At 73.3% G+C, this 57,671-nt stretch carries 42 protein-coding genes and 1 other RNA gene (1 of these 43 cut by a window edge); 17 read left to right on the top strand and 26 right to left on the bottom strand.

Annotated features, from left to right (window positions below; genetic code table 11):
• The 7 genes from ACFWMZ_RS11170 to ACFWMZ_RS11140 all read right to left on the bottom strand — a co-directional run.
• Positions 1–15: the 5' end (the start) of a hypothetical protein gene (locus tag ACFWMZ_RS11170; protein ID WP_383200896.1), read on the bottom strand. Its footprint begins 621 nt before the window's first position; the window shows 15 of its 636 coding nt (coding positions 1–15); it begins with the start codon at positions 13–15; its stop codon lies beyond the left edge, outside the window.
• Positions 16–60: 45 nt separating this feature from the next.
• Complete coding sequence (locus ACFWMZ_RS11165) at positions 61–1,137, bottom strand: hypothetical protein (protein WP_383200893.1); 1,077 nt, start codon at positions 1,135–1,137, stop codon at positions 61–63.
• Positions 1,134–1,772 carry a hypothetical protein gene (locus ACFWMZ_RS11160; protein WP_383173499.1) on the bottom strand — a complete coding sequence of 213 codons (639 nt, stop codon included), beginning with the start codon at positions 1,770–1,772 and terminating at the stop codon, positions 1,134–1,136. Before ACFWMZ_RS11160 ends, ACFWMZ_RS11165 begins: the two co-directional genes overlap by 4 nt.
• A gap of 141 nt (positions 1,773–1,913) precedes the next feature.
• Positions 1,914–3,296, bottom strand: coding sequence for an acyltransferase (locus tag ACFWMZ_RS11155; protein WP_383200889.1), 1,383 nt, complete (start codon positions 3,294–3,296; stop codon positions 1,914–1,916).
• On the bottom strand, positions 3,293–5,461 hold the full coding sequence (locus ACFWMZ_RS11150) for a glycosyltransferase (protein ID WP_383200887.1): 2,169 nt from the start codon (positions 5,459–5,461) through the stop codon (positions 3,293–3,295). The genes ACFWMZ_RS11155 and ACFWMZ_RS11150 overlap by 4 nt, the downstream gene beginning before the upstream one ends.
• A gap of 11 nt (positions 5,462–5,472) precedes the next feature.
• Positions 5,473–6,276, bottom strand: coding sequence for a hypothetical protein (locus ACFWMZ_RS11145; protein ID WP_383200884.1), 804 nt, complete (start codon positions 6,274–6,276; stop codon positions 5,473–5,475).
• Positions 6,277–6,464: 188 nt separating this feature from the next.
• A complete protein-coding gene (locus ACFWMZ_RS11140; RefSeq protein WP_383173511.1) occupies positions 6,465–7,427 on the bottom strand; it encodes a LysR family transcriptional regulator in 963 nt (320 codons plus the stop codon).
• 83 nt (positions 7,428–7,510) lie between these two features.
• Here ACFWMZ_RS11140 and ACFWMZ_RS11135 point away from each other — a divergent pair, with 83 nt between their 5' ends.
• Complete coding sequence (locus tag ACFWMZ_RS11135; protein ID WP_383200881.1) at positions 7,511–9,148, top strand: MFS transporter; 1,638 nt, start codon at positions 7,511–7,513, stop codon at positions 9,146–9,148.
• Positions 9,149–9,264: 116 nt separating this feature from the next.
• Here the strand turns inward: ACFWMZ_RS11135 and ssrA are convergent.
• The 5 genes from ssrA to ftsE form a co-directional block, all read right to left on the bottom strand.
• Positions 9,265–9,652, bottom strand: a transfer-messenger RNA (tmRNA) gene (ssrA, locus tag ACFWMZ_RS11130).
• 181 nt (positions 9,653–9,833) lie between these two features.
• Positions 9,834–10,313, bottom strand: coding sequence for an SsrA-binding protein SmpB (gene smpB, locus ACFWMZ_RS11125; protein ID WP_003950494.1), 480 nt, complete (start codon positions 10,311–10,313; stop codon positions 9,834–9,836).
• An 18-nt stretch (positions 10,314–10,331) separates the two neighbouring features.
• Entirely contained in the window at positions 10,332–11,501 is a 1,170-nt protein-coding gene (locus tag ACFWMZ_RS11120; protein WP_383200878.1) for a S41 family peptidase, read from the bottom strand.
• A gap of 69 nt (positions 11,502–11,570) precedes the next feature.
• Entirely contained in the window at positions 11,571–12,488 is a 918-nt protein-coding gene (ftsX, locus tag ACFWMZ_RS11115) for a permease-like cell division protein FtsX (protein WP_383173523.1), read from the bottom strand.
• 27 nt (positions 12,489–12,515) lie between these two features.
• Positions 12,516–13,205 (bottom strand): cell division ATP-binding protein FtsE, encoded by a 690-nt coding sequence (ftsE, locus tag ACFWMZ_RS11110; RefSeq protein WP_003950489.1) that lies wholly within the window; start codon positions 13,203–13,205, stop codon positions 12,516–12,518.
• A gap of 302 nt (positions 13,206–13,507) precedes the next feature.
• Between ftsE and ACFWMZ_RS11105 the strand changes: the two genes are divergently transcribed.
• Positions 13,508–13,699 carry a hypothetical protein gene (locus tag ACFWMZ_RS11105; RefSeq protein WP_383173526.1) on the top strand — a complete coding sequence of 64 codons (192 nt, stop codon included), beginning with the start codon at positions 13,508–13,510 and terminating at the stop codon, positions 13,697–13,699.
• A gap of 160 nt (positions 13,700–13,859) precedes the next feature.
• On the opposite strand, the gene ACFWMZ_RS11100 is transcribed toward ACFWMZ_RS11105, so the two are convergent.
• The 4 genes from ACFWMZ_RS11100 to ACFWMZ_RS11085 form a co-directional block, all read right to left on the bottom strand.
• Entirely contained in the window at positions 13,860–14,561 is a 702-nt protein-coding gene (locus tag ACFWMZ_RS11100) for a hypothetical protein (protein WP_383200875.1), read from the bottom strand.
• A gap of 323 nt (positions 14,562–14,884) precedes the next feature.
• Positions 14,885–16,000 (bottom strand): peptide chain release factor 2, encoded by a 1,116-nt coding sequence (prfB, locus tag ACFWMZ_RS11095; protein WP_383173532.1) that lies wholly within the window; start codon positions 15,998–16,000, stop codon positions 14,885–14,887.
• A 490-nt stretch (positions 16,001–16,490) separates the two neighbouring features.
• A complete protein-coding gene (locus ACFWMZ_RS11090; protein ID WP_383200872.1) occupies positions 16,491–17,756 on the bottom strand; it encodes a serine/threonine-protein kinase in 1,266 nt (421 codons plus the stop codon).
• Between the two features lie 364 nt (positions 17,757–18,120).
• Positions 18,121–19,785, bottom strand: a complete 1,665-nt coding sequence (locus ACFWMZ_RS11085) for a serine/threonine-protein kinase (RefSeq protein ID WP_383200869.1) — start codon at positions 19,783–19,785, stop codon at positions 18,121–18,123.
• A gap of 609 nt (positions 19,786–20,394) precedes the next feature.
• Between ACFWMZ_RS11085 and ACFWMZ_RS11080 the strand changes: the two genes are divergently transcribed.
• From ACFWMZ_RS11080 to ACFWMZ_RS11025, 12 genes are all read left to right on the top strand, one after another.
• Complete coding sequence (locus ACFWMZ_RS11080; RefSeq protein ID WP_383200866.1) at positions 20,395–20,700, top strand: hypothetical protein; 306 nt, start codon at positions 20,395–20,397, stop codon at positions 20,698–20,700.
• 1 nt (position 20,701) lies between these two features.
• Complete coding sequence (locus ACFWMZ_RS11075) at positions 20,702–21,964, top strand: WXG100 family type VII secretion target (protein WP_383173543.1); 1,263 nt, start codon at positions 20,702–20,704, stop codon at positions 21,962–21,964.
• A gap of 64 nt (positions 21,965–22,028) precedes the next feature.
• Positions 22,029–22,955: a hypothetical protein gene (locus ACFWMZ_RS11070; protein WP_383173546.1), complete on the top strand. Its 927-nt coding sequence runs from the start codon at positions 22,029–22,031 to the stop codon at positions 22,953–22,955.
• A 163-nt stretch (positions 22,956–23,118) separates the two neighbouring features.
• The gene (locus ACFWMZ_RS11065; RefSeq protein ID WP_383173549.1) at positions 23,119–23,304 is read left to right on the top strand and encodes a hypothetical protein; all 186 of its coding nucleotides are present in this window, start codon (positions 23,119–23,121) and stop codon (positions 23,302–23,304) included.
• 38 nt (positions 23,305–23,342) lie between these two features.
• Positions 23,343–24,068 carry a hypothetical protein gene (locus ACFWMZ_RS11060; protein ID WP_383173552.1) on the top strand — a complete coding sequence of 242 codons (726 nt, stop codon included), beginning with the start codon at positions 23,343–23,345 and terminating at the stop codon, positions 24,066–24,068.
• Between the two features lie 290 nt (positions 24,069–24,358).
• The gene (locus tag ACFWMZ_RS11055; RefSeq protein WP_383200863.1) at positions 24,359–27,331 is read left to right on the top strand and encodes an FHA domain-containing protein; all 2,973 of its coding nucleotides are present in this window, start codon (positions 24,359–24,361) and stop codon (positions 27,329–27,331) included.
• A 141-nt stretch (positions 27,332–27,472) separates the two neighbouring features.
• Positions 27,473–27,937, top strand: coding sequence for an anthrone oxygenase family protein (locus ACFWMZ_RS11050; RefSeq protein ID WP_383200860.1), 465 nt, complete (start codon positions 27,473–27,475; stop codon positions 27,935–27,937).
• A gap of 355 nt (positions 27,938–28,292) precedes the next feature.
• Positions 28,293–28,547: a hypothetical protein gene (locus tag ACFWMZ_RS11045; RefSeq protein WP_383200858.1), complete on the top strand. Its 255-nt coding sequence runs from the start codon at positions 28,293–28,295 to the stop codon at positions 28,545–28,547.
• Between the two features lie 433 nt (positions 28,548–28,980).
• Entirely contained in the window at positions 28,981–30,315 is a 1,335-nt protein-coding gene (locus tag ACFWMZ_RS11040) for an ABC transporter substrate-binding protein (RefSeq protein WP_383173564.1), read from the top strand.
• Between the two features lie 3 nt (positions 30,316–30,318).
• Positions 30,319–31,647: a carbohydrate ABC transporter permease gene (locus tag ACFWMZ_RS11035; protein ID WP_383173566.1), complete on the top strand. Its 1,329-nt coding sequence runs from the start codon at positions 30,319–30,321 to the stop codon at positions 31,645–31,647.
• Entirely contained in the window at positions 31,644–32,567 is a 924-nt protein-coding gene (locus ACFWMZ_RS11030) for a carbohydrate ABC transporter permease (protein WP_383173569.1), read from the top strand. Before ACFWMZ_RS11035 ends, ACFWMZ_RS11030 begins: the two co-directional genes overlap by 4 nt.
• Positions 32,568–32,752: 185 nt before the next feature.
• The gene (locus tag ACFWMZ_RS11025) at positions 32,753–34,912 is read left to right on the top strand and encodes a CDP-glycerol glycerophosphotransferase family protein (protein WP_383200855.1); all 2,160 of its coding nucleotides are present in this window, start codon (positions 32,753–32,755) and stop codon (positions 34,910–34,912) included.
• A 206-nt stretch (positions 34,913–35,118) separates the two neighbouring features.
• Here ACFWMZ_RS11025 and ACFWMZ_RS11020 read toward each other — a convergent pair whose 3' ends face one another.
• The 6 genes from ACFWMZ_RS11020 to ACFWMZ_RS10995 form a co-directional block, all read right to left on the bottom strand.
• Positions 35,119–36,309, bottom strand: a complete 1,191-nt coding sequence (locus ACFWMZ_RS11020; RefSeq protein WP_383200852.1) for a glycosyltransferase — start codon at positions 36,307–36,309, stop codon at positions 35,119–35,121.
• Positions 36,306–39,233 carry a CDP-glycerol glycerophosphotransferase family protein gene (locus ACFWMZ_RS11015; RefSeq protein ID WP_383200849.1) on the bottom strand — a complete coding sequence of 976 codons (2,928 nt, stop codon included), beginning with the start codon at positions 39,231–39,233 and terminating at the stop codon, positions 36,306–36,308. The genes ACFWMZ_RS11020 and ACFWMZ_RS11015 overlap by 4 nt, the downstream gene beginning before the upstream one ends.
• A complete protein-coding gene (locus tag ACFWMZ_RS11010) occupies positions 39,230–42,802 on the bottom strand; it encodes a CDP-glycerol glycerophosphotransferase family protein (RefSeq protein WP_383200848.1) in 3,573 nt (1,190 codons plus the stop codon). The genes ACFWMZ_RS11015 and ACFWMZ_RS11010 overlap by 4 nt, the downstream gene beginning before the upstream one ends.
• A 217-nt stretch (positions 42,803–43,019) precedes the next feature.
• Complete coding sequence (locus ACFWMZ_RS11005) at positions 43,020–43,832, bottom strand: TylF/MycF/NovP-related O-methyltransferase (RefSeq protein ID WP_383173583.1); 813 nt, start codon at positions 43,830–43,832, stop codon at positions 43,020–43,022.
• A 124-nt stretch (positions 43,833–43,956) separates the two neighbouring features.
• Positions 43,957–44,712 (bottom strand): methyltransferase domain-containing protein, encoded by a 756-nt coding sequence (locus tag ACFWMZ_RS11000; RefSeq protein ID WP_383173586.1) that lies wholly within the window; start codon positions 44,710–44,712, stop codon positions 43,957–43,959.
• A 10-nt stretch (positions 44,713–44,722) separates the two neighbouring features.
• The gene (locus ACFWMZ_RS10995; protein ID WP_383173588.1) at positions 44,723–45,952 is read right to left on the bottom strand and encodes an acyltransferase family protein; all 1,230 of its coding nucleotides are present in this window, start codon (positions 45,950–45,952) and stop codon (positions 44,723–44,725) included.
• A 187-nt stretch (positions 45,953–46,139) separates the two neighbouring features.
• On the opposite strand from ACFWMZ_RS10995, the gene galE reads away from it, so the two are divergent.
• Positions 46,140–47,102, top strand: a complete 963-nt coding sequence (gene galE, locus ACFWMZ_RS10990; RefSeq protein ID WP_383173591.1) for a UDP-glucose 4-epimerase GalE — start codon at positions 46,140–46,142, stop codon at positions 47,100–47,102.
• Positions 47,103–47,139: 37 nt separating this feature from the next.
• Here galE and ACFWMZ_RS10985 read toward each other — a convergent pair whose 3' ends face one another.
• From ACFWMZ_RS10985 to ACFWMZ_RS10970, 4 genes are all read right to left on the bottom strand, one after another.
• A complete protein-coding gene (locus ACFWMZ_RS10985; protein WP_383173593.1) occupies positions 47,140–49,311 on the bottom strand; it encodes a CDP-glycerol glycerophosphotransferase family protein in 2,172 nt (723 codons plus the stop codon).
• Between the two features lie 173 nt (positions 49,312–49,484).
• Complete coding sequence (locus ACFWMZ_RS10980; protein ID WP_383200845.1) at positions 49,485–54,416, bottom strand: NAD-glutamate dehydrogenase; 4,932 nt, start codon at positions 54,414–54,416, stop codon at positions 49,485–49,487.
• Positions 54,417–55,190: 774 nt separating this feature from the next.
• Entirely contained in the window at positions 55,191–55,859 is a 669-nt protein-coding gene (locus tag ACFWMZ_RS10975; protein ID WP_383173599.1) for an HAD family hydrolase, read from the bottom strand.
• Between the two features lie 121 nt (positions 55,860–55,980).
• Positions 55,981–56,487 carry a DUF6912 family protein gene (locus tag ACFWMZ_RS10970; protein WP_383200842.1) on the bottom strand — a complete coding sequence of 169 codons (507 nt, stop codon included), beginning with the start codon at positions 56,485–56,487 and terminating at the stop codon, positions 55,981–55,983.
• A gap of 295 nt (positions 56,488–56,782) precedes the next feature.
• On the opposite strand from ACFWMZ_RS10970, the gene ACFWMZ_RS10965 reads away from it, so the two are divergent.
• Together ACFWMZ_RS10965 and ACFWMZ_RS10960 are read left to right on the top strand one after the other, a co-directional pair.
• Positions 56,783–57,247 carry an Rv3235 family protein gene (locus ACFWMZ_RS10965; RefSeq protein WP_383173605.1) on the top strand — a complete coding sequence of 155 codons (465 nt, stop codon included), beginning with the start codon at positions 56,783–56,785 and terminating at the stop codon, positions 57,245–57,247.
• A 140-nt stretch (positions 57,248–57,387) separates the two neighbouring features.
• Positions 57,388–57,671 (top strand): hypothetical protein (locus ACFWMZ_RS10960; protein WP_383200839.1); only part of this gene is annotated, 284 nt, incomplete at its 3' end.

Raw genomic sequence — 57,671 nt, 5'->3', positions numbered from 1 at the left:
GCGGGGACGGGGCACGGCGTAGCTCACTTTCAGAGGCGGCCGGGAGCGCGAACACGCGCCTCAGCGGTTGATGGACTGGATCTCCTGGACCGTCATGTCCTGGGTCGTCTCGAAGGTGCCGTCGGGCAGGTCGCCGCCCGCACCGCCGGTCCCCTCCCAGCTGATCTCCCAGGTGATCGAGGCGCTCAGCTCGTACGGCTCGTCGCTCGCGCGCAGGTAGGTGATGCCGCACGGCGGGTTCTGGTCGGCGCTGCCCTTCCGGTACGGGCTGCCGATGCTGCCGTCGTCGTTGATGCGGCAGGTGCCGTCGGCCGGGAAGGTCTCGGCGTCCTCGGTGCCGGGCTCCAGGGTGAGGCTGACGGGGTGCGCGGTCGTCTCCGCGTACAAGTTGGTGCGGGGGAGCTCGGCGCGGACCACCACGTCCTCGAACTTGCCCTTGTCCAGCCACACCCAGGTCGGCAGGTTCACCGTCGACTTGGTCTGCGGGCGCACCTCGACCTCGGTTTCGGGCACCTTGACGTGCTCGTAGGCGTACTCGGCGAGCATCTCGGGCGTGGGGGCGTTGGGGATCTGGGGGACCTCGTTGTCGGGCATCCAGAACATGATGCGGCCGCAGTCCCATGAGTCCGGATGGGAGTCGTCGGGGGCCACGCTGCGCCAGAAGTTGCCGCCCTTGCCGATGTTGTAGTCCTTGTACCCTTCGGCTTCCGTGCGGTCGTCGTCCATGTTGTCCTGGACCTCGCCGTCCCGGTAGTGATCCGTCCACAGGCCCTTGCCGTACCACGACTGGTGGATGCCTACGTCGCCGTGGCCGTCGGTCCGGTCGACGAAGTCCTTCAGCTCCTTGGGCGTGAAGACCGGCTCGTACCAGCAGGCGGGCGGCTCCCAGTCGGCGTCGATCGGGGCAAGGTTCCCGCGCTTGCCCGAGCCGCCGCCCTTGATCTGGGACACCTGGATCTGGGAGACCCCGGCGGACACCTTTCCGTTCCCGTCCGTCTCACCGCTGGGCTTGGACTGGGGCGGTGGCGTCGTGGTGTTGTCCCCGGGTGCGTCGGCGTGCGCGGCGCCGGCCATCGCCAGCAGGGCCGTCGACAGGGCCAAGGCCGATCCGTGCAGGAGTACGCGAGACGGTGTCATCCCTTGCACTCCTTCACCTCTCCCTGGACCTCGATCTGCTGGACGACCCAGTGCTTCTCGGCGTCCTGGCCCGGACGCATCAGCAGGCTGAACTTCTGGTAGCTCTTCAGGCTTTCGTCAGTGCGCTCGACCTTGCCGGTCTTGACGCTCTTGCCGAAGTACTCGGCCTGATTACGGCACATCGTGACCAGCACGCCCTTGGACTTGCCCACGTCCGCGGTCTCCGCACGGTAGTAGCGGTCCTTGCCGGTGGCGGTCCACTCGCCGTCGACCCACTGCTGGATCTGCTCCTTCGCGTACCGCGCGGCCGGGCCCACCGAGTAGAACTGGTAAGCCTCGTCCTCGGGGTCCTGCGCGACGATGCCGTGCGCCAGCGCCCTGAGGTAGTTCTCCGCGTCTGCGAGAGCAGCCGCGTGACCGGTCTGGGACGGAGCAGTCGACTCGAAGGCGAGTTCCACGTCCTTCGGGAGCTTCAGGCTGGGCCGCCCCTTGTCAGACCCCTCACCCGCCCCCGCCGAAGCCGATCTCCCCGCCCCCTTGATGTCGTCCGGCTCCGCCGACTCCCCGCCGCAGGCGGTCAGGGTGAGGGCGGCGGCTGCGGTGAGCGCCGCGAGGGGCAGGGTGCGACGGGCCACGGTGGGGGCTCCTTCTCGGTGCTGGTGGGGGGGAGAGAGCGAAGGGATGCCCGGCCTGTGGCCGGGCATCCCAAGACGGTACCAACGGACGGAAGGGGCCCCCGCGTCGTAGGCGGTACCTCCACGCCACCGAGACGAGGCTCACTTGCGGTGGGACGCCCCCGACTTGGCGGCGGCGCGCCTGGTGCCGTCGGGCCACAGGCGCGGCGGGCGCTTGGCCGCCAGGTCCTCGACCCAGCCCACCGCGAGGACCATGAGCCCGATCAGCGGCCAGACCAGGACGAACATCCACAGGCTGTAGGTGGTGGAGAGGGCGTTGCCCCACTGCGGGTCGTCCATGAAGGGGAGCCGGTAGAGCAGGTCGATCAGCGGCACCGTCGCCAGGATGAGCAGGTTGTGCCAGAGGTAGATCGTCACGGCCCGGTTGTTGGAGAGCGTGATGAGGGTGTCCCACTTGGCGAGCCGTCCCGGCAGGGTCTGCCAGGAGGGCGAGTACAGCAGCAGGATGGTGACGAAGCCGAAGGACCAGGTGGCCTGGGCGAGCGGGATGTCGTTGAGGTCCCAGCCGTCCGGGCCGAGGTGGCCGGAGGCCCACCACAGGCCGAACGCCATGACCAGGCTCGCCAGCGAGACGGCCAGGTAGCGCGGGATCTCCCGTAGCAGCCCCTGCTGGTGGGCGAAGCCCAGCATCCAGCACCCGGCGTAGACGGCGAAGTCGGTGACGGCGTTGCCGACTTCGCCGGGGATCTTCACCAGGCCGGTGCCGACCACGGCGGTCAGCGCGAGCGGCGCCAGCATCGTCGGCCACGGCGCGCGCCGGAAGGCCCACAGCAGCAGCGGCGAGGCGAGCACGAACCACAGGTAGGCGCGGAGGTACCAGAGCGGCCCGGCGGCCTGCACGGCCCAGGTCTGCTCCAGGACGCCGGAGGCGTCACCGATCGACCAGGGGTAGGGCGGGGCGCCGATCGGCACCAGGTAGTTGAGGAGTCCGGCCCAGCCCCAGGCGCCCTCGGACCGCCCCGGGTCCCAGCCCCCGTAGAAGAACATGGCGAGCATCAGCGCGCCGAAGACCCACATGGGCGGCAGGAGGCGCCGGACGCGGCCCCGGATGACGCCCATCGCCGGACGGGCCAGCGAGCGGGCCATCAGGGAGCCGGCCAGGGCGAACATGACGCCCATGGAGGGGAAGAGGACGGTCAGCCAGGCCCAGCCGAAGATGTGGTAGAGCACGACCCGGACCAGGGCGACGGAGCGCAGGAGGTCCAGGTAGCGGTCGCGGCCGGGCTTCTTGGGGGCGGCGGCCGCCGGCGGTTCCGGGGGGGCCGGTACGGCGGCGGGCGCGGGCACCGTCGCGGTGAGCGGGCCCGTCGCGGTGACCCCGGGGGCCCAGCGGCCGGGCGCCCCGGGCATGCCCGGGACGAGGGGTTCGTCGGGGGCGCCGGGCCGCGGGTAGCGGCCCGCGTCGGGCCCGTCGTACGGGGGCCGGGGCGGGCGGGGCGCCGCGGACCAGGGGGTCTCGGTCATGCGACGGGCCTCCGCTCGGGCTGGGCTGCGCGGGACCCGGCCGGGGCGGCGGCCCCGGGCATCTCCACGACGCCGGTGCGCCGGAGCTTCTGCCAGCGCAGGCGGCCGCCGGTGAGCGCGGTGATCCAGGACTGGAGCAGCACGACGTACATGAGCTGCCGGTAGAGGATCTGCTGGAGCGGCAGGGAGACGAGGTGGGTCATGCGTTCCTTGTCGAGCCGGAAGGCGTACGCGGCGCAGACGGCCTGGATGGCGAGGACGCCGAGCCAGGCGAGGACGGTCTTGCCGGTGTCGCCGAAGACCAGGCCGTAGAGGAGGAAGACGTCGATCAGCGGGGCCAGCAGCGGCGCGAGGACCATGAAGAGGGAGACCAGGGGCAGTCCGACGCGGCCGAAGCGGCCCGAGGGGCCCTTCTCGATCAGGGCGCGGCGGTGCTTCCAGATGGCCTGCATGGTGCCGTAGCTCCAGCGGTAGCGCTGCGACCAGAGCTGCTGGACGGACTCGGGGGCCTCGGTCCAGGCGCGGGCGTTCTCCGCGTAGACGACCTTCCAGCCGTCGCGGTGCAGGGCCATGGTGACGTCGGTGTCCTCGGCGAGGGTGTCCTCACTCATGCCGCCGATCCGCTCCAGGGCGCTGCGGCGGAACGCGCCGACGGCGCCGGGGATGGTCGGCATGCAGCCGAGCACGTCGTACATGCGGCGGTCGAGGTTGAAGCCCATCACGTACTCGATGTGCTGCCAGGCGCCGATGAGGGTGTCGCGGTTGCCGACCTTGGCGTTGCCCGCCACGGCGCCGACGTCGGGGTCGCCGAAGGGCTGGACCAGTTCGCGGACGGTGGCGGCCTCGAAGACGGTGTCGCCGTCCATCATCACGATGAGGTCGTGACTGGCGTTGGCCAGGCCCCGGTTGAGGGCGGCGGGCTTGCCCGCGTTCTGCTGGCGGACCACGCGGACGCCCGGGATGCGCAGGTCCTCGACGATGCGGGCGGTGCCGTCGCTGGAGCCGTCGTCGATGACGATGACCTCGACGGGGTGGTCACTGGCGGTGAGCGAGGTGACCGTGTTGACGATGCATTTCGCCTCGTTGTACGCGGGGACGAGGACGGTGACCGGTTCGGTGACCGGCGGCCCCCAGCGGAACTTCCGCGAGCGCACCTTTCGGGCGTGGACGAAGGAGAGCAGCAGCATCAGCCCGAAGCGGGCGAAGACGAGGACGCCGATGACGGCGAGGCCGCCGACGAGGACACCGGTGACGTGCTCGGAGATGCCGACCGCCCAGACCCAGGCGACGCCCTGCCAGCGGGCGGCGCCGGTGACGGGGGTGTGGGCGCTGGGCGCGTCCAGGGCCTCGGTGAGGTTGGTGAACTCGTACCCCTTCTCCTTCAGCGACGGCAGGAACCGGTCGAGGGCCTCGACGGTCTGCGAGCGGTCGCCGCCGGAGTCGTGCATGAGGACGATGGCGCCCTCGCCGCCGCGCGGGGTGGCGCGGCGGATGATCTCGTCGGCGCCGGGGCGCTTCCAGTCCTCGCTGTCGGTGTTGTTGACGACGGTGAGGTAGCCGAGCGAGCCGATGTACTCGGTGACCGGCCAGGACTTGTTGTCCATGGCGTTGGAGAACGAGGAGTACGGCGGCCGGAACAGCGAGGTCCGCACGCCGGCGGCACCGGCCAGGGCGAGCTGGTTCTGGGTCAGCTCCCAGTCGATGCGGCTCTTGGACTGGTAGGAGAGGTCGGGGTGGTTGAAGGTGTGCAGCCCCAGCTCGTGGCCCTCGTCCACCATCCGCTTGACCAGGTCGGGGTGGCGGGAGGCCATCGTCCCGGTGACGAAGAAGACGCCGTGCGCGTCGTGTTCGGCGAGGACGTCGAGGACCTTCGGGGTCCACTCGGGGTCCGGGCCGTCGTCGAAGGTGAGGACGAGCTTGTGGTCGGGGACGGAGAAGGTGGTGGGCTTTCCGTCGCGGTGGGCGATGACGGGCCCGCCCTCGATGACCTCCTCCGGCACGCGGTCGGTGGCGGCGGGGGGCTGGACACGGTGGTCGGCGAGTATCTCGCTGTGCACGTAGCCGCGGAGCATCAGCATGGCGCTGAGGGCGACGAGGAAGAGCGACGGCAGCAGGTACCGCAGCGGCAGTCTGCGGCGCCGCGCCGCTCGGGAACGGGAAGTCATAGTGGTGCGGCCTAGGCGGCCTGGTTCTCCTCGGGCGGGGCGGTGCGCGCCAGGGCGTGGACGGTCTGGGGTGCGGACGCGGGTCCGGCGGCCTGCGGCAGGGTGCCGCCGCCGTCGCCGGGCGGGGTCTCGGGTGCGGTCGGCGTGTCATCCGACTCGGCCGGGGGCTCGTCCGGCTCGCCCGGCGGGTCGGCAGGCGTGCCGGGGCCGCCGGTGTTCGACGGCTTCGGCTTCGGCGCGGGCGGCGCGCCGGTCTCCTCGGGCGCCGGGTCGGCGGGGGTGACCGGCTCGCCGGAGGCGGTGCCGGCCGGCCGGTCGGAGCCGCCCGTGCTGCTCCCGGCCGGGGCGGCCGGGGCCTCGCTGGTCCCGGCGGCGGGGGTGGCGTCCTCGCCGGGGTCGACCGGCTCGCCCGTGGCGTCGGCGGACTCCTCGGGGAGGGCCGGGCCGTCGACGGTGCCGACGGGCCGGTCGGCCTCCGGGCCGGGCAGCGGCAGCCAGGGCGCCGAGGAGTTGCCGGAGAAGAGCGTGGCGACGACCACGACGGCGTACCCGGCGAAGGCGATCCCGCAGGCCAGCCCGATGCGCCGCAGGTGGCGGCCGCGCCGGCCGGACTCGTCCACGAAGACCGGTCCGTCGGCGGGCTCCTGCGGCGGCCGGGGCGACGGCTTGGCGTGGGCGCCGCGCGGTGCGCGGGCGCCCTCCAGGGCACGGCCTATGCCGTCCATCTGAATGGTGACTTCGAACGGGTCGTGAACGTGCGCGGAGGGCGGCCTGCCCTGTTCCGGCCCGTCGGCCCCGGCGTCGATCCGGTTCACGGGTGCTTCTTCCGGTGTTACAGCCATGGTTGCGACGCCACTCCCCCATCAAGGTGTCCGGGCGCACGGACGAAAGAAACCGGACCATGCCGTCGGACCGGGCCCCCACCCCGTTCGAGCGCCCCCTATCACACAGAGCCCGGACCAAGAATGTAGCGCACGCCGGAATCAGAAGTACTTCGGTGGCATCACGGTTGACCCATGCTTTGACGATCGGCCTCCGGCATCCACGATCCGGGGGGTGGTTCGAGCCAGTGTTCGGTACGCGCCAGAGTCGCCGCGGCGGTCCGTACGGCGTCCAGCGCGGGGTGGCTGAGCCCCTTTCGCCACACCAGGGAGACCGGGGAGAGCGGCACGGGGTCGGTCAGCGGCCGCAGCACGCACCCGGGCATCGGCGGAAAATCGACCACGGCGAGCACCGGATGCCGGTACTTCGCCATGACACGTTCGAATTCCTCGCGGCCGACGGCGAGGGGCGCGGGCGGCGAGAGGTGGATGCCCCGTCCGGCGAAGAGGGCGCGCGCGAGATCGGTCCACTCGGGGGTGCGGGGGTTGCCGGCGCCCGCGTAGACGTACTCCCCGGCAAGGGCGCCGAGGGGCACCTCGGAGCGGGCGGCGAGGGGGTGGTCCTCGGGCAGGACGACCGCCATCGCTTCGAGCCGGACGGGCTGGTGGTCGAGCTGGTCGCGCAGGGCCGGTTCGACTCCGGCCCAGCGGCCGAAGGAGGCGTCGAGGCGCCCGGCGCCGATCTCCAGCGCTGCCCCGGTCAGCCCGCTCTCGTACCGGGCCATCACCTCCAGGTCGGGGACGAGGCGGCGGGCGTGCTCAAGGACCCGTTCGAAGACGAGGCCGGGCGAGTTGACGTCGACCAGCAGCGGCCGGGCCTGCCCGAAGGCGGTCCCCAGCTCCTCGTAGGCGGCGAGGACGCGGCGGGCGTAGGGAACGAGCCGCTCGCCGTCGGCGGTGAGTTCGGCGCGCCGGGTCGAGCGGACCAGCAGCTCGGTGCCGAGCTCCGCCTCCAGCCGCCGCACGTCGCGGCTGAGGGCCTGCTGCGCGACGTAGAGCCGGGCGGCGGCCCGGGTGAAGTGCAGTTCCTCGGCGACGGCCAGGAAGGCGCGCAACAGGCGGGGGGCGGGCTGGGGTTGCGACATCCGGCGAACTTACAACGAAAGTGCGTGAACGGGGGCGGGACAGGTGTTGGACCCCCGCCGCCCGCCCGCCGCAGACTCCTCGCATGCCCTCTCTCCCCGCGCTCCGGCGCCGCCCCGCCCTGCCCGTCTCCCCCACCCTCCTCGCCGTCTCCGGCCACACCCTGGCCGCAGCCGCCCCGGCCGCACCCCCGGGCTCGGACCCGGGCGGCCCGCCACCTCCGCCCCACCGGGGGCCGGAGCCCTTCGGGCGGCGACTCCGCGAGCGGTTCACGCGGCTTCCCGGGACCGGGACCGCCGGTGCGCCTCGCACGGCAGCCGCGCCCGCGACGCCCGGTGCACCCGGTACGGCAGCCGCGCCCGGGGCACCCCTCACCAAGGCCCCGGCCACCCCGGGGCCCCCTTCCCGGCCGCGCCCGCCCGGCCGGACCGGCTACCTGGCCCTCCTCCGCCTCCCCGGCGCCGCCGCCTTCACCCTCGGTGGGCTGCTGGCGCGGCTCCCCGCCGGGATGTTCTCGGTGAGCGCGGTCCTGATGATCGCCGCCTCACGGGGCTCGTACGCGCTGGCCGGCGCCGTCACCGCGACCGGGCTGGCCGCGACCGCGCTGGTCGCCCCGTGGACGGCCCGCCTCGTCGACCGGTACGGCCAGCGCCGCGTCGCCCGCCCCGCCACCGCCCTGGCCGCGTGCGGCGCGCTCGCCCTGGTGGCCTGCGTACGCCTCGACGCCCCGGCCTGGACGCTCTTCGCGGCGTACGCGGCGACCGCCACCGTCCCCAACGCCGGAGCGATGGCCCGCGCCCGCTGGCAGGCCCTGCTCGGCGAGGATCCGGCGCGCAGGCACACCGCGACCTCCTTCGAGCAGGCGGTGGACGAGGTCTGCTTCATGCTCGGCCCGGCGCTCGCCGCCGTCCTCTGCACCGCCCTCTTCCCGGAGGCGGGCACCCTCACCGGGGTGGCGCTGCTGGTCGGCGGCATGGCCCTGTTCACCGCCCAGCGCGCCACCGAACCCCGGCCGCACCCGCGCCCCGCCGGCGGCCGCACCGCCTCCCTCCGGCGACCGGGCGCGGCCCCGCTGCTCGCCGTCTTCTTCGCCACCGGAGCCGTCTTCGGCGCCCTGGAGGTCACCACCCTCGCCTTCGCCGACGCGGGCGGCCACGCGGCGGCGGGCGGCCTGATCGTCGGCCTCCAGGCGGCCGGATCCTGCGTGGCGGGACTGGTCTACGGGGCCCGCGCGCCGCTGGGCCCGGCGGCGGCCCGCCTCCCGGCGCTGCTGGCCCTGCTCGCCGCCGCCCTGGTCGTGCCCGCGCTGGCCGCCACCACGGGCTCCCCCGCGCTCCTCGCCCCGGCGGTCCTCTGCGCGGGCATGGCCACCGCCCCGGTCATGATCACCGCGATGACCCTGGTCCAGCACCACACCCCACCGTCCCGCCTCAACGAGGGCCTCACCCTCGCCGTCACCGCCATCCTCACCGGCATCGCCACCGGCGCGGCCCTGGCAGGCCAGACAGCCGACCACCTCCCACCCGGCACCGGCTACACGATCGCCCTGGCAGCAGCCTCCCTGGCAATCCCCCTGGCAGCACACGCCAGAACCCGAACACCAAAGCCCACCCCCACCCAGGCTGCCGCCCCCGCCCCGCCTGCCACTCCCGGCTCGGCTACCGCCCCTGGCTCGACTGCCACTCCCAGCCCGGCTGCACATTTCAGCCCGCCCGGCGCTTGAGGACACCCCACAACCCGTCCGGCGTTTGAGGACCCTGTGACCGCCCACGGGGCGCGCGCCCCCCAGAAACGACGAAGCCCCCGGTCCAAGGACCGGGGGCTTCGCCTACATGGGAATTGTGGAGATGGCGGGAATCGAACCCGCGTCCAACGGTGCGGAACCAGGGCTTCTCCGAGCGCAGTTCGCTGCGATTTTCTCGGCCCCGGAGATCACGCGAACAAGTCTCCGACGGGCTCAGTCACTGTTTGATTTCCCACCAGGCCCCGTGACCGGGTCTAGTGGTTTAGTTCCCTAATTGATGCCAGGATCCGGGTCGGGAACAGCCCCGGGCTGACACTCCGCAGAGTCTTCGCAGCTACCTAAATCAGGCAGCGAGGGCGAAGGCGGAGGAATCGCGCTTGGTATTGGCGATTATTTTTTGCGACATGTGGTTTACGAGATCATTGCCGCTTCCTCGACTCGCTTCCCCTGCTTCGACATCCGCTGTCGAAACCGATCATCCCCATGTGGTGTTTTCAAGGTGGACCAGCGTCAACGCTTCCGGTGCGACGCGTATTCCTCGCGGAACCCGTGCCTCCCGGGACCGTCTGACCGGTCCGGCCGCCCCGGCGTGCGGGACGCTTCCCATCGTACGTGACCAACGCACGACCGTGCCAGCCTATTCCCGGCGGCCCGGCCGCGGCGGTCAGGCGCGCTGCTTGCGGCGGACCGCCGACATGGCGCGCTCGGCCTCGCGGCGGTCCTGCTTCTCCCGCAGGGTCTGCCGCTTGTCGTACTCCTTCTTGCCCTTGGCCAGCGCGATCTCGATCTTGGCGCGGCCGTCCTTGAAGTACAGGGCCAGCGGCACGATGGTGTGGCCGGTCTCCTGGGACTTCGACTCCAGCTTGTCGATCTCCTCCCGGTGCAGCAGCAGCTTGCGCTTGCGGCGCGCCGAGTGGTTGGTCCAGGTGCCCTGGCTGTACTCGGGGACGTGGACGTTGTGCAGCCACGCCTCGTGCCCGTCGAGCTGGACGAAGCCGTCGACGAGGGAGGCCCGGCCCTGCCGCAGCGACTTCACCTCGGTACCGGTGAGGACCAGTCCGGCCTCGTAGGTGTCGATGATGAGGTAGTCGTGGCGCGCCTTCTTGTTCTGGGCGATGAGCTTGCGCCCTTTTTCCTTAGCCATAGTCCCGCCATCTTCGCATCAGGAGGGGGACCCGAGGCCACTCAATACTGTCTCGGCCCGCTTGGCGGCGTCGGCGCCGCGGGCCTCCAGGTCGGGGGTGAGGCCGCGCCCGTCGAGGCCCCGGCCGGAGGGGGTGCGGTAGTGGCCGACGGTGAGCTCGGCGACGGAACCGCCGGGCAGCCGGGTCGGCATCTGCACCGACCCCTTGCCATAGGTGCGGCTGCCGACGACCACCGCGCGACCCCGGTCCTGGAGCGCCCCGGCCAGCAGCTCGGCCGCGCTCATGGTGGCGCCGTCGACCAGCACCACCACCGGGCGCCCGGTGTCGCCGCCGGACCGGGCGTGCAGGGCGCGCGGCTCCCCGCGGACGTCGTAGGTGGCGACCAGGCCGCCGTCGAGCAGGGCGGAGGCGGTGGTGACGGCCTCGGTGACCAGGCCGCCGGAGTTGCCGCGCAGGTCCAGGACGAGGCCGGCCCGGCCGGGGGCGGCGGCCAGCGCGGAGCGCACCTCGTCGCCGGAGCCCTTGGTGAAGGCGGTGACCTTGATCCGGACCGCACCGTGCGGCAGCCGCCCCACGGTGACGGACTCGGTGTGCAGCCGGGCCCGGCTCAGAGTGTGGACGCGGGCGCGCCCCTCCCGCTCGGTGGCGAGGACCACCTGGCTGCCGGGGACGGCGTCGGCGCCGCCGCGCAGCAGGCGGACCACCTCGGTGCTGGGCAGGCCGGTGACGCTGCGGCCGTCGATGGCGCGGAGCAGGTCGCCGGGCCGTATCCCGGCGCGGCGGGCGGGGCCGGCGTCCTGGACGCGGGCCACCTCCACGGCGCCGTCGGCGCGGGCGCGGACCCTGAGGCCGACCCCGGTGTAGCGGCCGTCGAGGGCCTGCTCGAAGGCGGCGTACTCCTCCGGGTCGTAGACCGTGCCCCAGCGGTCGCCGGAGCGGCTGACGGCCTCCTCGGCCGCGTCGGCTCCGGACTTGCCGTCGGCCTCGGCGCGGGCGGCGGCCTCCAGCACGGCGTCGTGGGCGGCGGCGGGGGCCTGCGCTGTGGGGCGGTCGGCGGCGGCGGGGCGGTCGTCGCCGGGGAGGCCGCAGGTGAACTGGGCGGCGGCGACGCCGGAGGCGACGAGCGTCAGGGCCACTGCCCCGCGGCGGCTGCCACGGGGCCGGGAGAATGCGCTGAGACCCGACATGCGGGTGAGTCTAGGACAGACTCAAGCGCCCCACGGAGGGCTCTCCGTGGGGCGCTCGGGGGACATCTGTCACACCTTCAGGTACTTGCGCAACGCGAAGAAGGCGGCGAGCGCGGGCATCAGCACGCTGGTGGCGAGGATCAGCGGGAGCTTGGTGAGGACCGCGTCCCAGCCGATGAAGTTGATGAGGTTGAGCTTCTCGGAGAGGGCCAAGCCGTTGTCGATGATGAAGTACCGGCCGAGCACCAGCATTCCGGAGGCGCCGATTCCGCCGATGAGGCCGGCGACCGCGGCCTCCATGATGAACGGCGCCTGGATGTAGAAGCCGGAGGCGCCGACCAGCCGCATGATGCCGGTCTCACGCCGCCTGCTGAACGCCGAGACCCGGACGGTGTTGACGATCAGCATCAGCGCCACGACGAGCATCAGCGCCATCACCGCCCGCGCCGCCCAGTTCATGCCGCTCAACATGACGAACAGGTTCTCCAGGATGCCCTTCTGGTCCTGGACGGACTGCACGCCGTCCCGCCCGGCGAAGGCGCTGGCGATGACCTTGTAGTTCTCCGGGTCCTTCAGCTTGATGCGGTAGGACTCCTGGAGCTGGTCCGGGGTCAGGGAGCTGGCCAGCGGCGAGTCCCCGAACTGCTCCTTGTAGTGCTTGTACGCCTCGTCGCTCGACTCGTGGACGACCTTGTCGACCGTCGGCATCTTCTTCAGGTCGGCGAGGATCAGCTTCTTCTGCTCGCCGGTGACGGCGCCCTTGGCGCAGTTGGGGTCGGTCTCGCCGTCACTCTTGTTGCACAGGAAGATGGAGACGTTGACCTTGTCGTACCAGAACCCCTTCATCGTGTTCACCTGGTCGCTCAGCAGGAGCGAGGCGCCGAACAGGGCGAGGGAGAGGGCCACGGAGACGACGACCGCGAAGGTCATCGTGAGATTGCGACGGAGACCGACGCCGATCTCCGACAGGACGAACTGGGCGCGCATGGCGTCCTTTCAGTGATCTGGGTGGTCTCAGTGCTGGTAGCCGTAGACGCCGCGGGACTGGTCGCGGACGAGGCGGCCCTTCTCCAGCTCGATGACGCGCTTGCGCATCTGGTCCACGATCTGCTGGTCGTGGGTGGCCATCACCACGGTGGTACCGGTCCGGTTGATCCGGTCGAGCAGCTTCATGATGCCGACCGAGGTCTGCGGGTCGAGGTTGCCGGTCGGCTCGTCGGCGATGAGGAGCTTGGGGCGGTTGACGAAGGCGCGGGCGATGGCGACGCGCTGCTGCTCACCGCCGGAGAGCTCGCCGGGCATCCGCTCCTCCTTGCCTCCGAGGCCGACCAGGTCGAGGACCTGCGGGACGGACTTGCGGATCTCGCCACGGGACTTGCCGATGACCTCCTGCGCGAAGGCGACGTTCTCGGCCACCGTCTTGTTGGGCAGCAGCCGGAAGTCCTGGAAGACCGTGCCGAGCTGGCGCCGCATCTGCGGCACCTTCCAGTTGGAGAGCCGGGCGAGGTCCTTGCCGAGCACGTGGACCTGCCCCTGGCTGGTGCGCTCCTCGCGCAGGATCAGCCTGAGGAAGGTGGACTTGCCCGAACCGGACGACCCCACGAGGAACACGAACTCACCACGTTCGACCTCCAGGGAGACATCCCTGAGTGCGGGGCGGTTCTGCTTGGGGTAGGCCTTGGAGACATTGTCGAATCGGATCACGAAAGCACCACGTGTCGCCGGGGGTAGGTGAGCGTGACCCTACGCGAAGCTGATGTGAAGGCGCAGGCGACGGTCCGTGATGCGCGGTTGTTCCCGGCGCCTTCCGGACAATGCGGGTCAACCACGCCCTTCGCGCGCCCGCGCGAGGCACTCCGGGACGCCGCCGGGCCGCGCCCCGGCGGCCGGAAGCTGGCACAGTGGTGAGAGGCCCGGGGAACGTGTACGGCGCCGTCGGCGTTGACGCCGGTGGGGCCAGGTCCGACCGGTGCGTGGTCCCGCCCGGGTGCGGGAGAGGAGAGCGGATGACCTACGACAGGCTGGTGTGCGCCAACTGCGCCTCGCCGGTCAGCGAGGGCCGCTGCCGCGTGTGCCGGGCGCATCGCGAGCGGATGCGGCAGGAGGGCCCCTTCGGTGGCCTGAGCCCGGCGGTGCTGGCGGCCCTGGCCGTGGTGCTGCTGCTGGCGGTCGCCCTGCTGGCGGCCCAGGCGGTCTGAGCCCGCCTTCTCACGCGGGAGTGCACCCGAACGCCCGAGGGGCCGGTCCCGGACGCCGGCTGCGTCCGCGACCGGCCCCTCGGCCTGGTGCGTGTCCTACGTGTCCTACGTGTCCTACGTGTGGCTCACCCGGCGTACCGGGTCACCGCTGAGCCGTGGCTCAGGCGGCGGCGCCACCGTCACGGCCGCCCACGAGGCGGGGCAGCAGCCGGAAGCCGATGCCGCCCGCGATCATGGTGGCCGCGCCGATCAGCAGGAACGTGGTCTCGGCGGCGCCGGTCTCCGCCAGCTCCTCCTTGGCCTTGCCCTGCGCGACGGGCTGCTGCCCGGCGCTGTCGGGACCCGTGTTGACGTCGTCACCGGTGCCGCCGTTGGGGTCGGTGCCGTTGCCGTCACCCGGGAGGGTGGGGTCCGTGCTCGGGTCCTCGGACGGGTCCGGGGTGCCGGGCTCGGTCGGGTCCGGCGTACCGGGGTCCGTCGGGTCCGGGGAGCCCGGGTCCGTGGGCTCCGGGTCGGTCGGCTCGGGGTCCGTCGGCTCCGGGTCGGTCGGCTCGGGGTCCGTGGGCTCCGGGTCGGTCGGCTCGGGGTCCGTGGGCTCCGGGTCGGTCGGCTCGGGGTCCGTCGGCTCCGGGTCGGTCGGGATCTCGGTGGGCTCGGTCTCCGACGGGTCGGGCTCCGGGGCCTCGGCCTGGAGGCCGAGCTCCAGACCCTGCTCGTCCGCCTGCACCGACGCACCGAGGCCGCCGGCCTCCACATCCACACTGAGGGCCTGAGCGGCCCCCGCGGCGGTCAGCGAGGCACCTGCGGCGATCACGGCACCGGCCGCGATCCGTGCCACGCGAATCCGCGTCTTCTTGGTCATCTGCCTGCTACCCCCTGTAGCTCATTCATCAAGGAAGCAGCGCCAGGGGCAGGCGGACACCGGGGGCTCATGAGATCCCGCCCCCCGTTTCGCTCACACATGCCCCAGTGAAACGCATGCCGCGCGTCAGCCTTGCCAGTTTCCCGGGGAGCGTCAAGGCCGTTGCGTGCGCGATGTCAGGTATGCGACGACTTGGCGGCGTGATGGTGTTGTGACTGTGACGAAAAAGGCAACTGCCACCTCTTGGGCGGCAGTTGCCTTGTCGATAAAGAGCACCGTGCGAGCGGGCGCGGGAAGTGCCGGACGGGCCCGTCCGTACGCGCCTACTCCCCCTGCTGTTCGCGCTGCTTGCGCCAGCGAATTCCGGCCTCCAGGAAGCCGTCGATCTCGCCGTTGAAGACCGCCTCCGGGTTACCCATCTCCTGCTCCGTCCGCAGGTCCTTGACCATCTGGTACGGGTGGAGGACGTAGCTGCGCATCTGGTTGCCCCAGGAGTTGCCGCCGTCGCCCTTGAGGGCGTCCATCTTGGCCTGCTCCTCCTGGCGGCGCCGCTCCAGCAGCTTGGCCTGGAGGACGTTCATCGCCGAGGCCTTGTTCTGGATCTGCGAGCGCTCGTTCTGACAGGAGACGACGATGCCGGTCGGCAGGTGGGTCAGGCGGACCGCCGAGTCGGTGGTGTTGACGCCCTGGCCGCCGGGGCCCGAGGAGCGGTACACGTCGACCCGCAGCTCGGACTCGTCGATCTCGATGTGGTCGGTCTGCTCGACCACCGGGAGCACCTCGACACCGGCGAAGGAGGTCTGGCGACGACCCTGGTTGTCGAAGGGGGAGATGCGCACCAGACGGTGCGTGCCCTGCTCGACCGAGAGCGTGCCGTAGGCGTACGGCGCCTGGACGGCGAAGGTGGTCGACTTGATGCCGGCCTCTTCGGCGTACGAGGTCTCGTACACCTCGGTCTTGTAGCCGCGCTGCTCGGCCCAGCGCAGGTACATCCGCTGGAGCTTCTCCGCGAAGTCGGCCGCGTCGACGCCGCCGGCCTCGGCCCGGATGTTCACCAGGGCCTCGCGGGCGTCGTACTCGCCGGAGAGCAGGGTGCGGACCTCCATCTCGTCCAGCGCCTTGCGGACCGCCGTCAGCTCGCTCTCCGCCTCCGCCCGGGTGTCGGCGTCGTCCTCCGCCTCGGCCAGCTCGAAGAGGACCGCGAGGTCGTCCAGGCGGGACCGCAGGGCCTCGGTCTTGCGGACCTCGGCCTGGAGGTGGGAAAGCTTGCTCGTGATCTTCTGTGCCGCATCAGGGTCGTCCCAGAGGGACGGGGCCGCTGCCTGCTCCTCCAGCACGGTGATTTCTGCCCTCAGCCTGTCGAGGTCGAGGACGGCCTCGATCGACTCCATGGTGGAGGAGAGGGACTTCAGCTCTTCGGATACATCGACGACTGCCACGCATCCAGCGTAACGGCTGAGCCGCAGTGCCCCGGCGGGCGGCTTGGCCCGGCGGGCGGCGGGGGTGCCCTGCGGGCGGCTGGGGAGTGCCTGGGCAGGGCTTGGGCTCTCCCCTGCGGGCGGCTTGGGGTGCGGCTTGTCACAGGGTGTCCTCAAGCGCCGGACGGGCTGAGGGGTGGCTCTGCGGGTCGCGCAGGGGTGACGCGTGGTGGCCCTCTGCGTCACAGATGTCCTCAAACGCCGGACGGGCTGGATTTCAGCCTGGCCGGCGCTGGGGGGACACTCAGCCGGTCCGGAGCCTCGGGGCACTCCAGCCGGAAGCCCATGTGAGGCCCATCCAGCCCGTCCGGCGCTTGAGGACACTCAGCCCGTCCGGCGCTTGAGGACACTCAGCCCGTCCGGCGCCTGAGGACATCCGTGACGGTGGGCGTCGCGGCTAGGCCCACCCCGGCGAACCCAAGCCCGTCCGGTGCTTGAGGACCGCTGGGGGTCAGGGCCCCACGCCCGGGCCGTGCTGGGTGGGGGCTGTGGGGGGCGGCGGGTCGGACGGGGTGGCGGCGGCGTAGGCCGCGATGGCGAGGGCGACCGTGGCCGTGGCCGCGGCGAGCGTGAGGCGCAGGCGGTGGCGCCGCTGCTCGGCCCGGTGGCGCGCGGAGCCGGGGCGCGGGGCGCCGGTGGCCCGCGGGGCACGGGCGGTGCCGCGGGCGCCCCCGGCCAGCTCGTCCGGCGCCGGGACGCGCATGCTGGTGTGGGTGTCCCGGTTGGCCCCGTCCCGGACGGGAGCCCCGGGCACGAGCGAGACGGCCGCCCGCCGCGGAGCCTCCCCCGCGGGCGCGGCGGGCTCGTCGGGCACGGCGGACGGCTCGGCCTCCTCGGCCTCGGGCTCGTCCACCTCCAGCGGAGCGATCCCCGCGAGCCCCGGCAACTGCTCCCGCAGCCGCGACGCCAGCTCGGCGGCGCGCAGCCGCGAGGCGGGCGCCTTGGCCAGGCACTGGACGAGCAGCTGCCACAGCTCCTCGGGGATGCCGGGGAGAGGCACGACGGTCTCGGTGACGTGCCGCCGCAGCACCGCCCCCGGGTGCCCCCCGCCGAACGGCGTGAACCCCGCCAGCAGCTCGTACAGAACGGTGGCGAGCGCGTAGATGTCGACGGCCGCCCGCGGCGGCAGCCCCTCCACGATCTCCGGCGCCAGGTAGTCGGGCGTCCCGATGATCTTTGTCGCGGGCGCCCGCCCGGCGGCCCGGTCCGGGGTGCGGCGCGGGGTGTCGATGAGCTTGGCGACGCCGAAGTCGGTCAGCAGCGCCGGGTGGGCGCCTCCGGGCCCGAGCGCCCCCTCCATGTCCAGGAGGACGTTCTCGGGCTTCACGTCGCGGTGGATGATCCCGGCGGCGTGCGCGGCGGCCAGCCCGTCGGCGATGTCGGCGGTGATCGCGACGGCCGCCTCGGGAGCGAGCCGGCGCTCCCGGTTGAGCCGGGTGCGCAGGTCGCTCCCGCGGACCAGGTCCATGACGAGGGCGAGGTCGTTGCCGTCCACGACGAGGTCGCGCACGGCGACCACGTGCGGGTGGTCGAGGCCGAGCAGTGCGGTCCGCTCCTGGACGAAGCGGCCGACCAGTTCCTGGTCGGCGGCGAGGTCGTCGCGGAGGATCTTCACAGCGACGGGCCCCTCGGGCCCCTCGCCGAGCCACACCGTTCCGGCGCTGCCCCGGCCCAGGATCTGGTGGGCGGTGTACCGGCTGCCGATCTTCCGTGCCAAGACTGCTCCGACGTGTCGGGCCCCGGGGGTGCGCCGCGGGGGCTGAGGGGGGTGTGGGCACCGCTGGGCGGGGGCGGCCCGCGGTGAGGCCCGCCCGGCGTACGTCCGCGTCGCCCGCCCGGTCAAAATACGCGCCGACGGCGCGCCCCCGTGGCCGGGTCGCCCCGGCGGGCGTTCCCGGGGACGGGTTTTGCCCGGTTTCCCGTGGGTTCCGGTCCGAAATTGACCAGGCCATATATCGACTTGTCTGCACACCAGGCGAGCCGGCGAGGCGGAGCGGAACCAGCCGGTCCCGGGACGGGCCGAGCCGGGCCGCACGCGTACGACACGACGCGAGACGGCCCGGCTCGGGACGGGCGGGGGGCTAGTTGAAGCTGGAGACCCAGTCGACGACCGACTCCACCCAACTGGTGATCTGGTCCCAGTAGCCCTTGCCGGTGCCGATCCAGTCCTGGAGCGGGGTCAGCTCCCAGATCAGCCAGCCGGCGACGAAGAGGATCACCAGCGTGAAGAGGCAGCCCTTGAGGCAGCCGAGGCCGGGGATCCGCATCGGGTTGGCGCTGCGGCGGCGCGGCTCGCGGGGCTCGCGCGGGGGCCGCTCGGCGCGCGGCGGCGGCTGCGGCTCGTACCGCTGCGGCTGCGGCTGGGGCGGCGGAGGGGGCGCGTACCGCTGCTGCTGGGGCTGGGGCGGCGGAGGGGGCGCGTACTGCTGCTGGTTCGGGTACGGCTGGGGCGGCGGGGCCTGCTGGTGCCGGTTGTCGTAGCCCCCCTGGGGCTGGCTCTGGCCGGGGGCCGGGGGTGCGGGGCGGCGCTGGGGGCGGCGGCGCAGCGGGTCCTCGCCCGGGTCGAGGTACTGGACCTGGGTCTGCTCGTTGCGGTCGCGGGCGGCGCGGAGCTGGTTCTGCCAGGGGTGCGGGTCGTCCGGGTTCTGCCCGGGCGGCACCGGCGGCATCATCGCCGTCGGGTCGGTGTCGCCGCCGCCACCCGCGCCGGGGCCGGTGTTCGGCAGGACGCTGGTGGCGGCGGCCGGGTCGTAGGAACCGGGGGCGCCGGTGGTGGGCAGGACGGTGGTGGCGGCGTTCGGGTCGCCGCCCGCCTCCTGCGGGACGGGGGCCGGGGCCGGGTCGGGGGCGAGCAGCGCGCCCACGCCCTCGGCGGCGGCGATCTGCGCGCTGGAGGCGTGCACGCCGACGCCCTGGGCGACGGTGCGCAGGGCGCGGGCGAGGTTCTCGGCGCTGGGCCGCTCGTCCGGATTCTTGCGCAGGCAGCGCTCGACCACGGTCCACAGGGGCTCGGGGATGTTGCCGGGCCGCGCCGGCTCCTCCTCCAGGTGGCGGTGGAGGACTTCCAGGGCGGTGCCGCCGGCGAACGGCGGGCGCCCGGTGAGCAGCTCGTAGAGGAGGATGCCCGCGCCGTAGACGTCGACGGCGGAGGTCTGCGGGCGGCCCTCGGCGGACTCGGGCGCGACGTACGCCGGGGTGCCGACGAACTCGTGGGTGCGGGTGAGGCCCGGCGAGTCGGCGAGGCGGGCGATGCCGAAGTCGGTGAGGAGCGGGTGGAGCTCGCCGCCGGACTCGCGGAGCAGCACGTTGGCCGGCTTGAGGTCGCGGTGGACGACGCCGTCGGCGTGGCTGGCGGCGAGCGCGTCGGCGACCTGCGCGGTGAGCAGGCCGGCGGCGACCGGGGAGAGCGGTCCGTTCTCCCGCAGGTAGCGATGGAGGTCGGGGCCCTCGACCAGGTCCATGACGAGGGCGAGCAGGTCGCCCTCCACGACGAGGTCGCGGACCCGGACGATGTTGGGGTGGGTGAGGCGGAGCAGGACCGAGCGCTCGCGCAGGAAGCGCATCACGATGTCCGGGTCGCTCGCCAGCTCCTCCTTGAGGACCTTGATGGCGACGGTCTCCCCGGGGCTGCCGGTGACGGCCGCCTCCGCTCCGGCGGGCACGGTCTGACGGGCCCGCCAGACGGTGCCGGTGGCGCCGCGCCCGAGCGGCTCCTCCAGGAGGTACTTGCTGCCTACCGGCCGCACGTCATGCGCTCCCTGCTGATCAGGTGGGTCCGGCGCCCGCCCGGGGGCGCCGTTCCTGGTCGGTGTGGTGTCTTCGGTCGGATGCTCTGGTGCCGGGTACGGGGACCCGCTGGGGGTCCGTACCCGCCCGGCGGCGTACTCAGCCCACCGGACCGGGCCCGGTCGCCCGGGTGACCGCCGGCGGCCCGGCGCCCGCTCGGAAACGGGCTCGTACGGACTTCTTCCGGTCACCGGCGAAGCAAACCGTTCCCGGATGTTCCGGCCCACTGTAGTGCCGTCCCGGTGGGGCCGTCCGGGTCGAGGCGTACGGGCTCCCACCGATGGCCACGCGTGCGGGCGGGGCCGCGGTTCCCGGGAGGCGGCCCGTACCGCCCGGCGACGGAGCGGACTTCAGGTCGACGTACATCAGCCACGCGGCGACAGCCTCGGCCGGTTTGCCCCCGTTCGAGGTCGTTTCACCCAAGGGTAAACGTGGCGGTCCTGAGGTGATCCAGCCAGCGGGCGCCTTCCGGAGCGATCCCTCTCACATCGCCGCCCTATCGTTGATCACTCGAAGATCCGAAACCGGAAGGCCGGTGGCGGGAACAAGGGGAGAGGGCCGATCCGCGCATGAGTGACCTGAGCATCGACGGCACGGTGTTCGAGGGGTTGAGAAAGACCTTCACGTCGGTCGCGGACCGCATGGACGCCGCCCGGCGGGCGCTGCGCAACGCCGACGGGTCGGTGGTCGGCGCGGGGAAGCTGGTGGAGGAGGTCCACGACTTCGCCGACGACTGGGGCCACGGCGTCAAGCAGCTCGGCAAGCACACCCAGGGCGCCGTGAAGGTCATCGACCGGATCGACCGGGAGTTCACCAAACTCGACCAGGAGCTGGCCAAGGCCCTCGCCTCCCCGGGCAAGAAGAAGGAGCGCTGACGTGCCCGGCAAGCGCCCCGCCTTCCCCCACATCGGCTGGGACCCCACCCCCGGCGACGTCGAGGACACCCGCGACCTGGCCAAGACCCTCGGCGGCCTCGCCGGTGACCTGGGCACGGCCGTACGCGACCTGGAACGCGTCGACGCCGGCGCCTGGAAGGGCAAGGCCGCCAACGCCTTCGTCGAGTACGTCGGCGAGGACGTCACCCCGCTGATCCGCCAGAGCCACCAGTCCTTCGGCAAGGCATCCCGGGCGCTGCACCGCTGGTCCCGCGAACTCCAGGACTTCCAGGACGAGGCCGACCGCCTGGAGGTCAAGGCCGGGGAGAAGCTGGCGGCGAAGGAGAAGGCCGAGGAGGCCGCCGAGGGCAAGGGGAGCAAGGAACTCGGCGACGCCTCGGGCGAGGTCGACGAGATCACCCGCAAGGTCCGCGACCTCCAGGACCGCTACGAACGGGCCGCCGCCGAGATCACCAAGGAACTCGACAAGGCCGGCGACATCGCCCCCGACGAGCCCGGCTTCTGGGACAAACTCACCAAGGGCGTCAAGGACGCCTGGGACGCCACCACGGACTGGGTCAGGGAACACGCGGACCTGATCAAACTGATCGGCGACCTCCTGAGCGACCTGACCGCCCTCCTCGGCTTCCTCGCCATCGCCACTCTCCCCTTCCCACCCCTGACCGCCATCTTCGGCACAGCCGCCCTCCTCACCACCGGCCTCGCCCTGGCCGCCCACGGCGTCGCCAAAGCAGGCGGCGCCGACGTGAGCTGGGCCCAGCTCGGCCTGGACGCGGTGGGGCTGATGCCGGGGATCGGGATGTTCAGCAAGGGGATCAAGGTGGTGGGGAAGCCTGCGGCGGCGTCACTTGCGGGAAAGCTGGGGAATGGGTTCAGCCCTACCAGGCTCGCCCAGGCGCGAGTCCTGAAGGCGTTCGGACAGGATTCCGTAGGCATCACCGGCGGGATCGGCAAACAAGGAATCGTCAAGATCGGTGGCAAGTCGACGAACGTCTTCGAGGTCTCCCACTCCAGCGGACTGGCCTCGAGGATGGGTGGGGTCGCAGAGGTGTACCACCAAGGTCAATTGATCGGCAGCAAGACACTCAATCTCCTGCCCGGCGTCAACATCAATCCCGCAGGGGCAGGCATCGCGTTGGACGGAGGATTGAAACTCCTACCAAAGGTCACAGAGATGCCCCAGCACGTCGGCCAGGCGATCTCCCTGGGTGACCAGTTCGAGCAGTCGTCCAAGACCGGCTGAGAGCGAGACGAGTGATGACGACGCGCGCCGTCACCCAAAACCTGGTCGATCAGATGAAAGGTGAATGCTGAACATGCCGGTCTGGCAGCCCGACGAGGGCGAAACCCTGCTGTTCCGGGCGCAGGTCGGGTTCGCCACCGGCGAGGCCATTCGGGTTCGCGGGATGCGGTGGTTCCGGGACACCGAACGGCGCGACATCCAGGATGACCTGCCGGGCTGGCCTGTCGGCCCCTCGTACGAGGTCAGAACACTCCGGTCCGCTATCGGCAGGCAAGCCCCCAAGGTCATCCTGATGGTGGCAGGCCTCGCCGTGCTGTTCGCCATCCAGGCGGCGGGAGCAAACGTCACTGGTGTCGGCGGCTCAGGAGGGAGCAACGGAGCCGACAAACCCCAGGAGCGGTCGGACGAGGTGGAGGACTTCCCCGTGATGTGGGCAGCACCGGGGACGATCGCACGCACCCTTCCCTGGCAACTGGACCCTGGCCGGTCGAAGAGAAAGCGCTACAAGACGCATCTGATCGTCACCGATCGCCGCCTTCTCATCGTGGGCCTCCCGTTTCACAGGAAGGACCTCGAAGCGGTCGACGACGAGGTGCTGTGGGAACTGCCACGCGACATGGTCGCGTCGGTGGAACCGAGGGATTACCGAACGGGCCGAGACGTCAAGGTCCTTTTCATCGACGGCTCCTGGGTACGTTGGGAATCCTTCACCCGCAAGCGTTTGCTGCGATATGCGGACAACTCGCGGAAGATGATCCCCCTTGACTCCCTGCCAGAGCAACACCGGCGGAGCGTAGAGGAATTCATGGCGGATCAGCCACCCGAATCGGGCCCTCCGATCGTCACCCGCAACGCCTGCGGCTGCTACGACGTGCAGGTGGTGTCCCCCACTCTCGTCAGCTCCTTCTTCGGTTCCCGGCAGTGGGACACCACATTAGCGCCAGGAGGCGAGGAGCAGCAGGACCTTCATCCCGACGACTTCGAAAGCTGAGGCAGATGGCTGGGGAAGCTGTCGCCTCTGTCCACGCGCGAGACGCCGACGGAAAGAAACCACTGGGGATGGCGATCTGCCAGCCCGACATGGTCACGGCTCCCCGGCCCTGGTGGCACCGGGCTTGCTGTCACCTGTGCGTCAGCGCAGGGGCGAGGAGTTCATGGCCTATCAGCCGGCGGATGCCGGCCCGCCGATCACTACTCGGAGCACCTGCGGCTGCCTCCAGGTCTCCGTCTGCTCCCCCACCGAGGACGACGGATTCTTCGGCTCACGTACTCGGGACTTCCTCATGAACGCCCAAGGTGGGGAGCAAGAGACCCCTCACCGCGACGGCTACGAGGAATGAATCCGCCAATCCCCCTCCCGGTCCGAGAAAGGCCCCTCATGCTCCCCACACCCCCGCCCCCGCCCTCCTCCGACCCCCCACCCTTCTGGTTCGTAGCCCCCGACGGCTTCTACGCCCTCCCCCTCGCCGACACGGCCGAGGAGCGGGCGGCGGCGGCCGAGAGGTTTGTGCGGGGGCTCTACGTGGACGGGGACGAGAGCGTCTGGGTGCCGGCGGCGCCGTACTACGCGGGCCTGGGTGAGTTGATGGGGGCGCAGGGGATCTCGTACGCGGCGGTGGGGCTGTACGCGACCGGGGAGGAGGGGGCCGGGCGGGGTGTGGCGCAGGCTGTGTTCACCTCGGCGGTCGTGCCGACCGATCAGTCGCCGGGTGACACGGAGACCGTGGCGCAAGGGGTGCTGGCGGTGCTGCGGAGTGATCCGCATAACGATGTGCGCTGGGTGGAGCTTTCCTGTGGTCCCGCCGTCTCGTGTGTGACGCTCACCGAGTACACGCTGGCCCCGGAGGTGACCGCGACGGGGGAGGCGGAGACGTTGCCGACCGGTCAGATCCAGGTCCACGTCCCGTTCCCGACCGGCCCCTACACGGTGGTGTTCACGCTGTTCACGGCCTTCACGGAGTACTGGCGGGAGTTCAGTGACCTGATGGCCGAGTTGTTGCGTTCCGTCTCCTTCGTGGAGCCGACGCTCGTCGCGCTGGACGGGGAGGACGGGGACGTGGCCTATCTGCCCGGGGAGTCCGGCGTTTCCGGGCCGCTCGGTTGAGGGAGGGGCGGGCGGCGGGCAGGCCCGGCGTGCGCCCCGTACGCGCTTGTGCGCCCTCGTGCGCCTCGCGATCGGGGCGGGGCATAGGCGGGGCGGCCCGGTGGTGGCCCCCGTCGGGACTTTTCCGAGCAGAGACGGCCAATCAAGATCACTTACTGTTGGGCGGGGCGCGCGTTGTCACCGGCAAGTGACAGGATGCCTTCGATGTACTGGCCGACGGGCCGGTGCGCGGCGGGTGTTCGCTGTCGGAGTGCCCCGCCGTCCCGGCGCAGAAGGGACCGCTGACCGCGATGCAGATCCGGCTGACCGTCCTCGGGCCGCCCGGCGGCCCAGCCGCCCCGCACGGCTGCGACGTGCTGGTCACCGCTCCCCCGGGCACACCGCTCGCGGCGGTCTCCGGTGCCCTGGCGCAGACCGCGCAGGCGGGTGAGGGGCCCGTGGTGCTGTACGCGGGCGGGGACCGGCTCGACACCCAGCGTTCCCTGCTCGGCGACCCGCCGCTGATCGACGGTGCCGTCCTCTCCCTGCACGGCCCGGGCCCCGCCCCCGTCCCGCCGGACGCCAGCACCCGGCTGCACGTCGTCTCCGGGCCGGACGCGGGCGGCGTCCACCTGCTGCACGGCGGCCGCGCCGGGGTCGGCCGGGCCGAGGACGCCGACATCGCGCTGGACGACCCGGACGTCTCCCGAGCCCACTGCGCCGTCGCCGTCGGCCGGGACGGCCGGGTGCACGTCGTCGACCTCGACTCGACCAACGGCACCACGGTGGACGGCGAGCCGGTCGGCCGCGAGCCCGTCCCGCTGGCCCCCGGCGCCCTGCTGCGGATCGGCGAGTCGGGGCTGCGCCTCGCCGACGAGCCGCCGCCGGCGGTGCCCGCCACCGCCGACGGCGAGGGCCGCGTCCGCGTGCCCACCCCCGACGCCGGGCCCGCCATCCCCTTCGCCCCCGGTGACGCGGGGCAGCCCTGCGCACCGGTGCCCGCGCAGGCCGCGGGCCCGGACCAGGAGGCGTACGAGGCGGAGGCGGCCCCCCGCCGCCGGGGCGGCCTCGGCGCCTGGGCGCGCCGCTTCTCCGCGCCCCGCACCACCGGCGCGGCCACGCCCGAACCCGCGGCGCCCGCGGCCCCCGCGCCGCGGCTCCCCGACGCCTGGCCGGATCCGGCGGCGCTGCTGCTGACCGCGCTCGGACCGGGTCCCCGGCTCTGGGAGCGGGCGCAGGGCCACCCCGAGACGCTCACCGTCCGCCTCGGTACCGCCGACCGCTCCGCCGGTCCCGGCGCGGGCCCGCTCCAGGCGGTGCCGGTCACCGTCAGCCTCCTGGAGGCCGGTTCGCTGGGCCTCGCCGGGCCCCGGTCCCGGCTGACCGGGCTGGCCCGCGCGGTCCTCGCCCAGCTCACCGCGTTGCACGCGCCCGACCGGCTCGACCTGGTCCTGATCTCCGCCGACCGGAACCGGCCGGTGGCCGAGCGGACCGCCGAGTGGTCCTGGCTCGGCTGGCTGCCCCATGTGCGCCCGGCGCGGGGCCAGGACTGCCGCCTGCTGCTGGCCCACGACCGCGAACAGGCCGCCGCCCGTACCGGCGAGCTGCTGCGCCGCCTGGACGACACCCTCCACGAGCAGGCCGCGCGCCGGGCCGCGGGCGGCGTGGTGGACGAGACGGGGAGTGGTCCGTACACCGTGGTGGTGCTCGACGGGGACCCCGGTTCGGCCGAGCTGCGGGAGGCGGCCGAGCGGCTCGCCGCGCAGGGGGCGGCGGCCGGTATCCACGTGCTGTGCCTCGCCGAGACGCCGCCCGCCTCGCCGACCTCGCCGCTGGCCGCCACCTTCGAGGCCGCTGCCGGGCAGAATCCGGCCTTCCGTTCGTGCGGGGCCGCCGCGCTGCTCACCGGTGACGTCGCCACCTCGTTGCGGCTGCTGCGGGTCGCCGGGGGCAGCCCGGCCGGACAGGGGGTGCCCGCCACCGTCGACGCGGTCTCCCCCGCCTGGGCCGAGCGGTTCGCCCGCGCTCTGGCCCCGCTGCGCCCCGACACCCCGTCCGCCGAGCCGCACGCCAGGGTCGCCGCGCCGCTGCCCCGCACCGCCCGTCTCCTGGACGAACTGGGCCTGGCCCGCGCCACCCCGGCCTCGCTGCTGGCCCGCTGGGCGGCCGCCGCCGACCAGCCCGATCCGCCGCTGGGCCCGCCCGGGTGCGTCCAGGCGGTGCTGGGGGCGGGACGGCACGGGCCCGTCACCGTCGACCTGGCCGCCGATCACGGGGCCCACCTGCTGATCGAGGGCCCGCCGGGCAGCGGGCGTACGGAACTGCTGCGCGCGCTCGCCGCCTCACTCTGCGCGGCCGAGCGGCCCGAGCGGCTGGGGCTGATCCTGCTCGACGGGGGCGACACCGGGGGGCCGGGCAGCGGTGAGGGGCTGCGCTCCTGTACGGAGCTGCCGCACGTCACCGCGCGTCTCGGCGCCCACGACCCGGTGGTCATGCGGGAGTTCGCGCAGACCCTGGCCGGGGAGCTGAAGCGCCGGGCCGAACTGCTCACGCCGGCCGGCGCGCCCCCGCCGTCGGTGCCCGCGCCGCGTTCCGCCCGTACGACCGCGATAGCCAGGGACGGTGCCGCGGCCCGGCCCGGCACCGTCTCCCACCAGGCGCTCACCGGGGAGACCCGGACCGTGTCCGCGAGCGTTCCCGTCCAGCAGCACGGGGAGGTGGAGGCGCCGCCGAGCCGTACGCTGCGGCTGCGCTCGGCGCCCGGCGGCGCGGCCGAGCAGGGGGACGCCGAGCCGACGCCGCGGCTCGTCGTGCTCGTGGACGACCTCGACGCGCTTCTGTCGCCGGCGCTCGGGTCGCCGGGGAGGCCTTCGGCCGGGTCGGTGGTGCGAGCTCTGGAGGCGGTCGCGCGGGACGGCGAGCGGCTCGGGGTCCACCTGATCGCCACCACCGCCTCGACGGAGCGCGCGGCCACGACCGAGTTGGCCCGTCGCACCCTGTTGCGCGTAGCCCTGGACGCCCCGCTCTGCGGGCCCGAGGACCCGGCCCCGGGGCGCGGGACGCTGGCCGGCCCCGACACCGACGTGCCCGTCCCCTTCCAGGCCGGCCGGGTCAGCGGGCGCATTCCCCGTACGGCCACCCTCCGGCCCACCGTGGTCCCCCTCGACTGGGCCCGCGCCGGGGACCCGCCCACGCGGCGGCCGGTGCGCGAACTGGGGAACGGGCCGACCGACCTGGCGTTGCTCGCCAGTGCGCTGGACCGGGCGGCCTCCGGGGGCCGCTGACGGCCCCTCGCGGCTGGTCCGCCCGGGTCCTGGCAGGCCGTGTCGGCCGGTGTGCACCAGGGGTGCGGGTGCGGGATGCGGGGTGCGGGGTTCGGCCGAAACGATCCGGCGCTGTTGCGCCCCGCGTCCATGATGTCGCCCATGGCTACCACGCTCGCGATACTCGCCGTCCTCGCCACCGGCCTCTACGCCGGTTGTTTCCTGGCCTTCCAGTCGGGCGTCATGCCCGCGCTGCGGGAGGCCGACGACGCCCAGTTCACCCAGATCATGCGGAAGGTCAACGAGAAGGTGCCGGGGCCTGTCTTCCTGCTGCTCTTCCTCGGCTCCGTCGGCCTGCCCGCCGCCTCGCTCTGGGTACCGCCGGAGGGGGCGGCCGCCACCGGCAGGGCGCTGACCGTGGCCGCGCTGGTCTGCGCCGTCCTCGGCCACGCGGTGACCGCCGTCGGCAACGTCCCGCTCAACAACGCGCTCGCCGCCGCGGCGGGCCGGGGAGGCGAACGAGCGGCCCGTACCGCCTTCGAGGGCCGGTGGAACGCCCTGCACCGGGTGCGCACCCTGCTGGCCGTGGCGGCCGCGGTGCTGATGGCGGTGGCGGTGGTGGGGTGACGGGGACGACGGGGTGAGCGCCTGGGCGGTGCGGGGACGCACCGGCCCGGCCCTCCGCCGTCGCCCGGCCCGCCCAGCGGACGCAGGCCGCTCCCGGCGCCGGGCGGTGGCCCTTCAAGGGGGCCGGACTAACCAGGTAAACGCAACCCTCAGGCGCGATTCATTGCACAGAATGAGAGATTACCCGCCATCCAATGCTCTGTGTCAAGCACGGGCAAAATGCCTCACGCAATGGATTTCCCGGGATCGCGACGGTCCGGAAAACAGAAGAACGACGCGTCCTTGCCGATGTGTTGCGCCACCCTTGCGCATTCAAACTTCAATTCCCTCCGTATCCAGCCGCGGGTGCTACCTGGTGGTGCTGGCGCTCACCGCGACCGTCGACATCCCGCTCAACAACGAGCTGGCGGCGCTCGGCCCCACCGAGGGGGTGCGGGACTTCTCCCTACTCGCGGAGTTCACCGGCACCTGGGAGACGGCCGACATCGCGCGCACCGTGCTGTGCTGCTCGGGCTCCTCCTCGGCTGCCGGGCGCTCTTCCTCCACGGGCGGTACACGGCGCCGGCCGACCGCACCACCCTGGATATACGGGAGGCGTGAGCGGAATTGACGTTCCGCGCCACGGCGGAATTCTGGAAACGGGCGCGAACCCCGCCACCGGCCGCCCGCTTTACTCGCTCCACCGGAAAAGCGGACAGCGGGATGCCCGAAAAGGAGGAGCCGCAATCCACGGTCTCCGAGAGCGGGCGGCCGCCCGCAATTCGGGGCGGCGGCCGGTGATTCCGCGGGCCCCGCCCCTTCCGGAGCGGGCCGCGCCCTCGCGCGCGCGTGCCTCCGCGGAGACACCCCTTCCAGGGCCGGCGCGGGCCCGTCCGCAGGCACGCCTCGCTGGGGCGGCTGACGTCACGTCACAAGGCGATCACATAAGGGACTTGGCGCTTACGCGCCTCTTGCCGACCCTGGGCCGCCCGCGTAGACCGGACCACACATCGGCGGGCCCCTCGGCGGGCGCGCCGGACGGAACCGACCAGAACGGGGAAGCCATGAGTGGAGCTTCGCGCATCCGCAGGACGGCCGTCCTGGCGGCGGCCGCCGCCCTGACCCTCAGCGCGTGCGGCGGCTCAGGCGGCGACGGCGGCAAGGACGACGAGCCGAAGGCCAAGGGCCCGGACCTGACGGGCCAGAGCGTGAGTGTGGCCGCCGTGTGGAGCGGACCGGAGAAGGACGCGTTCCGCAAGGTCCTCGACGCCTTCGAGGAGGCCACCGGCGCGAAGGTCACGCTGGTCCCCGCGCAGGACCCGATCATCGGCTTCCTGGAGTCGAAGGTGGCGGGCGGCGGCCAGCCCGACGTGGCGATGCTGCCGCAGGTCGGCGCCATCGAGCAGGCGGTGGCCAACGGCTGGGCCGAGCCGCTCGGCAAGGGCACGCAGAAGGCGCTGAAGTCCAACTACAGCAAGGGCTGGGTCGACCTCGGCTCGGTCGACGGCACCCCGTACGGCGTGTACTTCAAGGCCGCCAACAAGTCGCTGGTCTGGTACAACACGGCCGTCTTCGAGAACGCGGGCGTCGAGGAGCCGAAGAGCTGGGACGACTTCCTGAAGGCGGCCCAGACCGTCTTCGACTCGGGCGTCACCCCGGTGTCGGTGGCGGGCGCGGACGGCTGGACGCTCACCGACTGGTTCGAGAACGTCTACCTCTCGCAGGCGGGCCCCGAGAAGTACGACCAGCTGGCCGAGCACGAGATCAAGTGGACCGACCCCTCGGTGACCGAGGCGCTGGAGACACTGGCCGGCCTCTTCGGCAACAAGGACTTCCTCGCCGGCGGCCAGAGCGGCGCGCTCCAGACGGAGTTCCCCGCCTCGGTGACGCAGACCTTCACCGGCGGCGACCAGCCGAAGGCGGGCATGGTCTTCGAGGGCGACTTCGTCTCCATCAACATCGGGCAGACCGACGCCGAGATCGGCACGGACGCCAACGTCTTCCCGTTCCCGGCGGTCGGCGAGGACTCACCCGCCGTGGTGGGCGGTGACGCGGCCGTGGCGCTGAAGGACACCAAGGGCGCGCAGGCGCTGCTGACCTTCCTCGCGGGCCCCGAGAGCGCCGAGATATGGGCGAAGGAGGGCGGGTTCCTCTCGCCCAACAAGGCCGTGGACACCGCCGCGTACCCCAACGACGTGCAGCGGGACATCGCCGAGGCGCTGATCGCGGCCGGGGACGACATCCGCTTCGACATGTCGGACCAGGCGCCGCAGGCGTTCGGCGGCACGCCCGGCAAGGGCGAGTGGAAGGCGCTCCAGGACTTCCTGAAGGACCCGAAGGACGTCGCGGGCACCCAGAAGGCCCTGGAGCGGGCCGCCGCCGCTGCCTACAAGGAGTAGGTGATGGCGGACGGGACGAAGGCCGCACCGGCGGCCGCGCCGCCGGGACCGGGCCGCAGGCGCCGCCGCTGGACCCCCGTGCTCTTCCTGCTCCCGGCGCTGGTGCTGCTGGGTGCGCTGGTGGTGTACCCGATCGGGTACTCGGTGGTCCGCAGCGTGCTGGACAAGGCCGGCGAGTCGTTCGTCGGCGCCGACAACTACGTCACCCTCTTCACCGACGACTCCATCCGCACGGCGCTCACCAACAACCTGATCTGGGTGGTGCTGGCGCCGACCGTCGCCACCGCGCTGGGTCTGGTCTTCGCGGTGCTGACCGAACGGGTCCGCTGGGGCACGGCGTTCAAGCTGGTGGTCTTCATGCCGATGGCGATCTCCATGCTCGCCTCCGGCATCATCTTCCGGCTGGTCTACGAGCAGGACCCGGACCGGGGCGTCGCCAACGCGGCCTGGGTCGCGGTCCACGACACCTTCAACGAGGCGTCCGCCTTCCCGAAGGCGCACCCGGGCCCGAAGTCGCCGCTGGAGGAGAGCGAGGGCGGCGCCTTCACCTCCAAGGAGCCGGCCCGCGCCGGTGAGCCGGTGCTGCTGCCGCTGGTCGGCGTGGCCCCGGACCAGATGCCCGAGGACGCCGCGCCGGCCGCCCGCGCGAAGGCCGACCCGGGGAAGGTCACCGGCACCGCCTGGCAGGACTTCACCCGGGGCGGCGGCGGCACCCCGTCGGTGGTCGACCCGAAGGAGCTGGGCTATCCCGGCATCCGGGTGGAGGCGGTCAAGGACGGCCGGGTCGTCGCCGAGACGCGGGCCGGTCCCGACGGCACGTTCGCGCTGCCCGCCGAGGCCGACGGGGCGCATCTGCGCTTCCCGGCGGACAACTTCCGCGAGGCGTACAACGGCGTGGACTGGCTCGGCCCGTCGCTGGTGACGCTCTCGGTGATCAGCGCGTACGTGTGGATGTGGGCCGGGTTCGCGATGGTGCTGATCGCGGCCGGGCTGGCGGGCGTGCCGAGGGAGCTGCTGGAGGCGGCCCGGATCGACGGGGCCAACGAGTGGCAGGTCTTCCGGCGGATCACGGTGCCGATGCTGGCGCCGGTGCTCGGCGTGGTCCTGGTGACGCTGATGATCAACGTGCTGAAGATCTTCGACCTGATCGTGGTGATCGCGCCGGGCTCCTCCCGGGACGACGCCAACGTGCTGGCGGTCCAGTTGTACGACTCGGCCTTCGGCGACCGGGACCTCGGCGTGGCGAGCGCCATCGCGGTGCTGCTCTTCCTGCTGGTGGTGCCGGTGATGTGGACCAATGTGCGGCGGCTGCGGAAGGAGGCACGGCGATGAGCGCGTCCACGACGGCGGCCCGGCCGGAGCCGGACGAGGCGGCGCCGGCCGGGTCCCCGGGCCCGCGCACGCCCTCGGCCGGGTCGCGGATCGCGTCCCGGCTCAGCGGCGGGCTGGTGCAGTTCCTGCTGGTGGTGGTCGGCCTGTTCTGGCTGATGCCGACGGTGGGGCTGCTGCTCTCCTCACTGCGCTCCCCCGGCGACATCGCGGAGAGCGGCTGGTGGACGGTGTTCACCGCCCCCGCGCAGCTCACCCTGGAGAACTACCAGGGGGTGCTGGAGGACGGCGCGATCACCGGTTCGCTGCTCTCGACGGTGGCGATCACCGTCCCCGCGACGGTGCTGGTCATCGTGATCGGCTCGCTCGCCGGGTACGCCTTCGCCTGGCTGGAGTTCCCCGGTCGCGACTGGTGGTTCGTGCTGGTGGTGGCGCTGCTGGCGGTACCGGTGCAGGTGGCGCTGGTCCCGGTGTCGGAACTCTTCGGCTGGGTCGGGCTGTTCGAGACGACGGCCGGGGTGGTCCTCTTCCACGTGGCGTTCGGGCTGCCGTTCGCGGTCTTCCTGATGCGGAACTTCTTCGCGCAGATCCCGAAGGAGCTGATGGAGGCGGCCCGGCTGGACGGCGCGGGCGAGGTGCGGCTCTTCACCCGGGTGGTGCTGCCGCTGGGCGGCCCGGCCATCGCCTCGCTCGGCATCTTCCAGTTCCTGTGGGTCTGGAACGACATGCTGGTGGCGCTGGTCTTCGCCGACTCGGACAGTCCGCCGGTCACGGTGGCGCTCCAGCAGCAGGTACGCCAGTTCGGCAACAACATCGACATCCTCGCCCCCGGGGCGTTCCTGTCGATGATCATTCCGCTGGCGGTCTTCTTCGCCTTCCAGCGACAGTTCGTCTCCGGCCTGATGTCGGGGGCGGTCAAGTAAGCCCAGGTCAGGTCAGTTTGGCGGGGCCGTGCGGTGGCAACACCGCGCGGCCCCGCCGCCCGTCGCGCATCTGTGCGTCACCCCGGCGTGTCCCCCGGATGCCGCATTCCGCGTAACCGGCACGCCGGGTCGCGCGTTCTGGGGCCGAAAGCCCCGCCCGAACCGCGTCGACCCCCGGATGTGCCGTGCCCAGGTTCACTGTCATCGTGCCCGCCCACCGCGTGGAGGCATACCTCGGCGCCTGCCTGGACTCGGTCCTCGGCCAGTCGTTCGGCGACCTTGAGGTGATCGCCGTCGACGACTGCTCCCCGGACGGCTGCGGCGCCCTCATCGACTCCTACGCGGCCCGCGACTCCCGGGTGGTGCCGGTGCACCTGCCGGAGAACGGCGGGCTCGGCCGGGCGCGCAACGCCGGTCTTGAGCGCGCCACCGGCGAGTACGTCCTCTTCCTCGACGGGGACGACACGCTCACCCCGGACGCGCTGCACACCCTCTCGGACCGCATCAAGGAGACCGACAGCCCCGAGATCGTCGTCTTCGACTACGCCCGTACGTACCTGTCGGGCGCCGAGGTCCGCAACCAGCTCGCCGCCGAACTCCGCGAGAGCGACCCGCAGGTCTTCACCCTCGCCGAACGCCCCGGCCTGCTGCGGCTGCTGATGGTGGTCTGGAACAAGACGTACCGCCGCGACTTCCTGGAGCGGACCCGGCTCACCTTCCCGCCGGGCTACTACGAGGACACCCCGTGGACCTTCCCGGCGCTGATGAGCGCCGAGAGGATCGCCGTGCTGGACCGGGTCTGCGTCCACTACCGGCAGCGCCGGCAGGGCTCCATCCTCGGCACGGTCAGCCACCGGCACTTCGACGTCTTCGACCAGTACGACCGGGTCTTCGCCTTCCTCGACGCCCGGCCGGAGCTGGCGCGGTGGCGGCCGGTGGTCTTCCGCCGCATGGTCGACCACTTCGTCACCGTCTACACCCGGCCGGGCCGGCTGCCCGCCGGGGAGCGGGCGGCCTTCCTGCACCGGGCGCGCGACCAGTACCGGCTGCACCGCACCCCGCTGCCGCCGCTGGGCCCGCGCGACCGGGTGCGGCACGCGCTGATCCGGCACGGCAGCCACCGGGCGTTCGGCGCGCTGCGGCTCGCCGCGCGCGCCTCCGGCCGCGCCCGCCGCGCCGCCCGCTCCCTCAAGGAGCGCGTCCGGGGGGCCGGACTACGGGCCCACTACGCCCTCCAGCGCCGACTACCCCTGCGGGAGCTGGACGCCGTCTTCGGCTCCGGCGACGGGCACGGCTGGACCCACCACCCGGCCGCCCTGGAGCAGGCCGCCCGCGACCTCGTCCCCGGCCTGCGGAGCTTCTGGATCACCCGGCCCGAGCACCGGCACACCGCGCCGACCGCCACCCGCAAGGTGGAGCCGGGGACGGCCGCGTACTTCACGGCGCTGGCCCGCGCCCGGTACCTGGTCACCGACGGCGAGCCCGAGCCCGGCTACGTCAAGCGGCGCGGCCAGCGCATCGTGCAGACCGGACGCGGGACGCCGCTCAAGCGGGTCGGCGCCGAGCTGCGGGACCGCCCGGCGGCCGGGCCCGCCGACGTGGGGCGGGTGGTGCGCGCCGCCGACCAGTGGGACTACGTCCTCTCGGGCAACCGCCACACCACCCTCACCTGGGAGCGGGCCTACCCCGCCCCGTACACCGTGCTGGAGTACGGGCAGCCGCGAGCCGACCTCTTCCACCGGCCCGACCCGGCCGAACGCGACCGGATCCGCGAGACGCTGGGGCTGGACCCCGGGGTGACGGCGCTGCTGTACGCGCCGACGTACCGGGACTACCGCAGCGGGCCGTACCAGCCGCTCGACCTCGCCCGGATGCTGCGGCGGCTCGGGCCGCGCTTCGTCCTCCTGGCCCGGGCGCACCCCCGTTTCGGAGCGCCGCTCTGCCCGCCCGGCACCGCCCCCTCCGCGCGGCTCGTCGACGTCTCCGGCCATCCGTCGGTCGAGCGGCTCTGCCTCGCCTCGGACGCGCTCATCACCGACTTCTCCTCCCTCATGGTCGATTACGCGGTCCTGGACCGGCCCGTCGTGCTCTACGCCGACGACTGGGCCGCGTTCGAGGCGGCCCGGGGGATCTCGGTCGACCTGCGGGAGTGTCCGCCCGGGCCGGTCGCCCGGGACGGGGACGACCTCGCGGAGATCTTCGCCTCCGGCGACTGGTGCGGGGATGCGTCGGCGCGGCAGCGGGCTCTGTTCCGGGAGCGGTTCTGTCCCTGGGAGGACGGTCGCGCGGCCGAGCGGGTCGTGCGCCGGGTCTTCCTCGGGGAGCCCCCGGCGGGGCCGTCCTGAACCGGCCTCAAACGCCGGCCGGGCTGAGTTTGGCTGAGCTTGGGCCTCTTGCGAAACCCGCCCGCTCCGTCACCGGAGGTCGAACCGCAGCAACACCTAGCCCGGCCGGCGCTTGAGGCCACCAAAGCCCGGCCGGCGCTTGAGGCCACTAAAGCCCGGCCGGCGCTTGAGGCCAGCCCGGCGTGGCCCAGGCGGTGGGAGGCGGGTCAGCGGTTCAGGAGGCGGAAAAGGGCTTCCCATTGTTCGAGGACGTGGGACTCGGAGAAGCGCTGGACGTTGGCGCGAGCCCTGTCGCCCAGGGTGTCGCGGAGTCGGGGGTCGCCGGTGAGGCGGAGGAGGCGGTCGGCGAGGGCGTCGAGGTCGCCCGGCGGCGCGAGCAGCCCGTCCTCGCCGTCGCGGACGATCTCGCGCACCCCGGGCGCGCAGTCGAAGGCGGCGCAGGGCACGCCGGAGGCCATCGCCTCCATGAGGGCGAGCGGGAACCCCTCACCCCGCGAGGACTGCACGAAGACGGCCCCCTCGGCCAGCGCCCCGGGCACGTCGTCGGTGCGTCCCATCCAGTCGACGGAGGTGTCGAGCCCGAGGCTGGTGCACTGGTTCTTCAGCGCCGTCTCGTCCTCCCCGGCCCCGTAGATCCGCAGCCGCCAGTCGGGCCGGTGCGGCGCGACCAGGGCCCAGGTGTCGAGCAGCATGTCGACCCCCTTCTGGTCGGCGAGGCGCCCGATGCTGACGACGTTGCGGGCGGTGCGCGGCGACGGGGTCTCGGGGAGGTGCGCGAGCGCGTTCGGCATGGCGCCGACGTTCTGCATGCCGTCGTTGACCCAGTCGTCGGCGTCCTCCTGGGTGAGGACCAGCCACCGGTCGACGTGCGGGTAGTGCTCCTTGACCCAGCGGTAGCGGTGGCAGGCGCGCGTGTAGCCGTACGACTCGTGGCTCATGCCGACGAGGCGGACTTTGGAGGTGTCGGCCAGGCGCAGCCACTCCATGGGCCAGACCTGGGTGACGATGGCGACGGCGCCGGGCGCGGCCTGGCCGAGGATGCCGGAGAGCTGGGCGACGGCGGCCTCCTTGGCGGCGAGGCGCCGCCGTTCGCGCAGACGGGCCGCGGGACTGAAGCGGCGGCGGCCGACCAGCGGGCGGGCGGTCGGCGGGTGCCGTGGGTAGAGGGCGGTGACCGGGTAGTCCGGCGGCCCGGGCAGGGTGAGCTTCAGCTCGGCCTCGTGGACGCCGATGACGTGCACCGGGTGTCCGTGGCGGCGGAAGAGCCGGGCCATCTGGTGGGTCCAGGCGGTGACTCCGCCGAGTTCGTCCACGGTGTTGCCGATGAGGTAGATCTCCCGTGCGGCCGTCCGGTGGGCGGGCGCGGTGGGGGCTTCCTGGGCGGCGGGGGCGGTCATCGGCCGGTCCTCTCTGCTGGGCGCTCTCCGGCCGGGCGGGGCTTCGGGCGGCGCCGGGGGGTGTGGGCGGCGAAGAGGGTGTCGACCACGGCGGCAGCGGCGCGGCCGGTGTCGTAGGCGCCGAACTCCTCGGCGAACCGGGCGCGCGCCTCCCGCCAGTGCGGGTCGGCCTCGTCCAGGCGGGCGAGGAGCTCGTGCAGCTCGTCCTGGGTGTCGACGACCGGCCCTCCGGCGCGTTCGCGCAGGTCGAAGTAGCTGCCCCGCTCGGCGTTGTAGGCGTCGAGGTCGGGGGCGAAGTGGACGAGGGGCCGGTCGAGGAGGGCGTAGTCGAACATGATGGACGAGTAGTCGGTGACCAGGACGTCGGCGAGGCAGAGCAGTTCGCTGACGTCGTGGTGGCCGGAGACGTCGTGGACGGTGCCCGGCGCGGTGGCGGGCAGGGCGGTGCGCTCCATGTAGTGGCTGCGCACCAGCAGCACGTGGCCGGAGCCGAACTCCTCGGCGAACCGGCGCACGTCCAGCGGCAGTTCGGCGTCCTTTTGCCCCGGGCCGCCGCGGAAGGTCGGCGCGTAGAGGACCACCGCGCGGTCCTCGGGGATGCCGAGAGCGGCGGCCAGCGGCGGCCGGGGCGCCCGCTCCTCCCGGGCGGCGACGAGCCGGTCGTTGCGCGGGTAGCCGGTGGGCAGCAGCTTGGCCGGGTCGAGGCGGTAGGCGCGGCCGAGGGTGTCGGCGTCGTGCGGGGCGCGGATCAGGAAGTGGTCGAAGCGGTCGACGGCGCGCTGGAGGCGGCGCCGCTGCGGGTCGTTCTGCGTCCTGACCCGCGCCTCGTCGAACCCCATGCGTTTGTAGGCGCTGCCGTGCCAGGTCTGGAGGTACGTGGTGTGGCCGGGCTTGTCGAGGGCGTGCGGGAAGCCCTGGTTGTCGACCCAGTACTGGGCGCGGGCCAGCGCCCACAGGTAGGGCCAGGACCAGCGGCGCACCAGGCGGGCGTCGGCGGGGAAGCCGTCGGGCCGCTCGGCGTAGGACCAGACGGGACGCAGCGGCAGGCCGCGGCGGACGGCCTCCTCGTGGACGGCGCGCGGGCTGTCGCCGTACTGCTTGCCCATGTGCGCCTCGTAGACGACCTGGCCCTTGCGGACCGGGAGGCGCAGCAGCAGGGTCCGGTAGACGCGGGCCTTGACGGCCTGTCCGGCGAGGCGTTTGCGGCGGGCGGCGACGGCGGCGAGGCGGCGTCGCAGCGCGCGGGCGGGGCGGAAGTGGGTCGCGTAGTGGAGGAGTTTCTCGGCGGCCCGGGCGGGCCTGCGGCGGGCCAGCAGGCAGACGGCGAGGCGGTGGTGGGCGGTGACGTACGGCTGCCAGGTGTCGCCGGTGAGGCGGCCGAGGCGGGGCCTGGCCCGCAGGGCGCCGGCTGGTTTGACGGTCTCGGGCTCGGCGAAGAGCGGGGTGGTGAGGGTCTCGCCGCCCGCGGTGACGGTGAGGGCGGGGTCCCAGACGCGGTCGCCGACGCCGCGCGCGCCGAGGAGCCGGGTGAGGTCGGCGCAGGCCCGCCAGACCAGGGCGTCCTTGGCGTAGCGGATGTCGTCGACGGGCAGGGTCAGCCTCCGGCCCGGCTGGTCGCGGCAGGTCAGGACGAGGGTGGCGGACAGCTCGGGCCGGTCGGGCAGGGCGTGGGAGGGGAGCACGATGCGGCCCACCAGCAGCAGGCGGCCCTGCGTGCGGGTGGCGCGGGTGACGGTGTTGAGGAGCCGCAGCTGGGAGAACGGGCGGTACTGGAGGCCGAGTTCGGTGACGTCGAGGGGGTCGGACCCGGACTCGGGCGTCTCGGCGCCGGGCCGCCAGTGGACGCGTCCGGCGTGCTCGGTGAGCGGGGAGACGACGGTGCCCGGGTTGGCCAGCGCGTAGGCGGCGTCGCGTGCGCCGTCGGCGTCGCCGTCGGCGAGCAGCCGCAGGCAGGCGCGGGCGACGGGGGTCAGCGGGGCGAGGGCGTCGGCGGTCAGGTGGGGGGCGAGCAGCGGCGCGACCTGCTCGGCGGTACGGGTGCGGGCCTCGCGGTCCATCCGCAGGAGGGCGGCGGCGCAGGGCAGTACGTGGTCGGTGAGGAGGGCGCGTTGGCGGGCGGCGGCCAACCCGGGGTGGCCGTGCCGGGCGAGCAGGGCGGCGGCGCGGGTGGCGGCGGCGATCCGGGCGGGGGCCTCGGCGGCCGGGTCGGGGGCCGCGCGGTGGGTGGTGACGGTGTTGGGGATCAGGGTGAGGGTGCGGGCGGCGAGGGCGGCGCGGACGCCGAAGAGGAGGTCGCCGACGGGCGGCGGCGCCTCGTGCCGGACCGCCGGCCGGGCGTCGGCGGCGAGCAGGGCGCGGCGTACGCAGAAGCCGGTGACCAGGGCGTCGTGGACGACGAGGCCGGGGGCTTCGGTGAGGCTGCCGACGGTCCGGGTACGGGCGTGCAGCGGCCGCTGCCAGGCGGGTTCGGCCTGCTCGGCGCCGCGCGGCAGCTTCTCCCCGGGCGCGGGCAGCCGCGTCCAGGTGCCGGCGACGAGGTCGGCGCCGGTGCGGTGGGCGGCGTCGAGGAGGTTGCGCGCGGCGTCCTTCTGGAGGCGTTCTCCGGGGCCGAGGAAGGTGACCCAGGTGCCCCGGGCGTGGTCGGCGCCGGTGTCCCGCAGGTCGGCCCCGCGCCCGGCGGTGACGTGGCGTACGCGTCCGGGGTGGCGCTCGGCGAGGGCGGCGGCGGCGCGGGTGGTGGCGCTGTCGCGGCCGGGGTCGACCAGGACGGCCTCGGTGTGGCGCAGGGTCTGCCCCACGACCGAGGCGGCCGTGGCGCGCAGGGCCTGGGGCCCGGCGTCGGCGGGGACGACGCAGCTCAGGTCGGGGGCGTCGGCGGGGTCGGGGGCGGCGACGGGCCGGTCGGGGCGCGGGTCGGTGGTCATGCGGGCTCCCCGGTGAACGCGGCGGTGCGGCTGGCGGATCGGCTGGCGGGGGTGTGGGGGGCGGCGGCCAGCAGGGCGTCGACGACGCGGGCGGCGGCGGTGCCGTCGTCCAGGTCGCAGAACTGGGCGCGGAAGGCCTCGTACGCCTCGCGGTGTCCGGCGGTGGCGGCCTTGGGGTCGCGCAGGGCCGCGATGACCTCGTCGGCATCGGTGAGGAGCGGGCCGGGGGCGCTGGACTCGAAGTCGAAGTAGAAGCCGCGGAGGGTGTCGCGGTAGTGGTCGAGGTCCCAGGTGTGGAAGAGCATGGGGCGGCCGGTCTGGGCGAAGTCGAACATCAGCGAGGAGTAGTCGGTGACCAGGACGTCGCTGATGAGGAGGAGTTCGGCGACGTCGGGGTGGCGGCTGACGTCGCGGACCGTGTCGCCGCCGGGGACGGAGCCGCCGACCAGGTAGTGGCGGCGGACCAGCAGCAGGTGGCTGTCGCCGAGTTCGCGGGCGGCCCGGGCCGGGTCGAGGGCGAGGTCGAGGGCGTACCGGCCGCCGCGCTTGGGGCGGTCCTCGCGCCAGGTCGGGGCGTAGAGGACGACGGTGCGGTCCTCGGGGATGCCGAGGCGGCGGCGGACCCGGGCGGCGCGCTCGGCGCGGCCGGGGCCGTGCAGCAGGTCGTTGCGGGGGTAGCCGGACTCCAGGACGGGCCCGGTGTAGCCGAAGGCGTTGCGCAGGATCGGGGTGGAGAACCGGTTCGGCGAGACCAGCAGCGACCACTGGGCGCTGCGGTGCGGCAGCGCGTCGATGTACTGCGGGTCGGCGGCGGGCGAGCCGGCCAGGTCGCGGCCGATGCGCTTGAGCGGGGTGCCGTGCCAGGTCTGGACGACGTGCTGGCCCTCTGCGCGCTCGAACCATTCGGGCAGCACGGTGTTGGTGACGATGTGCCTGCTGCGCGCCAGCGCCTCGTACCACTCGGCGCTCCACAGGGTGACCGGGGTGAGCCCCGGCGGCAGGTCGATCTGCTGGTCGCGGACGGTCCACAGGTGGGTGAGGGAGGCGTCGCGGGCGGCCAGTTCCTGGTGAATCGCGCGCGGCGAGTCGGAGTACTGGCGGCCGTCGAAGCTGCTGTAGAGCACGGCGTCGCGCAGCGGCCCCCGGGCGCGCTGCGTGGTGTACGCGGCGCGCAGCGCCTTCTGCTGGGTGCGGCCCCGGTCGGCGGCGGGCAGCGCGGAGCCGGAGTGGAGCTGGAGCCGGTCGTAGTGGCGGCGTTCGACGAGGAACTCGCGGCCGCCGCGGTCGCGGACGAGCGGCAGGCCGGTGTGGAGGGCGGGCGCGATGTGCACCGGGGTGTAGAGCGCGGGGTCGCTCTCGCCGGGGACGCGCAGGAACATCGTCCAGCGGCCTTCGGCGAGCGGCAGGGTGCCACCGGGCCCTTCGACGGCCTCGGGGGCGAGGGTGGCGGTGAAGCGGGGCCCGTCGCGGTGGGCGTCGAGGACGGTCTCCTCGGCGTGGGTGCCGTGGATCAGGACGAGTTCGCGCGGGTCGTCGTCGGCGGCGGGGAAGCTCCCGGCGAGGGTGAGGGGGCTCTTCGCGGGCCAGGTCAGCTCGGTGACGATGGGGCGGACCGGCTGGTCGCGGAGTTCGAGGTCGCCTGCCGAGTTGGCGCCGACGAGCAGCTCGCGGCCCTCGCCGAGCGGGTAGCGGCCGGGCTCGATCTCGGGGTGGACGGCGACGGGGCTGGTGGTGCCGTCGGCCCGGAGGAGACAGACACCCCACGGCTGGGGGCGGCGGACGGCCTGTTCGGGCTCGGGGGGTTCGGCGCCCTCGGTGAGGGCGCCGAGGGGGAGTTCGGCGGTGAAGGTCTTCCCGTCGAGGCCCAGCGGCAGGTCGAGGCTCTCCTTGGTGTACCAGTTGGTGGCGCGCAGCCCGGTCCACGCCTCCTCGCCGGTGGGCGGGCCGGCGGCGAGGTGGCCTTCGAGGTGGAGGGTGCCGTTCTCGGCACGGTGGGCGGCGAGGCGGGAGGGCACGTTCTCGGCGCGCAGCCGGAGCCGCCCGGCGCTGAGGGTGGCGCCGACCCGGCGGAACTCGCCGAGGTAGTGCACGGGCAGCCCGTCGAGCCCGGCCATCCGGACGGGGCCGGTGCGCGGCAGCAGTCCGCCGACGGCGGCCATCTCCAGTTTCCAGGTGGTGCTGGGGCGGCCGGTGGAGAGCCGGGCGGGGTCGACGACGGTGGTGAATCCGGCCCGGTCGTAGCGGTGCAGGGCCTGCCGGGAGCTGTAGGTGGCCTCGCGGGAGCGGACCGGGCGGACCTTCAGCGGGACGACGCGGTGGCGTCCGGCGCGTAGCCACAGGGCCTTGCCGCGGGCCTGGAGGCGGCCGGGGGGCAGGTTGCGGACGTAGGCGTAGCCGGTGAGGTGGAGCCTGCCGTCCTCCCAGTGGGCGCGGGTGACCCGGGCGATGAGCGGCAGGTCGCGGGGGCGCAGCCGGGTCGCGGGGGCGGGCAGTGGGGCGCGGGTGACGGGGTAGGCGGCGCGGCGCCGGGCCAGGCCGCGGACCTGGAAGGCGTTCGGGTTGGCGCGGACGAAGGCCATCAGGTCGAGGAGTTCGGGCAGCCGGCGGCGCCGGATGAGGGCCCATTTGGCGCGCAGGTGGAGGGGGAGGGCGGCGAGGGCGGCCGGGTCGGCATGGTCGGCGAAGGCGTTGGCGTGGTCGAGGAAGGCCTGGTGGTAGTCGTCGTCGCCCTCGGTCAGGGCCTCCATGAACATCCAGAGGTCACCGGCGAGGACGGACTGGTCGTAGCGGCGTTTGGCCTCGGCCCAGTCGGCCTCGAAGGGGGTGCCGGCGGCTTCGGCGAGGCGGCGGCCGAGGAAGGTGCTGGCGGTGGTGACGGCGGCGGTGCGGTCGCGGACGGCGCGGCGGTGGGCCCGCTTGTTGCTGATGGAGCCGTGCCGGTCGCGCCAGAAGTAGACGGTGTCGCTGAGCACGTCGACGCTTCCGGCCAGGAAATGCGCGGGGACGATGACGGGGATGTCCTCGAAGAGGACGCCTTCGGGGAAGGCGAGGTCGTGCTTGTCCCAGAAGTCCTTGCGGAAGACCTTGTTGCAGGCGATGCGGTCGCCGAGCAGGTCCCAGTCGCGCAGGACGTGGGTGGTGAGCCGGGTGGTGGACATGGCCCGCCGGAACATCGGGGACTGCTCGGTGGTGCCGTCGGTCCTGAGCCGGTGGACGTTGCCGGTGACGAAGTCGGAGCCGCTGGTCTCCAGGGCGTCGAGCATCAGCTGGTAGGCGTCGTCGGGGATGACGTCGTCGCTGTCGACGAAGGCGAGGTACTGGCCGGTGGCGTTGCGGATGCCGGTGTTGCGGGCGGCGCCGAGGCCCGCGTTCTCCTGCTGGACGAGGCGGAACCGGGAGTCGCGCACGGCGTGGGCGCGGGCGATCCGCGCGCTGGAGTCCGTCGAACCGTCGTCGACCATGACGACCTCCAGCTCCCGCATCGTCTGCCGCGCCAGCGAGGCGAGGCAGGCGTCGAGGTACTCCTCGACGTTGTAGACGGGGACGACGACGGTGAGTCGGGGTGTCATGCGCGGCGCACAATCCTTCCGGAGAACTGGGGGACGGGAAAAAGCGTCCCGCCGGGGCCCTGGGGAGGTCTGACGGATCCTGCCGGGCGCCGCGGGCGCCTGTGCAGGAGCTGTCGGACGCCCCCTACGGGTTAACAACCCGGCACCCCGGCACAGGTCACCCGGACAGGTCCGTTCGGGTGACGCGCGCCGGGGCGGGCAGGGGGCGCCCGGCGTGTCAGGGCTTGACCGCGATGCGGCCCTCGTCCATGCGGAGCAGCAGCAGCCGCTCGCCGGTCGCCTCCAGGAACTCGTCGACGGCGCGGCGGGAGCCCTGCCAGTAGCCGTAGTCGTCGATGAGCAGGACGCCGCCGCTGACCAGCCGCGGGTAGAGGTGCTCCAGTTCGTGCCGGGTGGAGGCGTACCAGTCGGTGTCCAGGCGCAGGACGGCGATCTGCTCGGGCGCCTCGGCGGGCACGGTCTTCTCGACCAGGCCCTGGACGTAGTGGAGGCGCTCTTTCGGGTAGGGCACGTTATCGAAACCGGCCTGGACGTCGTCGAGGGAGGCGACGGCCCAGATGGGGCGGTCCTTGCCCTGGGCGGCGAGGAGTTCCTCGGCGGAGCGGCCGTCGCGGCGCAGGTCCTCCTCGGTGGGCGGGGGCATGCCCTCGAAGGTGTCGAAGAGGTACAGGTCGCGGTCGGTGGCGTCCAGGCCGAGCAGGGTCCTGGCGCAGGCCTGCATCGAACCGCCGCGCCAGACCCCGCACTCCACGACGGCGCCCGGGATGTCGTGGCGGACGACGTGCCGGGTGGCGAGGATGAAGGCGTTGAGCCGCTCCGGTGAGGTCATGGTCCACGGCTTGACGGCGCGGACGATCTCCTTGGCCTCCTCGTCGTAGTCCTCGGGGAGGCGGAGCTTCTTCGGCCCGGACTTCGTCTTCGGCGCCGCGTCGGCGGCGGGGACGGCGCGCGGAGCGGGAACCGCGGCGCGGGTGAGGTGGTATCCGGTGAGCTGCTTGAGAACGGAGTTCACCGTGTTCTTCCATGCCATGGCGCCTGACAGTACGCACGCCTTGTCCCGGATGTCACGTCTCGTCAACTGCGCATTGATACGCGGCTTACGTACCAGGTCGGCCGGGGCGGCGGGCGGCGCCCCGGCGTGTCCCGGCGCGCCGTCAGCCGTTCGTCCCGGCCCGGTCGCCCGCCGCCGGGTCGGCCGCGGCGGCGGGCGCGGGGACCGGCACGCTCTGCGCGGGGCGGCCGCACCGGTCGCGGCCGGGGAGCGGGGCGGGCAGCGGGACACGGTCGACGCCGCCGACGCGGTTGGCCCACCACAGGGTGGTGGCGCGGACGAGGGCCATGGTCAGCCGCGGGTGGTTGCGGGGCTTCTGGAAGACGCCGACCGAGTCGCCCCAGTAGGCGTGTTTGGCGTCGATGGAGCGGTAGGCGTGCCGGATGCCGCTGGAAGGCGGGAAGTCGGTGTACGCCTCGCGCAGGTCGAGGCGGCAGTAGGCGGCGAGCGCGCGGAAGCCGTCGGGGTAGTACCGCCAGCAGTCCTGGGCGTCGTGGACGTGGCCGCGGGAGGGGGCGGTGACGAAGGCGAGGCCGCCGGGCTTGAGGATGCGGGTGATCTCCAGCATCGACGCCCAGAAGAACGGGATGTGCTCGAAGGCCTGCCCGGAGAGGACCACGTCGGCGCTGGCCGACTTGACGGGGACCCGGTAGGGGGCGGTCATCACCCGGTCGACGTTGGCGCCGTCGCGCACGTCGACACCGGTGTACGCGACGTCGTACCCCTCCAGCAGCGCGCGGTGGGTCAGTTTCTGGCCGTCCGAGACGCGGGAGCCGAGGTCGACGACGCTGACGCGGCGGCCGGTGGGGAGATAGGCCGAGACGCAGAGTTCCATCTGCTCGTACGCCGATCGGTGCATGTGCGACTCCTCAAGACGGCCCCCCGCTCCTGTGTGAGAACAACAACGCCCGAGCCCGCCCCAGGTCACCATCGCCCCTCACCCACCGCGGCGGATGCCCGGCCCACCAGCGCCGGGCCGGCTCCTCCACCCCGTGGTACAGCGCCCCGGCCAGCGCGGTCGCCACCACGGCCGTCCCGATCATCGTGAAGACGGCGACGCCGCCGGCCGGCTGGTGCCCCCACCGGTCGGTGATGGCGTAGTTGAGCGTCTGGTGCAGCAGGTAGAAGGCGTACGACCAGAGACCGAGCCGGACCATCGCCGGCGAGGCCAGCCATCCCTCCCCCCGCCCGCCGCCGCCGGTGGCCCGCACCACGCAGGCCACCACGAGCCCCACCGCGAGGAGCGCCACCACGGGCCGCACCGTCGCCTCCAGCACCACGGCCCCCTCCCCCGCCCACTCCGCCCGCCGGGTGTACGCCACCGTGTACGCGCCCAGCAGGGCGGCCACCGGCAGGGCCCGCAGTGCGGGGCGCGTGCCCCGGCGCAGGGCGAGGGCGGCGGCGAGGCCGAGGCCGAACTCCGGGAGGCGGGCCAGCGGGTGGCGCATCACCCACTCGGTGGTGGCGGCCGGGTGATGGGTGAGGAGCCAGAGGTTGACGGCGGCCATGACGGCGAGGGAGGCGCCGGAGACGGCGAGCAGGGTGCGGGTGCGCAGGGCGAGGGCGGCCCGGACGAGCAGCGGGAAGAGGGCGTAGAAGAAGAGTTCGACGCTGAGGGTCCAGGCGACGCTGTTGCCCGGCAGGGCCGGGGTCACGCCGGGGAACCAGGTCTGGACGAGGAGGACGGAGGCCAGCACCGAGAAGGTGTCGGTCTCGCGGCCGCCCCACCAGAAGAGCAGGACGAGCGCGATCAGGCCGGCGACGAGGTGGGCGGGCCAGATCCGCCCGGCGCGCCGCCAGTAGAAGAGCCGGGCCGGGGTGCCCGGCCGGTACCCCCAGGCCAGCAGGAAGCCGGAGAGCACGAAGAAGAACCCGACGCCGTGCACGCCCATCGTGGTGTACGGGAAGAAGGCGGGGACCCGCGCCACCCCGCTCTCCGGCCCGCCGAGCCCGGTGAAGTGGTGGGCGAAGACGGCGAGCGCGGCGAGGAAGCGCAGCCCGGTCAGCGCGTCCACCCGGCCGCCGGGGGCGAGCCCGTCCGACGGGCTTGCGTGCCTGGTGGGGGCGGGGGACGCGGAGGCGGGGGCGGCGGCAGACATCGCGACCGACGGTAGCCACACCGGCACTCCGTGTCGATAATCTGCCGGGCGCGGGGCGGGAAATGGCCCCGGCTGGCGGCATGCCGGGGCCCGTCGGGGATACGGTCGGGGCACACGGCCGCCCGGGGCCCGCCCCGCGCGCGCCCCGGTACGACGGGCGGCCCGGGACACGACGAAACAGGTGACCATGACCTGGCTGATCACTGGCGGCGCCGGTTACATCGGAGCGCACGTAGTCCGCGCCCTGGCCGAGGCGGGCGAGGACGCCGTGGTCCTCGACGACCTCTCCACGGGCGTCGAAGGCCGCCTCCCGGCGTCCGCGACCCTGGTCCAGGGCACGACCCTGGACCGCCCGCTGCTCGACAAGGTCTTCGCCGACCACGCCATCACCGGCGTCATCCACCTCGCCGCCAAGAAGCAGGTCGGCGAGTCGGTCTCGGTGCCGCTGCGCTACTACCACGACAACGTCGAGGGCCTGCGGGTCCTGCTCGCCGCCACCGTCGCCGCGGGCGTCGACTCCTTCGTCCTCTCCTCCTCGGCGGCCGTCTACGGCATGACCGACGTCGACCTCGTCACCGAGGAGACGCCGTGCGCGCCGATGAGCCCCTACGGCGAGACCAAGCTGGCCGGCGAGTGGCTGGTCCGCGCCACCGGCCGCGCCCACGGCCTGCGCACGGCCTGCCTGCGGTACTTCAACGTGGCGGGCGCGGGCGGCCCGGAGCTGGCCGACACCGGTGTCTTCAACATCGTCCCGATGGTCTTCGAGCGCCTCACCGACGGGGTGCCCCCGCAGATCTTCGGCGACGACTACCCGACCGAGGACGGCACCTGCGTCCGCGACTACATCCACGTCGTCGACCTCGCCGAGGCGCACGTCGCCGCCGCCCGCGCGCTGGCCGCCGCCACCCCGGGCGAGGACCTGACGGTCAACGTGGGCAGCGGCCGGGGTGTCTCCGTCCGTGAGCTGATCGACCTGATCAACGAGGTCACCGGCAAGAACATCGAGCCGGTGGTCGTCGACCGGCGCCCCGGCGACCCGGCTCGCGTCGTCGCCTCCGCCGAACGCGCCGCCGAGGCGCTCGGCTGGCGGGCGCGGCTGACGCCGCGTGACATGGTGAGCTCGGCGTGGGAGGGGTGGCCGGGGCGGTAGTCCCCGGAGGCCGGGGGTGGGCGTCCGGGGGCGGGCGTCACCCCGGCGGGCGGAACAAGGCCCGCACCACCCGTTCCGCCGCCGCCCCGTCGTCCCACGGGCAGAAGCGGGCCCGGAAGGCGCGGCGGCGCTCCCGCTCGGCGGGGCCGTCCCAGGCACCCTCCTCGAAGAGGTGGATCAGCTCGTCCTCGCTGGTGGCGACGGCGCCCGGGGTGTCGCCGAGGCGGCCGGAGAGCAGGTCGAAGGTGACGCCCCGGGACTTCACGTAGACCTCCCAGTCGTCGGCGTAGGTGACGATCGGCCGGTCGAGGTTGGCGTAGTCGAACATGATGGACGAGTAGTCGGTGAGCAGGGCGTCCGAGGCGAGGCAGAGGTCCTCGACCACCGGGTAGGTGGAGACGTCCAGCAGGACGCCGTCGTCGGCGAGGCTGCGCACCTCCGGGCTGTCGCCGTAGAAGTAGTGGGTGCGGACCATCAGGACGCCGTCGGTGCCGAGCGCGCGGGCGAGGCGGGCGAGGTCCAGGCGGGGGACGTAGCCGGACTGGTAGTCGCGGACCGTGGGGGCGTACAGGACGGCGGTGCGGCCTTCGGGGACGCCGACGCGGGCGCGGGCGGCGGCGGTGTCGGCGGGGGTGGCGCGGGCGTAGACGTCGTTGCGCGGGTAGCCGAGGTTCCAGTTGGTGAAGGAGCAGGGGTAGACGCGCTCCCAGGTCTCGGCGGAGAGCTGGTTGGAGGAGAGGCTGTAGTCCCAGCGGTCGGCGCGGGCCAGCAGCTTGGCGAAGCTCATCCCCTTGGCGGCGGCCGGGTAGCGGATCTGGTCGATGCCCATCCGCTTGAGCGGGGTGCCGTGGTGGGTCTGGAGGTGGAGCTGGCCGGGGCGTTTGACGTAGTGGTCGGGGAAGTTGACGTTGTTGATGAAGTACGTGGCGCGGGCCAGCACCTCCCAGTAGCGCGGCGACCCGGCGACGACGAAGTCGACCCCCTCGGGCATCCGCCCGGCCAGGCTCTCCCGCACCACCCACACCCCGCGCACCCCCGGCGCCAGTTGGCGGGCCTTCTCGAAGACGGCGTACGGGTTGCAGGCGGGCGGCCGGTACCAGTAGGCGGCGTAGACGGCGAGGCCCGGGTCGAGGGGCCGCTGCCGCTGGGCCCGGTAGTAGGCGGCGTACGCCCTGCGGCCGACGCGGGTGCGGGTGCGCCGGAGTTCGCGGACGGCCTTCAGACGGGCGCCGGCGGCGGTGCGCAGCGCCTGGAAGCCGAGGTACGAACCGTGCTCCAGCGCGCGGTACTCGGCGCCCTGGACCCCGCCCGGGCGGACGAGGTCCGGCGGGGCGTGGCGGCGGTGGTCGCGGGCGGCGCGGGCGAAGAACTCGGCGCGGGCGGCGGGCGGGACGCGGTCGGGGCGGCTGAGGATGAAGAGGTAGTGGTCGGTCATGTGGTGGAAGAGGAAGCTCCGCCACCGGTGCAGTTCCGGGCGCGTGTCGAGGAAGCGGAAGAGCCGTCCGTACTGGTCGAAGACGGCGAAGTGGGCGCGGTCGGGGGTGCGCAGGGCGTTGCCCCGGCGGCGCTGGCGGTAGGAGACGCAGACCCGGTCGAGGAGGGTGACGCGGGCGGCGGTGAAGAGGGACTCGTAGACGACGACGGCGTCCTCGTAGTAGCCGTCGGGGAAGGTGAAGCCACCCGCCAGGAAGAAGTCCCGGCGGAACGCCTTGTTCCAGACGACGGTGAACAGGTCGAGGAGTTCGGGGCGCTCGGCGACGGTGAAGACCTCGGGGCCGGGCGCGGCGAGGACGGCGGCGTCGCGGTTGCGGCGGCGGCCGTTCCACCAGAAGGTCCGCTCGTAGTCGTAGAGGACGATGTCGGGCGAGCCGGTCTCCTCGGCGCGGTCGCCGATGGCGCGCAGCGAGCCGGGGGTGAGGGTGTCGTCGCTGTCGAGGAAGAGCAGGTAGGTGCCGGTGGCGTGGGCGACGCCGGTGTTGCGGGCCTGGCCGATGCCCCGGTTCTCGGCATGCCGGACCACGGTGAGGCGGGGGTCGCGGGCCGCGTACTCGTCGAGGATGGCCCCGCTCGCGTCCGGCGAGGCGTCGTCGACGGCGATCACCTCCAGCTCCGCCGGGTCGTCCAGCTCCTGCCCGAGGAGCGAGTCGAGGCACTCCCGCAGATATCCCTGGACCCGGTGGACCGGCACCACCACGCTGAACCGGGGCACGCGTCCTCCCTCTCCCGCCGGGGCCCTGGCGCGGGCCGCCGCTTCGACGGACCCAGCTCACACCACGGCCCGGTGCCCCGCGCGCCCGACACACCCGCCCGGCCCCCAGGCGTCCACCGGCCCGCCCCCGCAGGAGCGGGGACGGGCCGGTGGACGCGGCGTGCGGCGGGGTGTCAGGCCCGGCCGCGCAGCAGGGTGCGCATGGTGCGCATGGCGACCGAGAGGTTGGCCAGGTCGAAGCTGTCGGAGTTCTGGATCTCCTCCAGCGTGGCCCGGGCGCGGGTGAGGATCGCCGTGTTCTGGCGCTCCCAGCTCTCGAACCGCTCCTTCGGGGTGGCCTCGCCGTTCCCGGCGTCCAGTACGTCGGCGGTGAGCGCCGCGTGGGCCGCGTACAGGTCCTCGCGGATGGAGGCGCGGGCCATGGACTGCCAGCGGTCGGCGCGCGGCAGCTCGATGATGCGGTCCATGAGCTGGGTGATCCGCAGCCGGTCCCCGAGGTCGTAGAAGACCTCCGCGACGGCGAGCGGGTCCTTGTCCGTGCGGTCCGCGATGGCGACCAGGTCGAGGGTGGGGAAGGCCGAGGAGAATCCGGCGACCCGCCCGGCCAGCTCCTCGGGGACCCCGGCCTTGACCAGCTCGTCCATGATCGACTCGTACCACTCCAGGTCGGAGCCGCGCAGCAGCGTGGGGAGATGGGCCCAGATCCGGCCGACCCGCTCCTGGAAGAAGTCGATGGTGTCGGCGAGGGCCAGCGGCTGCGGCCGGTTGTTGAGCAGCCAGCGGGTGCCGCGCTCGACCAGGCGGCGCGAGTGGAGCCGGACGCGGGTCTGGACGTCGGCCGGCACCTGGTTGTCGAGCGCCTCGACGGCGTCCCAGACGGCGCTGAGGCCGAAGATCTCGCGGGCGGCGAGCTGGGCACGGACGATCTCCTCCATGGAGGCACCGGTCTCCTCGCGGAGCCGGTGCAGGAAGGTCGAACCCCCGGTGTTGACGGTGTCGTTGACCAGCATCGTGGTGATGATCTCGCGGCGCAGCGCGTGCGCGACGATCTGCTCGGGGAACTTCTCGACCAGCGCCTTCGGGAAGTAGGCGTGCAGCAGCCGCATCAGGTACGGGTCGTCGGGGAGCCGGGTGGAGATCAGCTCCTCGGCGGCGGTGATCTTGGTGTAGGCGAGCAGGACGGCCAGTTCGGGCTGGGTGAGGCCGCGCTGGTTGTTCAGCAGCTCGCGGATCTGCCGGTCGCCGGGGAGGAACTCCAGGGCCCGGTCGAGGGCGCCCTCGCGGACCAGGCGGCGCATGAAGCGCTGCTGGGCGTGGAGGAGCGAGGATGCCTGGGCGGCGGAGTTGGCGAGCGCGGTGTTCTGCGCGTAGTTGTTGCGCAGCACCATCGTGCCGACCTCGTCGGTCATCTCGGCGAGCAGCGTGTTGCGCTGCTTGACGGTCAGGTCGCCGTCGGCGACGACCGAGTTGAGCAGGATCTTGATGTTCACCTCGTGGTCGGAGGTGTCCACACCGGCGCTGTTGTCGATGGCGTCGGTGTTGATCCGGCCGCCGGTGCGGGCGAACTCGATCCGGCCGAGCTGGGTGGCGCCCAGGTTGCCGCCCTCGCCGACGACCTTGACGCGCAGGTCGGCGCCGTTGACGCGGATGGCGTCGTTGGCCTTGTCGCCGACGGCCGCGTCGGACTCGGCGGACGACTTGACGTAGGTGCCGATGCCGCCGTTCCAGAGCAGGTCGACCGGGGCGGTGAGGATGGCCCGCATGAGGTCGGCGGGGGTCATCTTGGTGGTGCCCGAGGGCAGGCCGAGGGCGTCGCGGATGTGCGCGTTGACCGTCACCGACTTGGCGCTGCGCGGGAAGACGCCGCCGCCCGCCGAGATCAGGCCGGTGTCGTAGTCGGCCCAGGAGGAGCGGGGCAGCTCGAAGAGGCGGCGCCGCTCGGCGTAGGAGGTGGCGGCGTCCGGGTTCGGGTCGACGAAGATGTGCCGGTGGTCGAAGGCGGCGACCAGGCGGATGTGCTCGCTGAGCAGCATGCCGTTGCCGAAGACGTCACCGGACATGTCGCCGACGCCGACGACGGTGAAGTCCTCGGTCTGCGTGTCGTGGCCCAGCTCGCGGAAGTGCCGCTTGACCGACTCCCAGGCGCCCCGGGCGGTGATGCCCATGCCCTTGTGGTCGTACCCGGCGGAGCCGCCGGAGGCGAAGGCGTCGCCGAGCCAGAAGTCGTAGTCGGCGGCGACCTGGTTGGCGGTGTCGGAGAAGGTGGCGGTGCCCTTGTCGGCGGCGACGACGAGGTAGGTGTCGTCCTCGTCGTGGCGGACCACGTCGGCCGGGGGCACCACCTCGCCCGCGACCATGTTGTCGGTGATGTCGAGCAGCGCCGAGATGAAGGTCTTGTACGCGGCGATGCCCTCGGCCAGCCACGCGTCGCGGTCCTTGGCCGGGTCGGGCAGCTGCTTGGCGACGAAGCCGCCCTTGGCGCCCACCGGCACGATGACGGTGTTCTTCACCATCTGCGCCTTGACCAGGCCGAGGATCTCGGTACGGAAGTCCTCGCGCCGGTCGGACCAGCGCAGGCCGCCGCGGGCTACCTTGCCGAACCGCAGGTGGACGCCCTCGACGCGCGGCGAGTACACCCAGATCTCGAAGGCCGGGCGGGGCGCGGGCAGGTCGGGGATGGCCTGCGGGTCGAACTTCATCGAGACGTAGCCGTGCGGCTCGCCGCTCGCGGTGTGCTGGAAGAAGTTGGTCCGCAGCGTCGCCTTGATGACGGTGAGGAACGACCTCAGGATGCGGTCCTCGTCCAGCGAGGCGACCTGGTCCAGGGCGCCGTCCAGCTCCTCCAGGATGCCGTCGGTCAGCTCCAGGCCGGCGGCCTGCCGCTCGGGCGCCATCCGCGCCTCGAAGAGGGAGACCAGCAGCCGGGTGGTGTGGACGTTGTTGCGGAGGGTGTCCTCCATGTAGTCCTGGCTGAAGGTCGAACCGGCCTGCCGCAGGTACTTGGCGTACGCGCGCAGCACCATCGCCTCGCGCCAGGTCAGCCCGGCGCCGAGGACCAGGGCGTTGAAGCCGTCGTTCTCCGCGGCGCCGGTCCAGGTGGCGGCGAACGCCTCCTGGAACCGCTCGCGGCCGTCGTCGCCGAGGAAGTCGTTGACGTGGCTGAGGCCGGGGACGCGCAGCCCGAAGTCGTAGATCCAGGCGGTGGAGCGGTCGGCGCGGCGCAGCTCGTAGGGGCGCTCGTCGACCACCTCGACGCCCAGCCGCTGCAGGACGGGGAGGACGGCGCTGAGGGAGACCGGGTCGCCGGTGCGGTAGATCTTGAAGCGGCGCTCGTCGGGGGCGGCGCCGACCGGCTCGTAGAGGCTGAGGGCGAAGTCGTGCTGGCCCTCGCCGCCGCGCAGCCGCTCCAGGTGGACGAGGTCGGCGACGGCGGCGCGCGGGGAGTGGTCGGCCTTGTACCCCTCGGGGAAGGCGCCCTGGTAGCGGCGGAGGAGTTCGGCGGCGCGCTCCTCGCCGCACTCGGCGTTGAGCGCCTCGCCGAAGCCGTCGGCCCAGGAGCGGGCGGCCTCGACCAGGCGGGCCTCGATGCGGTCGTGGTCGGCGTCGGTCAGCTCGGGCAGCTGGGTGCCGGAGGGGACGCGCACCACGAAGTGCAGCCGGGAGAGGATCGACTCGGTGTTCCAGGCGGTGAAGTCGACGTTGGTGCCGCCGAGTTCCTCCTTGAGGATGTCGATGATCCGCAGCCGGACGCCGGTGGTGTAGCGGTCGCGCGGCAGGTAGACGAGGGCCGAGTAGTAGCGGCCGTACTCGTCCTTGCGCAGGTAGAGCCTGAGGCGCCGGCGCTCCTGGAGGTACAGGACGCTGGTGGCGATCGGCAGCAGTTCCTCGGCGGAGATCTGGAACATGTCGTCGCGCGGGTACGTCTCCAGGATCTGGAGGAGGTCGCGCCCGTCGTGGCTGTTGGGCGAGAACCCGGCGGCCTTGAGGATGTCGGCGACCTTGCGGCGGATGACCGGGACGCGGCGGACCGACTCGGTGTAGGCGGCGGAGGAGAAGAGACCGAGGAAGCGGCGCTCGCCGACGACGTTGCCCTCGGCGTCGAACTTCTTCACGCCGATGTAGTCGAGGTAGCTCGGACGGTGCACGGTGGCGCGGCTGTTGGCCTTGGTGAGGATGAGCAGCCGGTGCTCGCGGGCCTTGGCGCGGGCGTCGGCGGGGAGCCGCTCGAAGGAGGGGCTGACCGGGTGGTGGTCCTCGTCCTGGTGCGGGTCGGCGCGGAGGATGCCGAGGCCGGTGCCGGGAACGGCGGCCAGCGAGTCGTCGTCCATGAGGCGGTACTCGCGGTAGCCGAGGAAGGTGAAGTGGTCGGCGGCGAGCCAGCGCATCAGCTCGCGGGCCTCCTCCACGTCCTCGTCACCGAGGTCCCCGGCGACGGGCTCCGCGGGCAGGTCCTCGGCGATGTGCAGCGCGGCGCCGCGCATCTTCTCCCAGTCCTCGACGGCCTCGCGGACGTCGGAGAGGACGCGGAGCAGATCGGCGGTGATCTGCTTGAGGTCGCCCTTGTCGGTCTCGCGGTCGATCTCGACGTGGATCCACGACTCGGTGACCGCGTCGGCCGGCCGCTCGGCGGCGCCGCCGGGGAGCACCTCGACGAGCTGGCCCGTGATGTCGCGGCGGACGGTGATCTGCGGGTGGATGACGACGTGGATGCCGCGGTTCTGCCGGGAGAGCTCGTTGGTGACCGAGTCGACGAGGAAGGGCATGTCGTCGGTGACGACCTCGACCACGGAGTGGCTGCTGGTCCAGCCGTTCTCCTCGACGGTCGGGGTGTGCACGCGGACGTTGGCGGTGCCCTGAGGCCGTTTTTCGGCCAGCCGGTAATGGGAGTACGCGGCTCCGAACATGTCGACCGGGTCGCGGTCGGCCATGTCCTCGGCGGCCGTGTGCAGGTAGTAGCGCTGGAGGAAGGCGAGCACGGAGTCCTGGTCCGGCGCGCCCCCGCCCGGCGCCCCGACGGGGAGGCGTCCCCCCGCCGGGCTGTTCTCAGCGACCTGTGCCGCCCTTTCGAGCAGCTCGGCCTTGGCTTCGTCCAGCTTGGTCTGCATGGTCCTCTGGCTCCTGTCGCGCGCCGTTGCGAGACGTTGATGAAACGTGTGGGACGTAACGCCGCGACGCGGGGTCTCCGGTCGGATTCGACGTTATGCCGGGAAGCGGGACGAGCGGGGCGTTATCGGCCATTGTCGGCGGCCCGCTCTCCCGAAAGGGACCAGCACGGCAGGCCCGGGGCGGCACACAAGCCGCACACCGGGCACAGTCCGGGGGCGTCACTGCCCCCGCCGCGTATCGCGCTGATCACGAGCCAAGGCTATCTCGCATCCGGGGGCGCCCGTCATGAGCCGCTTCTGTACAAAACCGATGGGGGAACTTAGCCGGTCCGCGCATCCGGGCGTGGGGGCGGAGGGGGTAGAGGGGACTGGTGGGCAGCGTGGGCGCCTGGGGCGCGGGCGGAGTGCGCTGCCGCCGCCCCGGGGCCCGGCCGGCTGCGGCCCCGGGCAGGCGGGACGGCATTCCGGGGCTAAAACCGGGCTCTCGCGGCGAGGGCGCGGAGTTGGGCTCGGGTGGGGCGGTTTTCGGCCACTGGGGAGGTGGGGGACGTGGGTGCGTACGGCTGGCTCTGCCCGGGGACCGGGGCGGTATGGGGCTGGGGACGAGCGGGTTTGGCGGCGGGTGGGGGCCGGTGAGCCGGTCTCGCGGTGGGGGCGGGTGTGGCCGGATGGGGCTGCGGTGCGAGTGAGGGAGGCCGTGGCCGGGAGACCGGCCAGGTGTAACGGAACTCACCCTCGCCGGGGGGGCTCAGCCGCGCCCGCACCGCCCAGCCGTCACCGCCGCTCGAACACCCCGTGCGCCACGTCCACGGCCTCCGCCAGCGAGTCGACCACGACGGCGCCGGTCGCCTCCAGGCTCCCCCGGCTGTGCGACCCGCCGGTGTACAGCACCGCCCGGGCACCCACCGCGTGCGCGGCCACGGCATCGTCGGCGGCGTCCCCGATCACCACGGTGTGCTCCGCCTCCACGACGTCGAGGGCACGAAGATGGCGCGCCATGTGCGCGGCCTTGGACCCGCCGGAAGGGCCGGTCCGCCCCTCCACCCGCAGGAAGTGCCGGTCGATGCCGAACCCCCGCACCAGCGGAACCAGCTCCTCGTGCCCGTACATGCTGAGGATCGACTGGCTGTGCCCGGCCTCCTCCCACCGCGCCAGCAGCCCCTCGGCCCCCTCGGCGAGCCCGCAGACCGCCCGCAGCCCCCCGTAGTGCCGCTGGAAGCTGCTGTCCATCAGCTGCCACTCCTCGTCGGTGGGCAGCCGACCCATCAGCCGCTCGTAGAACCGCGGTATGGGCACGCAGTACAGCTCGCGGTACTGGTCCAGGGTGATCGGCGCCACCCCGAACTCCGCGAACGCGGCGTTGGTCGCGCCGAGCACCGCCTCGGTGTCGTGGAACAGCGTTCCGTTCCAGTCCCAGACGATGTGCGGCGTGATGGCAGGCATGGTTCGACGGTAACGGGGGGCGCGGGAATGGGGCCAGGGGATTCGGGCCGGGCGGGGTCGCGCCCGGGCACGTCGCCCCGGGGACGGCCGGCGCTCCGGCAACTGAGGCGGACAGGCGCCGTCAGCCGACGAGGTGCTCGATCTCCTGCGTCGCGAACCAGAGCAGCTCGTGATCGTCCGCACCGTCCACGACGAACTGGGCGTCCTCATCCCCGCCGTCGGCCGCGGCCAGCGCCTCGGCCGCCTTGGCCACGTCCGCCGCCGCGGCGTCCGCGTCGACGTGGACGGCGGCGGCCTTGCCCAGCGGCACGGCCGCGTCGAGCCGCACCTCACCGAGGGCGTCCGGGTCGAGCGCCCGGTCGGGGTCGGCGTAGACGGCGCCGTCGGCGATGTCCACCGCGACGACGACCCGCTTCCGGACCGCCTCCGGGTCGGCCGCCAGCAGGCGCAGCGAACCGTGGGCGGCGCGGGTCAACGCCGCGTACTCCAGCTCCTCGATGTCGTCGGAGACGTACCACTCGCGCAGGCCCGGGGTGACGGCGAAGGCGGTGAGCGGACCGGGCCCCACTTCGCCCGCCCGGTGCGCCTGGGCGAGAGCCGGCAGGGTCAGGGGGACGTAGACGCGCATGGTGGGCCGTTTCCGTGGTCGGGTCTGGACGGGGCCCAGGATACGTGGCCCGCGTCCCCCTTCGGGGTGGGGCGCCACCGCGCGAACCGTCAGCACGGCGACCACCTCGTCACCCCCGCGCGCCGTGCCCCAGCAGCGCTCCGCACCCCCTTTCTCATCCTGAAGGGTGAATTTCTCCGGCCCCTCGCCAGGACCTCCGCCGCCTTGCCTGCGGCGGCCCCGCACAGCACGCTGCGGCCAGCGGTTACCGCCCGGTAGAGCCGCCCCTCCCGACCGACCCAGAGGAGACGCACTCATGGACCGGCCCCCGCCCGGCCCCGGCAGGACCGCCACCGCCACCCGCCGCACCACCACTCGCCCCGCGACCGCCCGCCGCGACAGCCGCCGCCCCGGCGAACGCCCGGCCGCCCGCCGCCCCCGCGAGGCCGTCCCCCGCTACTGGTTCGCCGACCGCATCCTCGCCGTGCTCACCGGCCGCCGACCCGTCCACTCGATGCTGAACCACACCGTCGGCGAGGCCTACGAGCAACTGATCCAGCTCACCCCGGTGGACGAGCCCTTCCTCGTCGGCCGCGAACCCGCCGTCCGCCACTGCGACGAGTACGCCCCGCGGGAAGGCGTCATCGAGGCGTTCGCCCGCATCACCAGCGGCGACCGCGTCCACGCCCTCGCCTTCCGCCTCGAACAGGGCCCCGACCACCGCTGGCGCTGCGCAGCCGTCGAGGTGGGGCACCGCCCCCGGGAAGCGGCGGATGCGTGACCTGGCCTCGCGCCGGGGGGGCACGGCTGTCCTACGGGGCTGCCGCGGCGACGGGGGCGGAGGCATGACGTGGCCTCGCGCCGCGCGCCACGGCCGTCCTACGGGGCTGCCGCGGCGACGGGGCGGGAGCCCCGGCCAGGGTGCCCGCCCGGCTCGCCCGACAACCGAGGGCGAGGCCGCCGCCCGAGGGCTTCCACCGCGACGAGTCGGGGCAGGACCTGGCCACACGCCGGGCCACCACCACCGCCCTACGGGGCTACCGCCGCGACAGGGCGGGAACCCCGGCCAAGGCGTCCGCCCAGCTCGCCCGACGGCCGAGGGCGAGGCCACCGCCCGAGGGCTTCCACCGCGACGAGTCGGGGCAGGACCTGGCCACACGCCGGGCCACCACCACCGCCCTACGGGGCTACCGCCGCGACAGGGC

It is taken from the genome of Streptomyces sp. NPDC058373, from assembly GCF_042723275.1.
Classification (GTDB): Bacteria; Actinomycetota; Actinomycetes; order Streptomycetales; family Streptomycetaceae; genus Streptomyces.
The sequence above is the reverse complement of the archived record's forward strand: the minus strand, read 5'-3'. Positions and strand labels throughout refer to the sequence as shown.

What these genes read in the sequence shown, in the direction of transcription:
- ACFWMZ_RS11165 (WP_383200893.1), bottom strand. Translation starts at nt 1,137, where the DNA reads ATGACACCGTCTCGCGTACTCCTGCACGGATCGGCCTTGGCCCTGTCG.
- ACFWMZ_RS11155 (WP_383200889.1), bottom strand. Translation starts at nt 3,296, where the DNA reads ATGACCGAGACCCCCTGGTCCGCGGCGCCCCGCCCGCCCCGGCCCCCG.
- ACFWMZ_RS11150 (WP_383200887.1), bottom strand. Translation starts at nt 5,461, where the DNA reads ATGACTTCCCGTTCCCGAGCGGCGCGGCGCCGCAGACTGCCGCTGCGG.
- ACFWMZ_RS11140 (WP_383173511.1), bottom strand. Translation starts at nt 7,427, where the DNA reads ATGTCGCAACCCCAGCCCGCCCCCCGCCTGTTGCGCGCCTTCCTGGCC.
- ACFWMZ_RS11135 (WP_383200881.1), top strand. Translation starts at nt 7,511, where the DNA reads ATGCCCTCTCTCCCCGCGCTCCGGCGCCGCCCCGCCCTGCCCGTCTCC.
- smpB (WP_003950494.1), bottom strand. Translation starts at nt 10,313, where the DNA reads ATGGCTAAGGAAAAAGGGCGCAAGCTCATCGCCCAGAACAAGAAGGCG.
- ACFWMZ_RS11120 (WP_383200878.1), bottom strand. Translation starts at nt 11,501, where the DNA reads ATGTCGGGTCTCAGCGCATTCTCCCGGCCCCGTGGCAGCCGCCGCGGG.
- ftsX (WP_383173523.1), bottom strand. Translation starts at nt 12,488, where the DNA reads ATGCGCGCCCAGTTCGTCCTGTCGGAGATCGGCGTCGGTCTCCGTCGC.
- ACFWMZ_RS11105 (WP_383173526.1), top strand. Translation starts at nt 13,508, where the DNA reads ATGACCTACGACAGGCTGGTGTGCGCCAACTGCGCCTCGCCGGTCAGC.
- ACFWMZ_RS11100 (WP_383200875.1), bottom strand. Translation starts at nt 14,561, where the DNA reads ATGACCAAGAAGACGCGGATTCGCGTGGCACGGATCGCGGCCGGTGCC.
- ACFWMZ_RS11080 (WP_383200866.1), top strand. Translation starts at nt 20,395, where the DNA reads ATGAGTGACCTGAGCATCGACGGCACGGTGTTCGAGGGGTTGAGAAAG.
- ACFWMZ_RS11070 (WP_383173546.1), top strand. Translation starts at nt 22,029, where the DNA reads ATGCTGAACATGCCGGTCTGGCAGCCCGACGAGGGCGAAACCCTGCTG.
- ACFWMZ_RS11065 (WP_383173549.1), top strand. Translation starts at nt 23,119, where the DNA reads ATGGCCTATCAGCCGGCGGATGCCGGCCCGCCGATCACTACTCGGAGC.
- ACFWMZ_RS11060 (WP_383173552.1), top strand. Translation starts at nt 23,343, where the DNA reads ATGCTCCCCACACCCCCGCCCCCGCCCTCCTCCGACCCCCCACCCTTC.
- ACFWMZ_RS11055 (WP_383200863.1), top strand. Translation starts at nt 24,359, where the DNA reads ATGCAGATCCGGCTGACCGTCCTCGGGCCGCCCGGCGGCCCAGCCGCC.
- ACFWMZ_RS11050 (WP_383200860.1), top strand. Translation starts at nt 27,473, where the DNA reads ATGGCTACCACGCTCGCGATACTCGCCGTCCTCGCCACCGGCCTCTAC.
- ACFWMZ_RS11040 (WP_383173564.1), top strand. Translation starts at nt 28,981, where the DNA reads ATGAGTGGAGCTTCGCGCATCCGCAGGACGGCCGTCCTGGCGGCGGCC.
- ACFWMZ_RS11035 (WP_383173566.1), top strand. Translation starts at nt 30,319, where the DNA reads ATGGCGGACGGGACGAAGGCCGCACCGGCGGCCGCGCCGCCGGGACCG.
- ACFWMZ_RS11030 (WP_383173569.1), top strand. Translation starts at nt 31,644, where the DNA reads ATGAGCGCGTCCACGACGGCGGCCCGGCCGGAGCCGGACGAGGCGGCG.
- ACFWMZ_RS11020 (WP_383200852.1), bottom strand. Translation starts at nt 36,309, where the DNA reads ATGACCGCCCCCGCCGCCCAGGAAGCCCCCACCGCGCCCGCCCACCGG.
- ACFWMZ_RS11015 (WP_383200849.1), bottom strand. Translation starts at nt 39,233, where the DNA reads ATGACCACCGACCCGCGCCCCGACCGGCCCGTCGCCGCCCCCGACCCC.
- ACFWMZ_RS11010 (WP_383200848.1), bottom strand. Translation starts at nt 42,802, where the DNA reads ATGACACCCCGACTCACCGTCGTCGTCCCCGTCTACAACGTCGAGGAG.
- ACFWMZ_RS11005 (WP_383173583.1), bottom strand. Translation starts at nt 43,832, where the DNA reads ATGGCATGGAAGAACACGGTGAACTCCGTTCTCAAGCAGCTCACCGGA.
- ACFWMZ_RS11000 (WP_383173586.1), bottom strand. Translation starts at nt 44,712, where the DNA reads ATGCACCGATCGGCGTACGAGCAGATGGAACTCTGCGTCTCGGCCTAT.
- ACFWMZ_RS10995 (WP_383173588.1), bottom strand. Translation starts at nt 45,952, where the DNA reads ATGTCTGCCGCCGCCCCCGCCTCCGCGTCCCCCGCCCCCACCAGGCAC.
- galE (WP_383173591.1), top strand. Translation starts at nt 46,140, where the DNA reads ATGACCTGGCTGATCACTGGCGGCGCCGGTTACATCGGAGCGCACGTA.
- ACFWMZ_RS10980 (WP_383200845.1), bottom strand. Translation starts at nt 54,416, where the DNA reads ATGCAGACCAAGCTGGACGAAGCCAAGGCCGAGCTGCTCGAAAGGGCG.
- ACFWMZ_RS10975 (WP_383173599.1), bottom strand. Translation starts at nt 55,859, where the DNA reads ATGCCTGCCATCACGCCGCACATCGTCTGGGACTGGAACGGAACGCTG.
- ACFWMZ_RS10970 (WP_383200842.1), bottom strand. Translation starts at nt 56,487, where the DNA reads ATGCGCGTCTACGTCCCCCTGACCCTGCCGGCTCTCGCCCAGGCGCAC.
- ACFWMZ_RS10965 (WP_383173605.1), top strand. Translation starts at nt 56,783, where the DNA reads ATGGACCGGCCCCCGCCCGGCCCCGGCAGGACCGCCACCGCCACCCGC.